Origin of the sequence: Gilliamella sp. CG35 (assembly GCF_046635745.1) — a bacterium.
Taxonomy (GTDB): Bacteria; Pseudomonadota; Gammaproteobacteria; order Enterobacterales; family Orbaceae; genus Gilliamella; species Gilliamella apicola_I.
Map to the genome: position 1 here is coordinate 1 of NZ_JBIDFH010000003.1, position 57,671 is coordinate 57,671.

Below are 57,671 nucleotides of genomic sequence, written 5' to 3' on the forward strand. Positions count from 1 at the left end.
CTCGTATAAATATGATACTTTTAATAACTTTAAGACTTTTAACAAGTAATCTTTTAAAGATTTAACAAAACTATTGAATTAATTAAATAATATAATTTTATAAATTAAAATCCAATATAACAAGATAAAAAACAAGTTAAATTATGCACTTTTTATTGATACACTTCTAAATTAAACACAAAACCCTAACATCATTGTATTCTATGTTTTATGATAGAATATATGTTTAGTTATTTGCTTCATAATTTAATTACCGCTTTAAATCTGGTACATAAATGAAATCAACAAACAATAAATTTTCTGTAGCACCCATGCTTGATTGGACCGATAAACATTGTCGGTATTTTCATCGGATATTGACTAAACAAACTTTACTGTATACCGAAATGGTAACAACAGGAGCAATCTTATTTGGTAAAGGGAATTACCTTGATTTTAACGTCGATGAACATCCTATTGCTTTACAACTTGGCGGAAGTGATCCCAATGCATTAGCACAGTGCGCTAAATTAGCTCAAAATCATGGTTATAATGAAGTAAATCTTAATGTTGGCTGCCCTTCAGATCGCGTTCAAAATGGGATGTTTGGTGCGTGCTTAATGGGAAATGCTGATTTAGTGGCTAAATGTATTGAATCCATGCAAGAACAAATTGATATCCCCGTAACGGTTAAAACACGAATCGGGATCGATGATCTAGATAGCTACGCTTTTTTATGCCAATTTATTGAAACAGTTCTACCTTATACTAACACGTTTATTGTACATGCACGTAAAGCATGGTTATCCGGACTTAGCCCTAAAGAAAATCGTGAAGTTCCACCACTTGACTATGAACGAGTTTATCAACTCAAACGAGATTACCCTAACTTAACTATAGCCATCAATGGTGGTGTTAAAACGATCGACGAAATAAAACACCATTTAAATTATGTTGATGGCGTCATGGTGGGACGAGAAGCCTATCAGAATCCCATGTTATTAGCACAAATTGACTCCCAAATCTTTGGCTTAGATACGCAACCCATAGATCCAATAGCGGCAATACGATGTCTTTATCCTTATATCGAACAACAACTTTTACAAGGTGCTCAACTTAATCACATTATGCGTCATACATTGGGTATTTTTAATGGACAAAAAGGTGCAAAACAATGGCGACGCTATCTTAGCGAAAATGCATATAAAAAAGGGGCAGGGATTGAAGTTGTCGAACATGCTTTAAACTTTATTCAGTAACATTGCCAGCGTCATCCTGTTGTTATGGTTGTTCAAAAATTAAGCGTAATTGCAGGTGACAAGCAAATCGTTATATACTATTAAGCCATTTTCATAAAGGTCTAAATTCTGTGCGGTTAAATACAAGTCAGCAACAAGCTGTTGAATATGTTTCTGGCCCGTGCCTGGTCTTAGCCGGTGCAGGTTCGGGAAAAACTCGGGTTATAATAAACAAAATTGCTTACTTAATTCGTGTTAAGGAATATTTGCCACGCCACATTGTTGCTGTGACCTTTACCAACAAAGCCGCGCGTGAAATGAAAGAGCGTATTGCTCAATCACTCAGCAAACAAGAGGCAAGAGGGCTTAAAATCTCGACTTTTCATACACTGGGTTTGGATATCGTTCGTCGAGAATATAAACATCTTGGCATTAAAGCTAACTTTTCTTTATTTGATGATCATGATCAAACTGCATTACTCAAAGAACTGACTCAACAATGGTTAGATGGCGATAAAGATCTCATTAACCAACTACGTTCAACTATTTCGAATTGGAAAAATGATATTGTCGACTCAACAATAGCCATGGCTAGGGCTCAAACCAACAAAGAAAAGTTATTTGCTCATTGTTATCAGCTTTATGAAAAACAATTAAAAGCTTGCAGTATCTTGGATTTTGATGATCTTATCTTATTGCCTACCTTATTATTAAAAAATAATGAAGAAGTTCGAGAAAAATGGCAAAATCGAGTTCGTTATCTACTCATTGATGAATATCAAGATACTAATACCAGTCAATATGAATTCATTAAATTATTAGTCGGTAATCGAGCCAAATTTACTGTTGTAGGCGATGATGATCAATCGATCTACTCATGGCGAGGAGCCCGCCCTAAAAATTTAGTTTTACTCCAACAAGATTTTCCTAATCTAGAAGTTATAAAACTCGAACAAAATTATCGATCTTCCGGGCGAATTTTAAAAGTTGCCAATATTTTAATTGAAAATAATTCCCATATATTTGAAAAAAAACTATTTTCAGAACTGGGTTATGGTGAACAGCTTAAAGTTATCTCTGCCGATAGTGAAGAGTCCGAAGCCGAAAAGGTGATCAATGATTTAATTGGTCATCGATTTGCGAATAATAGCCAATATGGTCAATATGCAATTTTATATCGTGGAAATCATCAAGCCAGATTGATCGAAAAAATGTTAATGCAATACCGGATCCCTTATCGAATTTCGGGGGGGACTTCCTTTTTTGCTCGAACTGAAATTAAAGATCTCATGGCTTACTTGCGATTATTGACAAATCCCGATGATGATAATGCGTTCATACGCATTATCAACACGCCAAAACGTGAAATAGGGCCAGTCACGATCCAAAAACTAGGGGAATGGGCAAATCATCGAGCTGTCAGTTTATATCAAGCAAGTCATGATATGGGACTTACGGAAGTATTATCTGGCAAACGAATGGAAACGCTACAACTCTTTATTCAATGGTTTGATTCACTAATTCAAAAATCCCATAATGAACCCATGGAAGCTATTCACGAGTTACTGCATGGAATCCATTATGAAAGTTGGATTTATGAAACATCACCCTCACCAACCGCAGGACAAATGCGAATGCGCAATATAGAGCAATTAATCAGTTGGTTAAATGATATGTTACAAGGTGATGACATTGACGAAGGTATGACACTTGAACAAGCCGTAGCAAGATTTACCTTACGGGATATGCTAGAACGCAACGAATCTGAAGAAGAACTCGATCAAGTTCAGCTTATGACACTTCATGCATCTAAAGGACTAGAATTCCCTTATGTCTATTTGGTTGGCATGTCTGAAGGCGTTTTACCGCATCAAAACAGTATTGATGAGGACAATATAGAAGAGGAGCGTCGTCTTGCTTATGTTGGCATTACCCGAGCACAACAAGAACTCACTTTTTCCTTTAGTCGTCAACGCAAACAATTTGGCGAAACAGTTTACGTAGAGCCAAGCCGTTTTTTGCTGGAACTCCCTCAAGATGATCTCAATTGGACGGATGAACGAACAAAATTATCCCCTGAGAAGAATATGCAACAAGGACAAAGCAGGCTTGCTATGTTAAAAGCGCAGATAGCCAATGCTAAATAAATATCAATTACAATTAAACTTAATTCGAAAAAATTTAAAAACAGGCGGAAAGAATAAACTGATAGAAATTTAGAATTAAAATTTCCAAATGGAAAATGTTTAAGTGATCGATAGAAGTTAAATAAAACCAATAAACAGATAACCTACAAATACCGTTTTAACGATTAGCAAATATAGACAAATAAAACGATAAATTGATGATATTTTGATAATCTAAGCAGACAAACGACTAAAAATCATTGACGGATCGAAATAGCTTTATATAATACACAGCGTTAAATCAACAAATCAATGATAACATGTCTCCTTAGCTCAGCTGGATAGAGCAACGGCCTTCTAAGCCGTAGGTCACAGGTTCGAATCCTGTAGGGGACGCCATTTCATCAATAACTCACAATGCCCGACCACGATTAAATCCCATTGATACTTGATTTTTAGAATTTTTAACACGATCTAATATGATTCTATAGGATTGACAACACCAATCTATTAACGGTGTCGTTACGGTATATTCTAATTCAGCAACAAAAAAATACTGTAAATAGGCTAATTGTAAAAGCCATTGAATCTGCAAAACCTAGGATAAACATCCAGTAGAACAAGCCAAATAATCCACCTAAATTCACCACGTATGTGCAAAGTAAGGTGAAAATTAATTTCGCAGTTTATTAACTCATAAACTTTCTAAAACCTATCTTTGATTTTCACATTAACAAAATTTTTTTAGTCATAATCATCTCTAAAAAAGCCTTCAAAAGAAGGCAAAGTATATAAGATGCTCGCCTTTTCGAGCTATCAGTATTCATAAATTCACCCGTAAATAATTTTGTGAATAATGTATTTGGCTGTATAGTGTGCTTTATTTATACACGAGAAACAGATATGAATATATTTAAGAGATTAGTGAAAGGCGATCTAGGTCTAGCTGTAACTTTTTGGGTGTTCGGTGTTTTATTTAGTGTGATTCTAATTGTAATTTATTTTGCAATTACTTCTATTTTCAACGCATATCACGTTCCAACATTGCTTAGAATTAGCGTAATCTTATTTATTTATTCAATTAATTTTTTAAATTCGATTCTGGTTCTTGTCGGTTTATTTAATCTATTAAAAAATAATGGCGTTACTTATTGGAGAGTGATAGCTTTGGTTGTTTGGTTATGCGCGACAGCATATTCAGTCTATGATGACAGCTGCGACATACTACATTTAGTTACGCAGTAGCCTTACAACTGTTTACATCTGTATTTTTAACATGTAAGCACTCTGAAGCGTTATGAATCGCAATTACCAGCAGTTCCCTAAATTATTAAGCCAACAGTTGAGGCTGATTGACTGCCGTTAATTTTGGTCCGCCGAGCATTTGGTGCATGAATTTGCGTTTTTCTTCGATGATAATACAATCATAAGGGCATTATTACCTATTTATTTTTGTTGGATAAAATAATCGATATTCCTTCGATGGCTAATTTTGTATAATTACAAAAAAAATCAATTAACAAAAGGACATTATACATGTTCAAGAAGTTACTAGCTGTATTTGTTGTTAGTTTTGTTTTAGTTGGATGTGGTGATGGTTCACCTAAAGTTGACGCTTCATCTAAGTCAGCATTTCAAACATCAATGAAAGAAATATCGGAAACTTTAAAAGGAGAGGATAGCGATAATTTCAAAAAGGCAATATTTAACATTGTTTTCGCCGCTAGTTTTGAAACTGGAGGTGACGAAGCTAAAATTCAGCAAATATTGAAAGAAAAACTTGATGGTAAAACGGCAAAAGAAATCCTAAAAGAGTATAGCAAAAGTCAACCATAGTAAAAGATTAAAAGCTCGTTAAATGCGAGCTTTTTTGGGAAAAATAAATGACTAAAAAGTAAAAATATATAATTTTGTCATGATTACCTATCTTATTACTTCTAATGGTGCATTAGGATAAGGGCGATGGAGATAGATTTGATATGAGTAAATATCATTTTTATCTTCTGCAAACAGCGGAGTTTCGCCTTTTTTGTCTTCTAATGTCACTAATCTTCCATTTCCATAAAACATAATATTATAATTTTTGATCGGTTGTATATTTCCTATACTTTTAGATAATCTATTGTCTATATATTGTTCATCTTCTTTAATTAATTCAGTATCATTATATAATGATTTAAAGACTTCGGAATCTCTTACTTTCATAATGGCCAAGAAAGATTTTTTATCGCCTTTATTAATTATATTAGCTAAATGGTTATAATAATCTACGACTTCTTTAAGTAACTTATCCTTATTTTCTTTTCTCAAATCTATGCTGTGTTCCCAATTTTTTAGTTTGTACGGAACATCAATATTGAAAATCCATTCTTTGGTGATTAGTGGCATTTCTGCATGTGGATCATCCAATTTAAATTCGTAAATTAAAGTCGATTTTTGTTCTGAATAAGATGAATATCCATTATTATATTTATAAATACTTAATGTTAGGTAATCAATACCCAATTTATCTACCGTTTTATTTCCATCATTTGGTAATAAGACAATTTGTAATTTTTGTTTTCCCGATTTTAATATAAGATCATTAATAATTAATTCACTATCACTCGAACCTGCTAAATAATTTTTTTCCAAAACCATGTTATTTACGTAAGATTCATACGGATTACCGGAAGTAACTTTTAAAGTATAGATAGTTTCTTGAATTATTTGTTTATCTGTTTTTTGTGCTTGTCCGCAAGAAAACAGAAAACTACTAAGTAAAAACACGTTTATTAATTTTTTCATGATTACCATACCTTCAACTCATTGCTACCTTGTGGCATATATAAAAAAATACCTCATCCTCATAAGGAGACGTCATTTTTTCTAAAGATTCTTAATTATAATTACCCTTAAATTTAGATGAAAAGATATCGATAGGTACGGAAAAATCGAGGTGTCTAATATCAAAAGGTTTTCCATTGATGATTTTAGAACTTTTTGGTTGCAGGACTTGATTGCATCCGATCCTCAAAATAGGTCATACAAATAATAAGTTTTTTTAAGTAGCTTCAATGTATTCTTTTCCGGAATTATAAATTTCTCTTTCATTAGATAATGTAATATGTTTTCTTTATATAAGTTATATGTTTTCCTTAATACTCATTTGTATATTTTTATCGTTATTTTAGCCCTCCAAAAATTATTGTCTGGTTTAATTGTTTATCAATTTTGTTTTAACCTAACTGAATCATGGTCATCATTTTCTAAGAAAAAGCGGAAAATTCATTTCCGCTTTTTTAATAAAATAACCACTTTATAACTTTAATGCTTGAACACTTTGTACTAAGTCAGCTAGTTGGGTAACGATTTGGTTACCGGTATTCGCTTCGTCACCACCTAGTGTTTTATTGCGCATAAAGTCAGCTTTGATTTGTTGCCAACGTTTAGTTTGTTCTTTTGTTAAGACCCCTCGAATTTCAGCAAGTTTAAGCAGATTTTCTTCTGCGCCGTTGGTCAGCAGTTGTGCCTCGCCCAAGTAGTGATCTTCAATAATTTGGTTGAGTTCTTCATCATTCATTACAGAAGAAACTTTTTCGGCTAATTTGTTCATGTTTCGATAACTACCTTGTAACTTGAACGGCGGTTCTGTTCGGTATTTATCGGATTGCGCTGCGCTAATAATGTATTGCTGGTTGACTTTAAAGACCACTTCTCGAATTTTCAGTAAATGACGCAGTACAGCGATGATTTCGCTAATTTCTGCTTGGCTATAGGCATAACTAAGTTCGTTGGTGTTAAGCGGTTTTCCTTGCGCATGGTCGATAAACTGATATAGGTCATTAAGATCACGTAGTGCCAATGGCGATAATATTGGATTTGATGTTAAGCAGTTTTCAATGTAACTTGATGCAAACACTTCATCCATGCCACCTAAAACTTCACCTAAGTTATAAATATCTGCACGGTTGGCTAACATGTCAGGGATTTTGAAAACCTCACCCGATTCGGTATAAGGGTTGCCAGCCATAATGACACAGAATTTTTTACCCCGTAGGTCATAGGTTTTGGTTTTTTCTTTCCATACCCCTTCAATACGACGAGAACCATCACATAACGAAATAAATTTTTGTAAAAATTCTGGGTTAGTGTGTTGAATATCGTCAATATAAAGCATGACGTTATTACCCATTTCGAGCGCTAAATTGAGTTTTTCAAGTTCTTGTCGCGCGGTGGCATTTGGCGCTTGCTGTGGATCGAATGATAATACGCTGTGTCCTAGTGCCGGGCCGTTAATTTTCATAAATATTAAGCCAAGTCGATTAGCCACATATTCCATTAAGGTTGTTTTACCGTAACCTGGTGGCGAGATGAGTAGTAATAACCCCATTAAGTCAGTACGGCGACTTTCACCGACAGTGCCCATTTGTTTTGCTAAATTGTCCCCAATGATTGGTAAATACACTTGGTTGATCAGTTTATTACGCACAAATGAACTGAGTGGTTTAGCTTTGAATTCTTCAAGATGTAATTGCTCACGTTGTTCATCCAGCACTTCTTGACGCAGGCTTTGGTAATGTTGGAATTGCGGTATAACGACACGTGATTGTTTACGCATGCGACTAAAGAAGTCATCAAGATTGATTTGTAACACCCCTTGTGTAATTGAAGGGTGTTCACCTAATAAATCATTGACGGTGATATCCAGTTCAATTTCGCTGATTGCTAAAGTGATGTTACTTTCTTTATCCAACATGCATAGTAAAGTGGCTTCGGCGATGTATTCACTCAATTTTTGATATTGGGGTAGGGTACAAAGCCCTTTAAACCAACTTTCAATAAGATTCCAACGGTCAGCCAGTCGTTTTTTAAGATTTAATTGCGATTGGTTAAAATCACTCCACATGTGCGATTCTTCTAATCGAGTATTTAATCCTTCATATAAATAATGGCTATATTTGCTTAACGTAAATTGTTGTGGAATTTCAGCTAAGACATAGCTTAAGTATTCGCTTGCCTGTTTAATATGGTAAGGTTCATGGTCGATAGGCTGTTTTTGTAAAAATTGAGTGAGTTCAACCGATATTTCGTTTTGTAGATTTTTTAATCCTTCTTCATGTCCGAATAATGCTTGTATATCCTTACACGTTTTGGCACGTTCTGGCCATAATCTGACGATATCATTTTTTTGATTGTGATACCAAAACAGTATCGCCACGCTACGTGCTAATGGATTGTATCTAAGTAGTTTGGCGGCTTCACCAAGTGGAACAATTTTCGATAATATTTTTACCGCATCGTGATCATGTATCCCTTTTTCATAACCTTCTCGATAGCGTAAGGCAGCGTAGTCACGTACCGTTTTATTTAGAATTTCGGGTTGATTAAGTTGGCTGATTAAATCTTCATAACTTAAATTATGTTCTTTTTTTAATGCCGAGTTGATGATCGAATAGGCAAGATACTCTGCTCGATAGACAGTAGGGGATTCAGATTCAAGCGAGATAGTCCAAAAAGGTTGATAACTTTCTAATTTTGGATGGACTATTTTTTCTTGGTAATCGGTACCTGTTAATTGTAAGTAAAGATGATGTTCTTTGGGTACAATGGTTAGGTCAAGTTCTTGTGTATTGACGCTAAATTTATGTCTTGGCCCTAATTTAATGACATTTCCACCCGATTCAAAGATTTCGGATTTGTCACGTAAAGAACGTATTGCTTGATCTCTGGCACTTTTGAAGCGTGATTCAATATCATCAGCTTTGACATTATCAAAAAGTGCACGTAATTTTTCGACTATTTCACGAATTTTCAGCGCTAAAGGATCGGCAACAAAAAAGGCATTGAGTTCGTTTTGATCTGAAAATTTTGCGGTTCGTCTTGGAATACTGTCTAAAATTCTATCAGCAGCAGTCAGTAGCGATTCCGTTCGTCTTGTTCGATCTTCAAGTAGTGCTTGTTTGTGCGTTTCGAATGATTCTAAGATTTCTTCACGTTTTGCCAGTATGTCATTTAAAAACTCTTCACTTTCGCTAAACTGATTTTCCAGTTCTTCAAGTTGAACTAATAGCCTTGATAGTTCATCGTCACATTTTTCTGGCGTGGTGGCTAAGCTTAATGCACTGGCAATACTTTGACTAAATAGTTTGAATTGCGCACCAAATTGCGCCACCATTTCAACGCTGGATAGATTTTTCCGTTTTTGGTTAATGCGTGCTTTGGTTTGATTGAGTTTGGCATAAACTTCGGCGATCGATTCAATAATTTTGGTTTGTAGTGTTACGTCATCAAATTTTAATGATGCCATTAATTGTGAAAGCATATCTAAGTTTTCAGACATTTGGTCAGCGGTTTTTATCGGTTCGATAAGTTTGGCGACTGTGTCTGCTTTAGTAAGATATTTTTCAATTTCATCTATTTGGGTGATAAACGGTTCAAGGGCTTTGTCACTGCCTAAAAATTCGGCTGTCGCTAATGATACGATAGATTGGCGTTCTTTTAAGGCTTTTTCCATTATGTCGATCTGATTCAAATCAATATAACGGTAGGTTCTTAATGTCACTAAACTACCTAGCTGCATTTTAATTGCATTTAGTGCATCTACGTATTGTTGTGTTTCTTGCCAGCTATCGGGATAGAGTTTAGTCAATAAGTCTTGTTGGTTTGAAATTGCTTCACGCATGGCGCTTTCAGATTGTCGGCGTATGCTTTCCACTTTTTCATATTCATCTATCACTAATTCACTCGTTTGTATAATGTTACGTAGTACAGGCGTAAAAGATAGATTTTTCTCGTCGTTGAGCCAAAAATAGCTGTCAAATAACCGTTTTGTGTCTTCACTTAGTTTGCTGTATAGTTGGGATGAAACCGATTGGTTATCAATTTCACGTGCAATAAAGTAAAGATCTGAAATCCCTCTGACCAGTTCCGCATTACCAATCTTGCCTAAAAAACTGTTGTTAGTTGGTTGTGTTGCTGCAAATTCGTCACTATAAAAGGGGGTTTGCCAAATTTGCATTGGATGAACGCGAGTCGGGTCATTATTTTCACCTTCAAATACCACCATTCGACCGTCTTCAAACACTGCATAACCATGACCTAAAATTGGATTATCAAGTTTTCGTTCGATCATATTGTAGTTAAATAGTGCTAAACGACCAGAACTTGGATCATAAAATATGTAAAGGACATCTTCGCCATTGGGTGAACGTCTGATACGTCTAAATCGCATACCCGACATGGATTGATCGAAAGTTTTATATTCCCCATTTTGTAGATAATATCCACCAGGAAAGATTACACCATGATCTTCCGGTAGCTGAATACAGGCTTGTCCAATAAAATCGATGCGTTGGGCTTTTTGAGTGAGGGTGTTATAGATTAAATAGCGCCAGTTTTCTTCACGATACGGTAAGACTTTTAGCAAAATTAAGGATCCGACTTTTGCGTATTCAATTTTGGCATCATTAATGGATTGATTTTTGTCGAGTACTTCTTCACTGTAGATTCCCAGCCCGTCATTGGTGTTGTTTTCACATTTTATGGTTAAGTCACCGCCAATGGTTTCAACAAAGACTGTATCTAAGATATTAACGTGAGGGAATCGTCCATTGACGATATTGTCACGTGTGGTTTCAATCCATTCAAAATCGTAAGCTGGTGGTAGCGCTATATCACGTTCACCACGATTATCGATGTAATCAATGGTTTTTTTGTCACTTGAAATTGACCAACGAAATACACGAATGTCACTGACTCGCTCACCAATTTGGAAACTGGCAAGTAGCTTTCCATCTCGTTCAACTAATTGGAGTAATTGTGCATTTTTATAATAGGTGTAGAGTTCATTAAAATCTTGAACAAAGCGATCAATATTTAAAAAGGTATTGGATAGATCAACCGAATCGGCTTCGTAATTGCCATCTCGTTCTACAAGTTGATAAAGCGAGAATACGTCTTCGATTTTGGTTTCTTTTTTTAATCCTAGAAAGACGTTGTAACCAAAAAGTAACCAATCACCAAATCGAACGATGTCTCTGGCGATACAGTTATTTTCAGTTCTGATGCGAATACGTCCGATAATTGACATGTCACTTTTGCCAAATTCGGTCAGTCGTTGTTGGTTTAAGGCTTCGGTTTTTTGGTTTAGTTCTTGTCCTAGCGAAGTCAAACGTTTACGAAGGATTTCATAAGCACCGCCTTCGGCGACCGCTTTATCGAGTGTTGTTTGTTGTTCGTTTTCTTGTTCTATTTCTGCCATTTTTAACTCTTGATCATTATCCAGAAAGGCGATTGTTTTCGGTAGGCTATGATTGCCTTACCGAAAACAGGTGATAGTGATAATGTTGTTTTAATCATTATCAATAATGTGCAGTTGGGTTAGCTGTCACTTTCTTTTTTGCTATCCGATGGTAAAAATTGTTTAGCTAATGCTTTTAAATCAGTATTTTTTAATGTGTCTTTGATATCAATGTCTTTATTTCCGGATAGGCGTGATAAGACTGATTGTAGAGCAGATTGCAGAACAGGGCTTTGGTTAACTGTTCCTTCAATTGCTTTACCTACGCTAATGGCTTTAGAGAAGCTGTTAAAGAAGTTGTCATTACCGCCAACAATTTCAATATTTGCTTTACTAAATGCAGCTGCAAGTACGTCTGCTTGTTCTTTAGCGATTTCTTTATTCGCTGCAATTGCTGCCATTGCTTGTTCAAAGCCTTTTTCGAGTGCCAAGCGGAACTCTTCGTGATTTTTAGATTGTTCACTCATGGTGCCCATTGCTTGGAATTTTTCAATTAAACCATTTGCTTCAGCAGTTAGGCGTTCACGTATGATCAGTGCTTCAGCCAGACCTTGTTCTTTCATTGCAGCGGCTTTAGCAAAACCAATGCGTTCATCACCACGTGCTTGAGCTGATAGTTTTTCTTCCAGTATTTTCGCTTCAGTCAGACCTTGTTTTTCAGTTGCTGTCGCTTTCGCTTCAATGACTTTTGCTTCAGATAATCCTTTTTCTTGATTTCCTCTTGCTTCTGCTAATAAGGTTTCAGCGGTAATGTTGGCTTTGACTAATCCTTCTTTTTCTTCCGCTTCGGCACGTGCTTTACGTACTTTTGCTTCAGCAAGTCCAATTGCTGCTTCTTCTGCTTCAATACCTTGAGCAAGTTGTTTTTTCGCTTCGGCTTGTTTTGCAGCAGCTTCAAGTTCGGCTTGTGCCATGGTGCTAAGTTCGACCGCACGATGTTTCGATGCTTGTTCATCCGCTTCGGCTTGTTTAACTTGTTTGACTAATTCTTGCTCTGCTCGTGCTTCGGCTTCGATAATTGTTGTTTGTTTTTCTCGATCCGCTTTGGATACTTCACGCACTTCTTTGATGTTTTCTTCTTCAATCGCAACGGTTTTTTCAACGGCAACACGTTCACGAATCACATTGGCAATATGTTTCTTTTCTTCTTCAAGAACTTTATCTTTTTCAATTCGTTGTAATTCAACTTCACGTTCACGAGCGACGATTTCAAGTGAGCGAGCACGTTCAACACGTTCTTCTTCAATTGCAATTGCTCGTAAGCGGTTTTGTTGCGCTACTTCTACTTCACGCAGCCGGTTTTCTTCACGAACTTCGATTTCTTGTTGAGATTGAATTCTTGCTTGTTCAGCTTTTAATCGCTCTTCTTCTTGAACTTTTAATGTTTCAGCTTGTTCACGTGCTCGAATCGTTTCAATCTCACGTTTTTGACGGGCTTCGGCATCGGCTTGTTGACGCTCAAGTTCTAATTTAGCTTCAATCGTTTCTGTGTCTTTTTTCTTTAAGGCTAATTCAAGATCTCTTTCCCGTTTGTTGGTTTCATCTTTATGGATAGCGGTGATAGCCGTGATTTTATTAATCCCTTCTGCATCAAAAATATTATCCGGATCAAGCGATTTAATCGGAGTTTGCTCTAAGTAATCGATAGCGACATCTTCTAACGCATAACCGTTAAGATCTTTTCCAATCACATCAATGATTCGTTCACGGAAATTCATCCGATCTTCAAAGAGTTTGGCAAGTTCGAATTGTTTACCAACCGTTTTTAACGCTTCCGAGAATTTAGCACTAAATAGGGTGCTGACGGCTTTTTGATCTGATGCACGATCAACGCCGATCGATTTTGCCACTTTTAACACATCTTCTGTGGTTTCGTTGACACGTAAATAAAAGGCAACACAAATATCTGCACGTAGATTATCTTTACAGATTAATCCGTCTTTGCCTCGACGTTCCACATCAAAAGTAATCAATGATATTTTCATAAATTCTTTTTTGTAGATTACAGGATAGACTAACGCTCCAGTAAAGTGTACCTTCGGTCTTGACGTCATATCGTTAACAATAAGTGCAGTACCTTGCGGCACTTTTATATAAAATGCTTTGAATAATAAGAAAAATCCAACAATAACAAGGAATATAATTCCGATTGTTAACAAGAAAAATATGACTGTATCTTGATTGATTGACATGATTTGTTTTTCTCCAAAAAAATAATTTTGTTATCCATTAAACTCGTCGAGGCTAATAATTTCATAGCTATTATTTGTTTTATCATAGCTTAGCAAAATGGCTTTATCGCCACGTTTGAATTGATATGATTCGTTACATCTAACTTGTAAGATTAGACCTGCTCCACCGTCTTCATACGTTGCTTCACCTTTGGTTTCGCTGACAGTACTGGAACGGATTTCAACAGTTTGACCTAATAATGATTGATGACTATTGGCTGTATTGAGTTTGCTAAAAATAGGGCGTAGAGGTTTTATTGTAAATGCGGTTAAGTACACCGCCGCGATGAAGGCAGTTATGAAAATTATTAATCCTAATAAGTAGTAAATTAGCGCATAATGACTAATTGGTATCATGAAAAAACGAAAAGAAAAATAGCAGATTGACCATCCAAACAAAGCGATTAGGGTAATGACTAATGTCATGGGGACTTCGTTGAATCCTAACTTCATGAGTAGGCCGCTAAATCCTGAAGCTGGATTATCAGTTGATAGTTGTTTGACATCTATATCAAAATCAATGTCTAAGCAATCAACCGTTAAAACGCCAATTGATGCAACCAACCAATACAGTACGCAAATCGTGACTAATCCACTAAAGATGACGACTGGAAAAGAAAAAAAGATTCCCCAGAATAGATCCATTATATTTCCTTAAATTTCATTCTTCCAAATAGCTATATTTATAATTTTTAAGTTTAAAAAATAAATAACTATTTTAGTTTGTTTGTTTTTCTTTTAATCTGGCTAAAATTGCCATCGCGCTTTGATTGCCTGTTTTAATTCCTGCTGCTTCGAGTTTGTTATCAAGTGAACTTTCATTTTCTGCTGTTGCCAGTTCATTTTTTGCTTCAATAATGGCAGCATTTTTTTCCTGACGTTTTTTGATACGTTCTAAAGAATCTAACGCCGTTTGTAATTTAGCGGTCGAACTTCCATAACGTTGAGCAATCGCAGTTTGAGCTTTTTGCACGCTTTCGGTCGCTTTGACAATATCAACTTGTTGTTTTAAATTGCGAATGTTAATTTCAGTTTGTGAAATGGTTTGACGCAAGTTTTTTACACTGTCAGAAAAATAGGTCACTTGTTTTTGGTAGTTATCATGTTCGTTTTCAAGTGTCACTAATTTTTCAGCAATTTCTAATGCAAGTTCTTCATTATTTGAATCTAATGCTTTTACTGCGTAGCCTTCGTATTCAGTAATTTGAGTTTTAACTCTTTTTGCTTCTTTTTCCGCTATTTTTTGTTGAGCAAGAACGTTAGCTAGCGACTCTTTCGCTTGTTTGAGTTCTGCATCGGCGTCTCGGATTTCTTGATCCAATATGCGCAAAGCTTGGGTATCGATAATGGATTCACCGGCTTCGTTGATACCGCCTCGTAGTGCCGTAATCAGTTTTTTGAAAATGGTCATTGTTTAATCTCCTTATTGTTGATATTTATTCTGTAGTTAAATATTAAAGTAATGTTCGTAAGCTTCGGTCGCTTTGATCACATTATCGGATAAGGTTTCTAATTCATAAATGACATTACTTAGTATCGATGTCGCACTAAGCGCACCATACATAATATAGTTAACTGAGCCATCTCCCGTTTTTTCAATCGCAATGGTTGATAATGGGAAAAGTTTACGAGTACATAAAATTTCTTCGTTAAATTGGGATTGTTGTTTAATTATATTAACAGGCCAAAGTAGCGCTTCAACAATAATTTGTTGATTTGATACACTTAAAAATAGTGGTAAGTCACCATATTCATGCATGATAATATGCAAACAAGCATCAACACCATCAATGATTTCGATACTTGCAGAACCTTGTTTAACTAATTCAGAATTGTTTAATTCATCATAAAGATCTGTAATTAACCAAACTTTATTATTTTTCATTTCGTTATATTCCTGTTTATCATTAAAACGCTGGTTGTTTATTACCAAAGGTTGTCGAAATTGCTTTTCAATGTCGAGTAACCTTGAAGTATTTTCTGGCAAAATCCAAACTTCTTTTTTGATTAAGCCCTGATCACGCAGACGTTGTCGATACTGCTGCTGATAAAAAGCCGAGCTTTTTGTCTCTTTCATTTTTTTCATAAAAATTAGTTAAGATTTTGTTAGTGTTTAATGTGAACAATATTATCATAAAAATATTACATGTAAATATTACATGTAATATTTTTTATGATGATTATTTATTCATGAAAAATTGAGTTATTTTTAAATAATTATTTGATTAATTGTACTTTATTAATAGTTGTCTGTTGAGTAGCCATTAACGATAGGATAATTAATCTTTATTAAGCGCAGTATTATCAAATATATTTAATAAGTGTTCAATTTAATTTGTTGTTTTTTTTAGTTTAATATAGTTTTAAATTATATTAATCATTTTTTAACAAAAAAACCCGCACAAGCGGGTTAGTTGTCAATGTTATTTAGTAACAAGGCTGTTTTAAAAATCGATATCTAAGCCGAGTTGGAATGTTCGACCTGGTGCAGTAAATAGGTCGAGGTATTTACGATCGGATTTACGATATAACTTGTTATTACTTAAATAATCCCAGTATTTTTGGTCAGTAAGATTATAAATACCACCACTTAACTTGACGTTTTTAGTGATGTTAACATAGCTGGTTAAGTCAATGACTCCATGTCCTGCGATTCTAAAATATTCTTCTTTTGAATCAGGAATGGGTTTACCATCATTGTTATAGGATTCCCGTGAAGTTGGGGTGGTTTTTTTGCCTTTTTGGAAAGTTGCATTAATTGCAATACCATAAAATTTATTTGGATCATCCCATGCTAAACCAATGGTACTTTTGAGTGGGGCAATAGAGTCCATTTCAATGTATTTATCACCTAAATAGCTCGATTTTGATTTACCTTGGTTGTAACCAATTGCAAATTTAGCTGTTAAGCCATTAGCTTGGTTGAACCATGAGCCAAAATTAAATTCGCTGCTTAATTCGGCACCATAGATGTACGCTTTATCACGGTTTTCGGCTTGATAAACCAGTCGATTACCCGTTCCGACAAAATCTTTTTTATAGCGTGTGTAAGCGATAAAATTTTTGTATTTATTATAGAAAGCTGCGGTGGATAAGGTTATTCCTGTCATGGGATGACCTTTAACACCTAATTCAAAATTGTCGCTTGTTTCGGTTTTGAGATTAGAGTCACCAACCAGTACATACATGGTGCTATGCGCTAAATAAGAACCATAAAGTTGATTTTGGTTTGGCATTTGTGCGCTGCGTTTATATTGTAGGTAAGCTGTAAAATTAGGATTGATGTCGTACATCAAAGCGAGTGAAGGTAATAGCTGGAAATCACTGTTACTTTTATATTGTTGACTTAGTTTAGATGCATCTGCAATGGTGACAGCCATATTTTCTAAATGACGTGGCTTTGTTTTTTGATAAATTGCTCGAATGCCGGGTACTAAGTAATAGTTTTGATGATCATTAATATTGAAGGCGATTCGATCTTCAATAAATCCACCAAGTTGATAAGTACGGCTGTCAGCTTGGGGTTTAGTGTAATCTCCGTCAGGGAAAATCTTTCCATATCTTGGTTTGGCTGAAGTATAAAATGGCGATTCGTCTTCACTCCATTTTCCATTTAAACCTGCACTTATTTTTTGATTATTATATTGTTTAAGCAAAGTGGTAATAAAATTATAGGCTTTAGTATTATAATTGGTTTGAATATTGTATTTACCGTTAGTAGTGTGATTTAAATTGGTGCTATCATAAACGTTAGTACGTTGATAATTTAATTGTGTGGTGAGGCTATCTATCCAATTAATATTGGTTGGTGTCCAGTGATCTTTAATCGCCAAATTGAAGCGGTTGTTTTTACTTCGTTGCTTATCATGCGATTCAATTTTTTTACCATTTTTGTCCCATGTATCATAATGCGAATTTTTGGTTTTGTTATTGTAATCAATGGTCGTATTAAGCTGATGCTCATCGGTCATTTGCCAACTGAAACCAGCAAGGATTGAATTTGAATGGTTGTTTTCTGGATAGTTATTAATTGAGTCTCCGTAATTTCTTCCTTGCTGCCCATCACGACGACTTAATACGATAATTCCGTTTAGTTCATCATCACCACCTGCTAATGTGATACCTTGATGATAGCTTCTGTCGGTGCTGTCATAATTATTTTGGAATCCAAAATAGCTGGTTTTTCCGGGGTAGAGGTAATAGCTAGCAGTTTTAGTTTGAAACGACACTGATCCACCAAGTGCATTATTGGCATTACTTACCGAAGTTGCGCCAGATTGAATATCGACTTTGTTATACATATAGGTATCGATGTAATCGCGTCCTATTCCATACGAGCCAAAACCCGCTCGCCCGACAGAATTGACGCGTCCTTGTGCAATAGGCAGTGGCATTCCGTCAATATCGATAGAAACGCGATTAGCATCTAATCCTCGAATGTTGTAACCAGTAAAGCCTCCTCTGTCCCAACTACTTTTACCACTGCCAGAACCCGATATGTTGCCCGATGCTGAAATCAATGGTTGGTAGCGCATAAGCGTGCCAAAATTAGTCCCGCCGTCTCGTCGAATATCCTGTTCGGAAATTTCAGTATTGATACCCGGTTGTTTGATTGATTCGTGTGCCGTTACTGTCATGATGTCGTTGATTTTTTCATCATCATGTTTGTCAGTTGCTATGGCAGGCATAACGAATGTTAAGCCTAAAGCTAGTGTGCCCGTTTTTTTTAAATTCTTAATATATAACATGTTTAACCTTCAATCTTACTAATCTAAATTAAATGATTTTTATCATTCGTTAAAAACAGTTTTCGTGATGCTTGATTGTTTTATCGTTACTGTTAAATGCCTTTAATGCTGAATAATCTAAAGTACTTTCAATTGATTATTCTGGGTAAAAAATTTGATAAAGCTGGGTAGCAACTTCATCCACTCGTGGCCCAATGCCAAAAAGATAACTGTCATCAATGGTTTTAATTCGATTATTTTTGTAAGCCGATGTTTCGGTTATGCCAGATATCGTTTGTAATTTATCCATACCCCCTAATTGTTGTATGGAATGGCTGTTTAATAAAATAACATCAGGATTCATCGCAATTAGCGATTCGGCGCTGTAATTTTTATAGCTGTTATGCGTCGCTAGATTTTCACCACCTGCAATGGTGATTAAGGCGTCAGCGGTGGTATTTTTACCGGCAATGGCATTACTTCCTCCCATTGTCATCATGAATAATACTTTGGTTTTTTGGGGATGCGTTTTAATCTTGTCTTGTAGCTTGGAAAGATGGGTTTTTATTTTTGTAATTAATTGATTACCTTCATGTTGCTTGTTAAGTTTTTGAGCAATTTTGTCAATGTTTTGATAAAGTAATTCAACCGTGCCGGGGACACGTGGTAATGCCAATACGTCAACTTTGGCTTGATGCATTTGTGTTAAAACGTTGTCGGGTTCAATATCATTAAAGGCAATAAATAGCGTTGGTTTAAGCGATAATATACCTTCTATGTTGAGCAGTTTCCAATATCCAATTTGGGGTAGATGTTGAGTTGTTGCCGGATACGTACTGGTTTTATCAACACCGACCACTTGTTGACCTTCTCCCAAAGCATAAACAATCTCTGTTAACGATCCCCCAGCAATGACAATTCTTTGGTTAGCTGAACTGATATTTATTAAACCTGATAATGTAAGCATAAGTAAAATAACACTCAGGCTTGTATATATTTTTTTAATCATTACATAATTCCTATAGCTAAAATACAGTTGCATTACACTATATTGAAAATGAGAACTATTATCAATAGTGATATGGTGATATTTTTACGTTTTAGTTGGATATTCGCTTTAAAACTAAGGGGAAATAAAGTAAGAACAATGAATGTTATAAGTGATTATTTTGTTAAAAATGGCAAAAAATTGAAAAAAGGAGATTCAAATTGGTAGTAAAAGAATCTCATCAGTCATTGAAAAAATAAAAATATCTATCAAAGTATCAAATGGTTAATAAAAAATTAAATAAAATATATTGATAAATGATAATAATTATTATTTAATCTTTACAGAATATTTAATCAGAATGGCAGTTATGAAATCTTTAGATGTTAGTCCTTTTTATGCGTTAAATTCAGCACTTCCTTTTAAGGATCGCTGGGCGGTTATGCCCTTACAGGCAAGTTTACCCGTTGCCCCACACGAAATTGAACAAAAATGGCAAGAAATTCAAAATGCTGATTTGCGTGGTCGAAAGCGTCTTATTTATATTCATATTCCTTTTTGTGACATTCATTGTCAATTTTGTGGCTTTTATCAAAATCCCTTGCGTAAATTTGATACAAGTACTTATATCGATTATTTATTGAAAGAAATTTCATTGGAAATTAATAATCAAGCCATGCAATCCGCCCCCATTCATGCCATTTATTTTGGCGGTGGTACGCCTTCGGCTTTAGCTGCCGGGCAATTAGCACGCGTTATCCGTTATCTTAAGCAATATGCGCCTTTAGCACCCGATTGCGAAATTACGGTAGAAGGGCGTATTTCGGATTTTGATGATGAAAAAGTGGATAGCTATATTGAGGCGGGTGCTAATCGATTTTCAATTGGCATACAAACCTTCAATACGACAATCAGACAGAAGTTAGGTCGTCAATCAACAGAACAAGAAATTATCAAAAATTTTGAGCGTATTGCTTCACGTGATAGTGTGGCATTAGTCTGCGATTTGATGTTTGGTTTACCTAATCAAACTATTGAAACTTGGCAACGTGATCTTGAAATCGTCAATGATCTTCCGTTAGATGGTGTTGATCTTTATTCACTAAATTTACTACCTACCACACCGTTAGCAAAAGGGGTAGAAAATAACCGTATAGCGTTGCCGTCAGTAAGTGACAAATGTCATTTTTATCATCAAGGTGCTGAGTTTTTAGCTAAACAGGGGTGGGTTCATTTGACCAATGCGCATTGGGCTAAAACAAGTCGTGAACGTAACTTGTACAACTTTTTGATTAAGCAAGGTTCGCATTTTTTTGGTTTTGGATCGTGTGCTGGTGGTAAATTAGATACGCATTCGTATATGCTTCATCGTAACTTAAACCAGTATTATATGCAACTTGATCAGGGCAAAAAACCCCTAATGATGTTAACAGATAAATCCTTATTAGGGGATTGGTTACATCAATTACAAGCAGGCATTGAGAAAGGTCGAGTGGATTTGACTAAATTGACCGAGCATAGTCATTTATTTGATCCTTTAATTAAACAGTGGCATCAAGTTGGTTTACTTCAAGATGAGGATCATTGTTTACGACTGACATTATCTGGTCGTTTTTGGTCAAGCAATATTTTACAAGCTTTGCAGCAGTTGTTATTACAACTGAACAACCCCGAACATATTGAATTACAGCATAAAATGGCAAAGGCTAAGCAAGCAATGAAAGGTCATCCTGCTATGCCTGGTGCACATTCTGAAAAGAAAAATAATCAACCTATTTCACATCATTAAAGGATATTAACATGGTAGATAAGCAAACTCATCTCAGTAATCTTTCAACTTATATGCAAACCAATCCCGAGGAGTTATTAGAAAAAATTGCTCAAGATCATCAAGTGACTTTGACGCAAGTTATTCAAGCCTTACCAGATGCGAAAATTGTTGATGGTTCTTATTTTGATATGATTTGGGATGAAGTGACAACTTGGGGCGATGTGTTATTTTTGATCCATACCGGTGATGTCATTGCTGAAATTTCAGGTGAATTACCGCCAGGTTCGCATAGTCAAAAATATTTCAATCTACGTCATCAAAAAGGATTAAGTGGTCATATTAAAGCTGAACATTGTCAATATATTGCTTTTATTGAACGTAAATTTATGAAAATGTCGACAGCTTCGATGATCTTTCTTAATCATATGGGACAATCAATGTTTAAAATTTTTGTGGGTCGTGATGAAAAACATCAGTTAAAACAGGATCAATTAGAAAAATTTAGAGCATTAGCAAATAAAATTAACTAATGTTGAGATGATAATAGCATGAAAACAATATTAGTTTTTGGTGTCAGTCCAAAATTGGGTACGGGTTATCAGATTTGTCAGTTAGTTAAACAGTGCCAACCAAGTTGGCGTTGTATTGCATTGGTACGAGACGAAACTTTTGCCAAGCAGTTAAGTGAGCAAGGTATTGAGTGTCATGTCGGTGATGCGACCGACTCATCTATGGTTAGCCAGCTTTGTGCATTAGCCGGACCTGACGCCACAATTATTTCAACACTGGGTGGGGAAACCGGAAATTATCTGGCACAACGTATTATTATTGATTGTGCTGAACAAGCCAATATAAGGCAGATGGTGTTAGTCACATCCTTAGGTTGTGGTGATACATGGTCAACATTATCTTTACGAGCTAAACAAGCGTTTGGACATGCGGTACGTGAAAAATCGTTAGCGGAAGTTTGGTTACAAACTAGCACGCTAAAATACCTTATATTAAGACCGGGTGGATTACAAAATGGGGAACTAACAGGTAATGCAAAATGCTATTTTCAGCAAGAGGTACATGGACTGATTCATCGTATCGATTTAGCGAAAGTCATTATTGATAAAATAGCGCATCAGCAACTTGATAATAAAGCTTATACTGTTATTGATCCGAATCTTAAATTTGAACATTAAAATAGCATGAATGTAATTAAATCCATATTTTTAGTGAGGATAGTGAGTGCAACGTTATAGTCATCGTTCATTGTTATGGGGACTGTTTATCGTGCTGTTGGTTTTGATGGTTTTATCAGCTAATACGGGTGCTTTAACATTTCCGGTTTCTCAGTTATTGTCATTATCATTTGATGATCCATTGATGAATATTTGGTTGAATATACGTTTACCTCGTATTTTATTAGCAGTGATTGTTGGTATGGCATTAGCAACTTCAGGCGCTGTCATGCAAGGATTATTTCGTAATCCTTTAGCGGATTCAGGTTTGTTGGGTATCAGCAGTGGCGCTGGTTTGTTGGTTGGTTTGTCAGTTTTATTTCCGACTATCTTTCCACCAATTATGATGCTGTATGGAAAAATGTTGGCTGCTTTTTTGGGTAGTTTATTCATCTGTTTTCTGATCTATCTTTATAGTCTTCATGCCGAGTGTAATTTGGCCAAAATGGTGTTGTTGGGTGTAGCAATCAATGCCATTATCGGAGCAGTAATGGGATGCCTAAGTTATATTAGTGATGAAGCACAATTAAGACAAATATCACTTTGGTCAATGGGGCATTTGGGTAAAGGATCGTGGGAATTAGTGTTAGTTGCTACTTCGTTAATTATCCCTGCTTTGTTAGCCATTTTGGTTCTTTCTCATCAGCTCAATATATTGCAATTGGGGGATGAAGATGCGCACTATTTAGGTATTAATGTTATTCGTTTGAAGCAATATTTGTTGGTGTTTAGTGCCATTTTAATCGGTACATCGGTTGCAGTAAGTGGCATTATTGCTTTTGTTGGTTTGGTGGTTCCTCATATGATTCGATTACGTATTGGGGCTAATCATAGCGTGTTATTACCTGCATCGGCATTGGCAGGTGGCTGTTTATTACTCTCTGCCGATACGCTGGCAAGAACGGTTGTTGCACCGACTGAAATACCGGTAGGGTTATTGACAAGTTTAATTGGTGGACCTTATTTTCTTTGGCTCATTTTAAGGCACAAATAACGGGTATAATTTGACGATGTTGACAGCAAAAAACTTAACTTTTTATTGTGGTACTCGGTGTTTAATCGATGATGTGTCTTTAGATATTCAAGCTGGCGAGATTGCCATTATTATTGGTCCCAATGGTGCAGGTAAATCAACTTTATTACGGCTTTTAACGGGTTATCAGACACCATCATCTGGCGATATTTATCTTTTTGATAAAGCGATGACACAATGGTCTGCTAAGCAATTAGCTAAAGTGAGAACGGTGATGTTACAGCATAGCCAGATGACGTTTCCTTTTACGGTAAAAGAAGTGGTGGCAATGGGGCGAGCACCTTACGGTAAACTTCATTGCGAGCAAGCCATTCACGAAACTATGCAACAAACTGATTGCTTGAAGTTGGCCAACCGAGATTACCGTAGCTTGTCAGGCGGAGAACAGCAACGTGTACAATTGGCTCGCGTTTTAGCCCAATTGTGGCAAGAGGAGCCAACTGAAAAGCTACTTTTTTTAGATGAACCCACTTCAGCATTAGATCTGTATCATCAGCAACATACATTGCGATTATTAAAACAATTCGCTAAAGAACAGCAACTGGCAGTATGTTGTGTGTTACATGATCTTAATTTGGCTGCCTTGTATGCGGATAAAGTGTTGCTTCTTAGTCAGGGAAAAATCGTTAAGCAAGGTGTACCTGCTGAAGTATTAACTGTTGAAAATATTAATCATTGGTATGGGGTTGAATTAGGTATTATTCCGCACCCTAGTAATGCTTTGGTTCCGCAACTCTATTTAATGCCTTAATTTTGATAAATTAAGTTAATCAATCGCTCCATTTTTAAGCAATTTCAGTATATAATTAAGAAAACTTAACAAATGGGGCTTATAATGACGAATGAAAATAGTGAAAATTCCGTTCCTGTTTCAGATCTTATATCAGCAAAACCTGTTTTTAGTTGTCAATTTGATGGTAAAGGTAAAGCCAATCCTTTAAGTAATGATTGCCAAGCGACGGTGCAAAAGCCATGTTGGATCCATCTGGATTTTGCTAAATCAGAAACGATTAAGTGGATTAATCAGACAAAATTGATTCCGGATTTAGTGAAAAATGAGTTAATTAAACCCAACCAAATATCGAAAGAAATTCGTTTTGATACGGGTATTTTAGTCGTATTAAAAGGTGTCAATTATACGCCAAATGAATTACCCGATCCGATTGTAACCTTCCGTTTTTATATTACCGATAATCTAATTGTTTCGACCCGACATCAACAAATTGATGCGATTTTCCAATTAAAAGATAATTTAGAAAAAGGAATAGGGCCTGTTGATGTTGCTGATTGGTTGATTCAAGTATCCGAACTCATTAGTGATCAAGTCAATTTATCGTTTGATAGTGTACATAACAAAATTGTTAAACTTGAAGACTTAGTATTAAATCAGCGAATTCTTTCACATAAAGAAATTGGTCGAGTACGTAAACAGTTGATCATTCTTCGTCGATTATTATCTCCGCAACGGGATATTTTTGTTAAAATTTCAACCGAAAGGATTTCTTGGATTGATGATAACGATCGCCAACGTCTACATGATATTTCTAATCAACAAAGCCACTATGTGTCAGATATCGATAGTTGCTTATTGCGTCTTGCCTCGATTATGGAGCAAATTAATAGCTTTTTGGCAGAATCGACCAATAAACGAATCTATTTAATGTCACTATTTACCATTATATTTACACCAATCACGTTTATAACCAGTTTACTTGGTGTCAATCTTGCCGGTATTCCGTTTAGTGAGCATCCTTGGTCTTTTGTTGGGTTAATCTTGATTCTTATTGTTATTTCTATTGTTTCTGCCATTTGGCTTAAGTTCAAAAAATGGTGGTAAAAACCCGTTTTAAAATCACGACAACTAAAAAATGATAAAGCTGAATCTTGTAACATAATTAATCAATTAAATGATATTTTAAAAGCTTTAACATGCATTGTTGACGAGGTATTGGCAAAGTGATAAGTGTTGTGCTTTCAATCTTAGTTGATTTTAGTCTTGTGATAAGATTATAAATAATAACTGCCCTCTTTAGGGTATTAGGATTACTTAAGCTGACTAAGCTTAATCCCGTTCTTTTAATGCATTGTAAAAATTAGGTTATTTTTGTGTTTATTGTTGAGAATGATTATCTGCAAATTATTGCGCTTGAATGGCGTTAAGACTTATGTAACAATTTTCAACCTTAATGAGCATTAATAACAGACTCAGCAGGATTGGAAATTTTAAAGGATAATATGATAATTTATGGAGCCTTACCGTATTTGGCCTATCACACTGGTTTTAAGATTGAATGGTACACGACAAAGCAAAAAAGTCGAAAAGAACAAGGTTTGATGTGTTTAGACAAACATATTTTAATTTGTTTTTATTGTCGCATTCTGCCTTGTAGGGATGCTGACAAGGCATTGTTATTGAAGATGTTAAATCATTTAAATTTTAGCGTTAAATCATCCTATCAAACTTATTTTGTTTCAAATTTATGATTAAGACTAATAATTATGCAATCTAATCAAACTTATCGTCTGTTTATTGCTGAAAAGCCCAGTCTAGCAAGGGCTATTGCCGATGTTTTGCCTAAACCACATCAAAAAGGAACGGGTTTTATCAAAGCCGCTAATGGCGATATTGTGAGTTGGTGTATCGGACATCTTTTAGAACAAGCCACCCCAGAAGTGTATGATGATCGCTTTAAAAAATGGGTGATTGATGATCTTCCTATTGTTCCGGAAAAGTGGATTTTGATGCCAAAAGGGAGTACAAAAAGCCAATTTGATATTTTAGTCGAATTGATTAAATCTGCCGATCAGATTGTACATGCAGGCGATCCAGATCGAGAAGGGCAATTATTAGTCGATGAAGTTTTGAATTATTGTCAACTCACGCCCGATAAACGCAAAACAATTAAGCGTTGCTTGATTAGTGATTTAAATGCCAGTGCAGTTGAAAAATCGCTTGAACAATTACGCAGTAATCAAGATTTTATTCCGCTCTCTACGTCAGCGCTTGCAAGAGCCCGTGCTGATTGGTTGTATGGTATTAATATGAGTCGTCTTTGTACGCTGGTGGGGCAACGAGGCGGGTATCGAGGAGTGTTATCCATTGGACGGGTACAAACGCCTATTCTTGGTTTAGTGGTAAGGCGTGATTTAGATATTGAAAAGTTTGTTCCCAAACCGTTTTATGAAGTTTTTGCTGTACTTCAAACCCAGCATAATGAAATATTTAAGGCCAAGTGGCAACCTAGCGAAGCTTGTGCTCCCTATCAAGATGAAGAAGGGCGAGTTTTAGTCAAAGCATTAGCCGAAAATGTTTGTCAAAGAATTAAAGATCAAACCGGTATTATTGAGAAAGTCAGTAACAAAAAGAAAGAAGTTGCACCACCTATGCCATTTAATTTATCCGCTCTTCAAATTGAGATGGCTAAAAAAAGTGGATTAAGTGCACAAGATGTGCTCGATATTTGCCAGTCATTATATGAAAAGCATAAACTGATCACCTACCCGAGATCCGATTGCCGTTTTTTACCCGAAGAGCATCTTAACCAAATAATCAGTGTAAAATTAGCAATCGAAAATAATTGCCCGGATTTACAGCCTGCTATTGAAAACGCTGATTTTAGTTTGCGGACAAAAGCTTGGAACGATAAAAAAGTTGAAGCGCACCATGCCATCATTCCAACACAGCGCAAGGCTAAAATGGACAATTTAACGGATAATGAAAAATTAGTTTATCAGGTGATTGCAACCCAATATTTAGCACAATTTTATCCTGTATATAAATACGCTGAATTACAAATTGATGTTGATATTCAAGGTGGAAAATTTATTGCTAGAGCAACGCAAATGCTTGAAGCAGGCTGGAAAGCGTTGTTTGGAACGAAAACTTTACAAGCTGATCAATCCGAAGCGGATGCAGAGAGTAATGGATTGTTAACTAAATTAGTGAAAAAAGGGGAGGCAGTGCAATGTATCGATGCTGAACTTATCAGTAAAGAAACACAACCCCCTAAACCTTTTAATGATGCAACTTTACTTTCCGCAATGACAGGTATTGCAAGATTTGTTAAAGATCCAGAGATTAAAAAAATATTGCGGGAAACCGATGGTTTAGGCACAGAAGCAACTCGAGCAGGAATAATAGAACTGTTATTTAAACGTCAATTTTTAACTCGACAAGGCAAAACAATTCGTGCCACTCCAGTTGGACGTAAGTTAATTTTATCGTTACCAGATATTATGTCTATCCCCGATATGACTGCGCATTGGGAACGACAATTAGATGAAATCAGTAAAAAGGCGTTTTCTTACCAACAATTCATGAATCAGTTAAATCAATCATTGCTTGAACTTGTAGAGCAGCTTAAAAATGCCCGTTTAAATATACGTGCTTAGTTCCCATATAACTATTAAGGCGACGTAAAGCTTAGATTTGTCGCCTTATTTATTACCACAGCAGATAAAGCCTTCGAAATTGGGTTATGATTGGTGCGATTCTTCTTTACTCATTATGGATTTTTCAAAACTAGGATTACTATTATTACTTTCTTGAATAATGCGAACTAGTTGGTCATTAGCACGCTTTAAAAAAGTGTCGTCTTTCAAAATCAATCGATAGGTATTAAGCCTTTTTAAAGGCGCTATGGCGAACTGAGTTGCAATCAATAAGATAATTAAAATGGTTATCGCGGCAATGATTATATTAATCATTGAATTTGATCTAAAAACGGTATCAAGATTCGATATCACCATAATAAAAGCGAGAATGAACCCAACACATAATAGGATGACTTCTTTAACTAAAAAAGGATTGACTGCCGTTATTTTATTTTGTCTGATACAAAAGTATTGGGTTAGTGAATTTAATTGTAATAAATTAATGATGTTTTTAATGTCAGCATTAATTAACGAAATTGCGATTCTTTCTTTATTCATGTCACCGGTTTGATAAAAACAAACCTTGTCCCAAAGAAGTTTACTTTTAATATTATTCAAGTAATCCTTTTGGTATTTTGGCTTAGGTGTCTTTTCTAAAATATCAGCATATATAATGATATTATCGAGGTATTGATTGGGTGATCTTTTTCGATTGAAAAACCATAAAAATGAAAGTGCGAAAATGATCACGAAATTTAACCAATTAGTGTCGAGTAATTTTATGAGTTCCACTTTCGTTTTCCTTGCGTTGAACAGTATTAGTTATTGTAAATGATATTAAGTTTTGTGTGTATTATTTATATACAAAAAAGCATTTATTGGGGCGATAAGTGCTGTTTTTAAGCTGTTATGACGTTTTTAAAGGATTATTGGTTGACTTATTTTGGCTAAAGGCGTATAAATTGCCCGCCTTTGAGCTTTTCTTACTTTTTTAACTATTAGGTGGTTAAAAATGAGGGTTAAGAAAAGTTGAAATACAAAGTGTTGAGTTCAATTTTATAGGAGAACTATGGACGCTCAATCGGGTCACCCCATATATGGGGAGATGTATTCAAACACAAATCATTATCGGTTAATGAACCTGTCTAAATAATCATTTTTTCAGTTCACGCGCCGAAATTGATCGAACGGTAACGGTGAACGATATGCAATTTTTTACACGCTATCACACAAATTCAAAACATCATGGTGCGCACATCTTAATGTTGTGTTCATTACTTTTTTCAGAAAAACATTTAGAACCACCGAGTTGTATCTAATTCTTAATTAAATTATCTCGCTAAATTATTTTTTGCTCAGCCATCGCTTTGAGTGCGGTCGTGCTGTGGCATTAAAGTCTTAGCTATTCAATTAGTTACTTTGCTTATTGTTATTTTTTAACAGTGAGTAGGCATATTTTTGTCTAAAAAATTATGAATATAGGTACATAAGATGACCAAAAACACTACAAAAATTCATTCACAAACAAGCTCAGATATTAAAGCAATTCATGAAGCTCAACATAGCTTAGATAGCATTTTATCTAAATTTCAATCGAGCTTGTCCGGTTTAACGCAAGAAAATGCAAAATCAAGATTAGAAGAGTATGGCAAAAACGAAGTAGCCCGAGAAAAAGTCCCTTCAGTATTTATGCAACTATTAATGGCGTTTAATAATCCATTTATTTTTGTGTTACTTATTTTAGCGGTGGTTAGTTTTGTCACGGATTTCTGGTTACCTTTACAAAAGGGGGAAGAAACCGATCTAACTAGTATCATTATCATTTTAACCATGGTTTCATTAAGTGGTTTATTGCGTTTTTGGCAAGAGTTTCGATCTAATAAAGCCGCTGAAGCGCTCAAATCGATGATTCGAACAACAGCAACGGTATTAAGACGTCCGCATAAGGATATGAATCCTGAACATTTTGAAATTCCGTTAAGCGAGATTGTGCCTGGCGATATTGTCTTTTTATCGGCAGGGGATATGATTCCTGCGGATATCCGCTTAATTGAATCACGAGATCTTTTTGTCAGCCAAGCGGTACTGACAGGTGAGTCTATACCTGTTGAAAAATATGACACTTTAGGCGCCGTTTCACAAAAGACAACCGATGAAATTAATGCATCGGATATTGATAAAGATAATGTTCTTGATGTGAATAATGTCTGTTTTATGGGGACAAATGTGGTAAGTGGAACAGCTAAGGCAATTGTGGTTGCCACAGGTGCGGATACGCATTTTGGGTCATTAGCGAAATCCATTGTTGGTTCCCGTGCTGAAACGTCATTCGATCGAGGTGTGAATAGTGTTAGTTGGTTACTGATCCGTTTTATGCTTATTATGGTCCCCATTGTTTTTGTGATAAATGGTATTTCAAAAGGAGATTGGGGCGATGCGGCTTTGTTTGCTTTGGCGGTAGCGGTTGGGTTAACGCCTGAAATGTTGCCGATGATTGTCAGTGCTAACCTGGCTAAAGGTGCGGTTGGAATGGCAAAGCGTAAGGTTGTTGTGAAACGTCTTAATGCGATTCAAAATTTTGGTGCAATGGATATTTTATGTACCGACAAAACGGGAACATTGACACAAGATAAAATTATCCTTGAACATCATCTTGATAGTCATGGTCAAATTGACCCAGCTGTATTAGAACTCGCTTGGTTAAACAGCTATTATCAAAGTGGTATGAAAAACCTAATGGACAAAGCCATTATCCGTTTCACTGAAGAGAAAACCAGTGTTAAAAAAGTCGGGGTTGGACTTTATAAAAAGATTGATGAATTGCCATTTGATTTTGTTCGTCGTCGTTTATCGGTTGTGGTGCAAAATGGTAATGATGATCATTTGATGATTTGCAAAGGTGCCGTTGAAGAGATGCTGTCTATTTCTCGTTATGTTTATCAAGACGGTGAATATTTGCCATTAGATGAAAAACGCAAACAAGAGTTAATCGAACTTGCTCATAACTACAATAAAGAAGGTTTCCGAGTTTTAGCGGTGGGATTAAAAAATATTTCTGCTTCACAAACAAAAACGCAATACAGTGTTCAAGATGAGACTGACCTTGCAATTCGAGGGTTCTTAACGTTTTTAGATCCGCCAAAAGAGAGCGCATACGAAGCCATTTCTGCATTAAATGAACATGGTGTAGGGGTAAAAGTTTTAACTGGTGATAATGAAATTATTACCATAAAAGTGTGTCGTGAAGTGGGTCTAGAGCCAGGAACTCCCTTACTGGGTACCGAAATTGAAAAAATGGATGATGATGAACTCAAAGAACAAATTGAGCAACGTACTATTTTTGCTAAATTAACACCTTTACAAAAATCACGAATCATCCGTTTATTACAAGAAAATGGTCATACAGTGGGCTTTTTAGGCGATGGTATCAATGATGCACCTGCATTACGTGACGCCGATGTTGGTATATCGGTGGATACTGCAACCGACATTGCGAAAGAATCAGCGGATATCATTTTGCTTGAAAAGAGTTTAATGGTGTTAGAAGAAGGGGTAATTTGTGGTCGAGAAACATTCGGTAATATTATGAAGTATTTGAATATGACGGCCAGTTCAAACTTTGGTAATATTTTTTCGGTGTTAGTTGCCAGTGCATTTTTACCTTTTTTACCTATGCTAGCAATTCATTTGTTGATCCAAAATTTATTGTATGATATTTCACAATTATCATTACCTTGGGATAAAATGGATGATGAGTTTTTACAAAAGCCTCGTAAATGGGATGCGCAAAATATCAAACGATTTATGATTTGGATTGGACCAACATCTTCTATTTTTGATATTACTACCTATGCGTTAATGTGGTTTGTGTTCAGTGCAAATAGTGTCGAAGTACAATCATTATTCCATTCTGGTTGGTTTATTGAAGGGTTACTTTCACAAACTTTAGTTGTGCATATGTTAAGAACACAAAAAATTCCATTTGTTCAAAGTACAGCAGCGTTTCCGGTCATTGTGATGACATTATTGATAATGGTCGTAGGTATTTATATCCCATTTTCTCCAATAGGAAGTTTGATTGGTCTTGCTCCTTTACCTTGGTCATATTTCCCATGGTTAATTGCCACATTACTATCTTATTGTTTTGTTGCGCAGTTAATGAAACGAATTTATATAAAACGTTTTGGGCAATGGTTCTAAATTTGTTGGTAGCGCAAGTAGGCGATATGGAAGTCGCTTACTAAATAACCAAAATAATTGGTAATACCATTAATTTATGCTAAAGTAACTACCATTATTGGAGATGGTGAGTATTTTATACAAAATACCTGATAAGGATATTGCTAGTCACTCTTTAAAAATTCCATACATTTTCGTGGTGTGATAACTATAACAAAAAGAGGAAATTAAAATATGAAAACTCCACATAAAAATATTATTGTATTGATTAAAAATCGTAAAAAAAGAACGACAAAAGAACAATTAAGCTAGTAAAAATTCGCTTTATTATTAAATTTTTTAGTTTTTGTTTTATCTGTTATCATCATAAACCCCTTGTTTGGGGTTTATTTATATTTATTGCTTTTGATAAAAGCACCTACATCAACATTGTTTTCACAACACTAATTTTTTGAATAAAGATTGACTAATACGCTATTGATGTTTTTTATCCCGTATTTATGCCTGATTTTTTAAGATTGTGTGTATTTCATCTTTAAGTTTAAGTTTCTGTTTTTTTAAGTTTTCGATAGTTTCGGATGTGTCGATTTCGATACCTGACTCAATGTTTTTAATTTTTTGATCCAAAGCATTATGTTCATCAAATAATTTTTGAAATCGTAAATCTGTATTTTTTAATTTTGAAATTAATTCTCGATATTCTGGAAACATAGTGGCTCCTTATGTTGGCTAATGAATGGTTAAATCGTCGATATTGCATTCTTAGCTTACAATATTACTGATTGTTTTAATAGCAATTTAATGAGGATTTAATGTATGAGTGAATCTATCGTTATAGCCAAAAGCAATGGCAAGGATTTATCTATTATCAGCGCATTAGCCAATCGTCATGGTCTCATTTCTGGTGCAACAGGTACCGGTAAAACAGTGACGCTTCAAAAAATGGCAGAGAGTTTTTCTCATATAGGTGTACCGGTATTTTTGGCTGATGTTAAAGGGGATTTGACCGGTTTGGGTGAGAAAGGGATTTTAACAGATAAACTTAAAGCACGCCTAACAAGCATTGGGGTAACTGATTGGCAACCTGAAGCCTCGCCCATTGAATTGTGGGATGTGTTTGCAGAAAAAGGGATTCCGGTGCGAAGTACCGTTTCGGATATTGGTCCAATTTTATTAGCACGATTATTAAATCTTAATGATATTCAATCAGATGTATTACAACTGGTATTTAAAATTGCCGATGACAATAATCTTTTATTACTGGATTTTAAAGATTTACGAGCCTTAGTACAGTTAATTGGTGATAATGCAAAAAAATTTACGTCTGAATACGGCAATATTTCTTTATCATCGATTGGTGCCATACAACGCAGTTTATTATCGCTTGATCAAGAAGGGGCAGAATATTTTTTAGGTGAACCTATGCTTGATATTCAAGATTTAATGAAAACCGATGCCAACGGTCACGGTATGATTAATATTTTAGCTGCAGATAAATTATATAACTCACCTAAATTGTATTCTGTTTTTTTGTTGTGGTTGCTGTCAGAACTGTTTGAACATATGCCTGAAATTGGTGATCCTGATAAACCTAAATTAGTCTTCTTTTTTGATGAAGCGCATTTACTATTTAATGATATTACCCCCGTTTTATTACAGAAAATTGAGCAGGTAGTCAGACTGATTCGCTCTAAAGGCGTTGGTATCTATTTTGTTACTCAAAATCCTACCGATATCCCCGATACCGTTCTTGGTCAGCTTGGCAATCGTGTCCAACATGCGCTTAGGGCATTTACGCCTAAAGATCAAAAAGCAGTAAAAGCCGCAGCTCAAACTATGCGAGCTAATCCCAATTTAGATACCGAAAAAGTGATTATGGAATTAGCTGTCGGCGAAGCCTTAATTTCTTTTTTAGATGAGAAAGGGCGTCCTAATATGGTTGAGCGTGGTTTTGTTATTGCACCAAATTCTAAAATTGGTCCAATTACACCTGAAAAAATTCCTGAGATTATTAAACAATCGCTATTTTATGATAAATATGCTAAAACTGTCGATCGGCAATCCGCTTATGAGAAAATAAAAGCAGGTTTTTCATTGGATAATTCAGCTAACGTTCAATCAGCTGATGATGATAATTCAACAGAACCAACTGAAAAATCCAGTAGTGGTGGTTGGTTAGATATGCTAAGTTCTCTGTTTTTTGGTCATAAAGACCCAAGAGGTGGTCAACAAGATGGCTTTGCGCAAAAAGTTGCTCGAAGCGCAACGCGACAAGTAGCCAATGAAATCGGTCGACGCATTACTCGTGGTATTTTAGGTGGATTTAAACGATAAATGCATTGGGCTTATAATTTATCGTATTGAAACTTAATCTAATATAAACAGCAAAATAGGAGTGTTTGCAATGTTTAAATTGTTTGTGGAATGGTATAAAAGACGATTCAGTGATCCGCATGTGGTATCGTTGATAGTGGTTTTAGTCGTCCTGTTTTTAATTATTTATTTTTTTAATAAAATTCTTTTACCTGTTTTCATTGCAATCGTGCTTTCCTATTTGCTTGATACCCCAGTCAATTTTTTGTATCGAAAGGGCATTCCACGCACTTTTGCGGTTATCATTGTATTACTCATTTTTCTTCTTGTTGTTTTAGCATGTTTTATGATTCTGGTACCTTTAGTTTGGCAACAAAGTATTAGTTTGATAACCAATATTCCAAACATGCTCAATTTTGCTAATAAGTTTTTGACATCACTGCCGGAACACTACCCCGAACTGATTGATGTTGGATTATTTGATTCTATTATTCAAGGCATTACTAGCAGGGTCGTGCAAACCGGAAATTCGTTATTACAATTCTCTATTGTTTCCCTGTTTGGTCTTGTTTCAGTTGCAATTAATGCCGTGCTAGTCCCTATTATGATGTTTTTCTTTTTGAAAGATAAAGCAAAAATATGGGGATATTGTTCTCGTATTCTGCCTAAAAATCGAGGAGTGTTAAATAAAGTCGCCGCTGAAATGGATACGCAAATTGCTAACTATATTGTAGGCAATGTTTTGCATATTCTTATTCTAGGTATTAGCGTGTATATTCCATTTTGGTTTTTGGGTTTAGATTATGGATTATTATTGGCGGTAATTGTTGGGCTTTCGGTGTTGATTCCTTATATTGGGATTATTATTTCAAGTATTCCGGTTATTCTTATTGCTCTATTCCAATGGGGCATCAGTCCAGAATTTGGGTATTTGATTTTCTTTTATGTGCTTATTCAGGCTTTAGACGGTAATTTGTTAGTTCCTTGTCTTTTTTCCGAGAAATTGAATCTTCATCCATTAGTAATTATTTTAGCGGTGATTGTATTTGGTGGATTATGGGGATTTTGGGGAATATTTTTTGCTATCCCACTTGCCACTTTAGTCAAAGCAATTATTAATGCTTGGCCAAATCCGGATGAGATTAATAGTTTTGATAAAGTAAAAGCAGATTAGGTTAATCTGCTTTTAAGATGTCTATTTTGAGTGGTTTTTGAGGTAATCTAAAACCACTTCATGGTGATTGCTGGTTTTGAAATCATCAAAGACTTTTTCGATTTTTCCATCAGTCCCAATTAAGAAACTAATACGGTGAATGCCGTCATAGGTTTTTCCCATAAACTCTTTTTCACCCCATGTGCCAAAAGCTTCACATAATTCATGATTTTCATCAGAAAGCAACGTAAAGTTTAATAATTCTTTTTCTGAAAATCTTGATAACTTTTCTGGCTTATCTGTACTAATGCCAATGATTACCACATTGTATTTTTTGAGGTCATCAGCACAATCCCGTAAATTACAAGCTTGAACTGTACAGCCAGGTGTCATGGCTTTGGGATAGAAATAGATCAACATACGTTGACCTTTAAAGTCTTTAGAGCTTATTAGCTCTCCATCTTGGTCAGGCAACGAAAATTGAGGTGCTTTTTCACCTTCTTTAAGTGGATTAACCATAAATTAATTACCTATGTTAATAGTTTAATATTTTAATCGCTAATGGTATCAAAAACTTTGTGTCATCAATTTAACTTATCTTACTAAAAAAACGACTTGCTGCATCAATAGTATGATTGATTTCTTTATCTGTGTGCATAAGTGACATGAAACCTGCTTCAAAAGCTGACGGTGCAAAGTAAACACCTTCAGTGAGCATATGATGATAGAATTTTTTGAATAATTCAATATCACAATTCATTACATCTTGATAACTGCTTACTTCGGAAGCATTTGTAAAGAAAAATCCGAACATCGCACCCGCTTGATTGACCGCAAAAGGAACTTTATGCTGTCTGGCAGCGGATAAAAGTCCGTTTGTTAGCGTTTTAGTTTTCTCCTCTAATTCTTGATAAATACCCACGTCCATCAATTTGGTTAAGGTTGCATATCCGGCTGCCATGGCAACAGGATTTCCCGAAAGCGTACCAGCTTGATAAATTGGTCCGGTTGGCGCTAATTGTTGCATGATATCTGCACGACCACCAAATGCGCCCACAGGCATTCCCCCTCCAATGATTTTACCTAAACAAGTCAAATCGGGGACAATGTCATAATAATCTTGCGCTCCACCTAGTGCTACCCTAAATCCTGTCATCACTTCATCAATGATTAACAATGCCCCATATTCATCACAAAGCGCTCTTAATCCTTGTAAAAACGATTTTTTAGCAGGGATGCAATTCATGTTGCCGGCAACGGGTTCAATAATAATCGCGGCAATTTCATTTGGATATTGTTCAAACTGTTTTTTAACTGATTCAAGATTGTTATAATCACATACTAAAGTATGCTTAACAAAATCATTAGGTACGCCGGGTGACGTCGGATGTCCAAAAGTAAGGGCTCCTGATCCTGCTTTTACCAATAGATAATCAGCATGGCCATGATAGCATCCTTCAAATTTAATGATTTTATCACGCCCGGTAAAACCCCGTGCCACGCGTATTGCACTCATGGTTGCTTCAGTACCTGAGTTGACCATGCGTAGCATCTCTATCGATGGTATAAGTTCAGTGACTAAATTGGCGACTTTGGTTTCAATTTCGGTCGGAGCACCAAAACTGAGTCCATTACGCACAGCGTGAATGACTGCGTCAGCTACGTCTGGATCATTGTGTCCAAGAATCATTGGACCCCATGAGCCTACATAATCGATATAGGCTTTTTCATCAACATCATAAATATAAGCACCATTGGCACGCTCAATAAATAAGGGTATTCCACCCACGCCATTAAAAGCCCGTACTGGTGAATTTACGCCACCAGGTAAAACGGATAAAGCTTGATGAAAGAATATTTCGGATTTTAATGATTTTGTAAACATATGTTGTATTCTCATTGAAGAAATATGGTGGTATTTATTCATAGTTTCAAAATTATTTCAAGCAACTAAACAAAAATTTAAATAATAGAGTTTTTCATTTTGTAATTTCTTTTTTACACAGTATATAATAAGCAGATCAAGACAGTAGGAGAATAAAATGGGCAATGCTTTACCAATTAATTTTACTGATGCTGCAGCGAATAAAGTAAAAGCGTTAGTCACCGAAGAAGAAAACCCAAATCTTAAATTAAGGGTTTATATTACAGGTGGAGGATGTAGTGGATTTCAGTATGGGTTTACTTTTGACGAGAAAGTAAACGAAGATGATTTAGCCATAGAGAAAAATGGGGTATCGTTGGTTATCGATCCTATGAGTTTACAATACTTAGTTGGTGGTACCATTGATTATGTAGAAGGATTACAAGGCTCACGTTTTGTGGTTGATAATCCTAATGCAACAACGACTTGTGGTTGTGGTTCGTCATTTAGTGTTTAATCTTCAGACCCAAAAATTTTGGGTCTGCGTTCTAAGCAATAATTCATTTTAGAGTTGTTAATATCATAGATAAAAGTTACTCCAATAACATTTCCTTACCAAACTAATCTTGTCACTAAAAAGTTTAATTATAGCGCTATTTTTTGAGCATACTCAGCCGTTAGCTATTGATCCATTAAACATTATGGATGATTACATTATTTTTGTTCTGGCAGTGAATCTGACTTATCTAAAAAATTGAATTTTATTAAACAACTAAAACATCTTTAATTAAATGATTGATAAAGTTTTTTAGTAAAATGTTGATATAAGTTAGTAATAATATGCTTACAAAGGTGTCGTTAAGACAGTGATAAAATAAGTCGATGAAAGAAGGATAAAGAGAGATAGATGTGGTGCCCGGGGCGAGACTTGAACTCGCACGGCCAAAAAGGCCGAGGGATTTTAAATCCCTTGTGTCTACCGATTTCACCACCCGGGCTCAAAACGATTCGTTAAAAATAAATGCGTTTCGAATGCAGTGCATTTTACCCATCTTAATTTCTACGTCAATAGAAATTTAAAAAAAATTGATTAACCGCTCAATGTTTATCATATTTCCGTTTTATTTTAGTCTGTTTCTCTATAACCTTATCGTTGCGTTATAGAGTTATTCTGTAAAAGTTGGTCTTGATTAATTCCTTATTAGGAATCTAATTTATTGGTGATCCATTTAACTAATTTCATTTTCCTTTCTCTTGAACAATAGACCCAATAACCTTTTATCACTGAGGGTATAGTTAATTTTATCAGCCATCTGTCATCTTTTTCGATATCATTAGGAAGAACAATGTCCCGTAACACAATATCGATGTCTGAATTAAGTTTTTTTACAATCCAGTCTGATAACGTCATATTGGCTTTTTTGGCTAATTTTTTCCATTTTATAAATTTTTTTTTCTGAGTATGAAAACAAAAACTTATTTGTTTAGTGTTTGAATCAGTAAACATATTTCTTTCCTGTTAAAACTTCATTAATTTTAAGATTTTAACCTCTATTCCTTAATAGATTAACGCATACTAGGTTAAGATTTTATTTTTGAGATTATTTTTTTGTTTTTAATGGCATTAAATTGATGCTTAAATAACAACAATTACTTGTCATTTGACTGGGTTCGGTCAACTTGAGGAACAACCAAGGATATTTACTCCATTAACATTTGATGTCATCTTTTATGGTTTGTATTTATAACAAACTGCTTACCCGTCTAAGTATATTGTAGTTCACCTTTTTTATAATGACATGAATATCAATTAATATTTAATCAATAATCATGCATGATTAAAATAATCGGTTTAGCATTATTTCTGATTTTAATCACTTAATCAAATTTATTTTGGCGATTAATATTAGATATTTCTTACATGTAACCTATTGAATTAAGTTAAAATAAGTAAATAATTTTAATTCTTTATTTAAGAAATGAATGGAAAAGCAAATTTTCGATCTGGCTTGAAAACCGATTTTTATCGAATTCATCAGACAACATCCTAACTAGGCTTAGGATGAGCGAAGGGTTTCTAGTATTCCTTAATTGTAATTATCAAACTGTCTATCTTTTAAGTAGCATAACAATATGAATTCTGACTCTTAGTTTCAATATAAGTTCAAATTTTTCATGTTTATTAAAAAAATTAAATTGGTAAATTCACTTTTCTTTTTTATTTTAAACATGTATTTTATATACCTGTTTTAGTAAGAGGAAAGAAAACAGGAGTAATAATGTTTTGTATTCAGTGTGAGCAAACAATAATAAAATCAAATGAAAAAGGGTGTAGTTATTCTAAAGGAATGTGTGGTAAAACAGCAGAAGTTTCTGATCTTCAAGATGTTTTAGTCGCCAGTTTGCAAAAGGTTTCATTTTGGGCGGCCATTTGTCGTAGACATGACATTGTGGACAGACAAATCGATAGATGGTGTGCACAAACATTTTTCTCAACGTTAACTAATGTGAATTTTGATGCAGACAGAATGTTGGCGTATCTTGCAGAAGCCGATATCTATTCTCAAAAATTAGAACAGCTAGCCAAAGTTGCTGTACTACAATTTAATGAACATTTACCTGCGTTAACCTATGTAGCCCAATTAAATTTTCCTAAAACTAAGCAAGAATTATTGGATTTTTCTTCTTTAGTGATGTTAAAGCACGATCAAGATAAAGTCGGAAAGGATGTCATTGGACTGCGCTTATTAGCACTATATGGATTGAAAGGGGCAGCTGCTTATATGGAACACGCTGCTGTTTTGGGGCAATTTAATCAAGATATTTACACCGAATATCATGAAATGATGAGTTTTCTTGGCGATAATCCTTCTGACATTAATAAATTATTTCAATTATCCATGCAAATAGGACGATTGAATTATAAAGTAATGGGAATGCTTGATGCCGGCGCTACCAATACTTTTGGCGATCCTATCCCAACTAAAGTCAATACTAGACCTGTTAAAGGTAAATGTATTCTTGTCTCTGGTCACGATTTTCATGATTTGCGTTTGATATTAGAACAGACTCAAGATAAAGGCATTAATGTGTATACACACGGCGAAATGTTACCGGCTCATGCTTATCCTGAGTTAAAAAAATATTCACATTTAGTTGGAAACTACGGTACAGCTTGGCAAAATCAACAGACTGAATTTGCTAATTTTCCTGGCGCTATCGTCATGACGTCTAACTGTATTATTAATCCTTTTACTAAAGGCTATGCAGAGCGCATCTTTACCCGAAGTATGGTTGGCTGGCCAGGTGTCACTCATATTGAAACAGATGATTTTAGTCCCGTTATTGAGTGTGCATTGAACCAACCCGGATTTGATTACACGGAATTAGAGCATTTTATTACTGTCGGCTTTGCCCGTAATACTTTATTAAATGTAGCACCAACGGTTGTCGAACAAGTTAAAGCAGGTAATATTAAGCATTTCTTTTTAATTGGTGGATGTGACGGCAGTAAAAGTGAACGGCATTATTATACCGAAATGGCAAATCAAGTCCCTAAAGATAGTGTTATTTTAACTTTAGGTTGTGGTAAATATCGGTTTAATATGCAAAATTTCGGCAATATTAACGGCATTCCTCGATTAATTGATATTGGGCAATGTAATGATGCTTATTCCGCAGTGCAATTAGCATTGGCGTTGGTTGAAGCTTTTGGATGTGGCGTGAATGAATTACCATTGACTTTGGTTTTATCATGGTTTGAACAGAAAGCTATAGTTATATTATTGACATTATTGTCGCTAGGTATCAAAGGAATTTATGCAGGGCCTTCAATGCCTGAATTTTTAACCGACAATATATTGAATATTTTACAAGATAAATTTGATCTTCGTATGACTTCTCAAGCCAGTAAAGATCTAAATCAAATACTAAATTATTGTGCAGCATAACAAAACTTAAACTGATTGTTATCCTCATGTTGTTGATGAGGATAACACCATGATAATTTAGTTTTTTAACTTGGTAATAAAAATTTAATTAGTCATAAAAAGAGGGTTAATTTAATCATTGATATTGCCTATAATGTGAGATGATAAGTTTTTTAAGTAGATAGGAAAAATCAGTGCAATTATCAAGTTTTACCGATTACAGTATACGTGTGCTTCTTTATTTATCCACGGTAGATGGTGATCAGCTAGTCAGTATCGCAGATATTAGTCATTATTTTAAAATTTCTAAAAATCATTTGGTTAAAGTCGTTTATAATTTAAGTAAATTAGGTTATGTCGAGACCAAGCAAGGAAAAAATGGTGGCATTAAATTAAAAATAGAAAAAAAACTGATTAATATTGGTACTGTGGTTAGACAAATAGAACCGCTAAATCTTCTTAATTGCAGTTTATCATTTTGTCATATCAGTCCTGCTTGTCGTTTAAAATACTATCTGTCGGATGCTAAAGAAGCATTTTTGAAAGAGCTCGAAAAGTATACGATAGAAGATATTATGGATCCCAATGTGCAATTAAATAACTTTAACTAACAAGTTTAATTAGCTAAAGTTAATTTAATTAGGTGATTATTTTTTTAAGTGGGTTTTAAGCTGACTTATCTTCAGTTTTATCATATGGGTAGATGATGAGTTTATTATCAAACCATTCTGCACAAAAAATGTCTTCGACTTTTTCATATCCTTGTTTATGGATTTCCTGCATGAGCCAATCTTCATCTTTTTTGAGTTGTTCAAGATTATCTTGACTAATACAGCCATTTTCGATGATCAGTTCAGCAATATCTTTTTCACCTTTCTTAATAATGGTTAGCGAACCATTTAATTCATACCAAACTTGTTTTAATTGACTAAATGAGGATATTCCTTGTATGTTCACTAAAGTTTCAAAATCACGTACAGGCAAGTTTGCCTTGGCAAAATTATCTGTTAATAATTTTCCGTTTTTAACTAACTGAATTGCTTCACCGTCAATCGCATCTCTTAATCGAGAATTTTTTGATTTAATAAAGCGAATTAAAATTAATAACGCTGCCCAAATTGCGACAAGCCCAGCGGCTTCCCAAGCTGAAACGGTTGGACTGAGTAAAGCTCCCCCGACTAACGCACCGATTACCATACTACCAACCTGATCTAACTGAGACATCGGGGCAATTTGACTTTTACCCGATAGTTTCACGTAAATAAGCAAAATGATGAGTGCAAGTAAAAATTTCGGTGCCATTTGTAGTAAATACATTTCCAACCTCCAAATTAAAAAGTTATTTTAAGTGGCATTGATCCATGCCTTTTTAGAGAAATAAAAAATTAAATTTAAAATGGTCGAGATTAAATTTAGTGAGTTCTAATTTATGAAGAATTTTTGTTAAAAACGTGTTTTTTCTTGAAATGCAGGTTTTATTATATCTGATTTTTGAAAAATTAATGAGAAAATTATTGTCAGTTGGATTGTAAATTAATCAAATCTAAACTTGATTTTTTACTGATAGACGTTTATATATAATAGTGATAAGTAATGTGCTTATCACTAACCTACAACATACGAGGAGCTAATAATGGTACAAAAATTTGCTTCATACGGTAGTGATGTTTCAGCTGGCACTTATAAGTGTGCTGATTGCGGTTATACTTTTTCGAATCAAAGTAAAAAATCCTTGCCACCATGTCCGGATCATAACAAAAAACCACATATCAAAAATGGTTGGTATATTGTTTCAGGACAGGGCGATTCAGTAAAAGATCCTCATCCAGATAAAAAAAAGTAGACGACCATTGCTAAAATACATTCGCTATCTATGTGTTTTGGTTATGAATAGTATAAAAAAAGGAGCGTTGCTTGTTTTTCTACTTATGAAAGCTGCATGATGAAATCAGTAACGCTCTAATCATGATTTAATCCTTATCTTTATATGTAAGCTGATCTAAAAAAAGTGATTAACTTAAAGGTGTTAATAAGCGCAAAACGTGTTATCTTTTATAAGATAACGATTTTATTAAATCGAAATAGTTGTGGATTTTCAGTTTTCAACATCACAATGAATTTTATAATTAGGCAATAAACAAAATATTAACGTAGTTGACTGTCTTTGCTGCCTCGACGATTATATAAAATCGCCGCTTTAGCAGACTGTTTATCCAGTTCTTGTTGGCAGTTTAAACAATATTGTACGCCAGGTAATGCAAGCTTTCGTGCTTTTGGAATAGGATCACCGCATTCAATGCAGAAATCAGCACTTTGAGCACCTTGTTTAAGTTGGCGTCTAGCATTTTCGATAGCATCTGCAATGGTGCTTTCAATTTGTTGATTAACGGCATCGTCAGATGCCCAACCACTAGCCATATTCGATCCTCCTAAAACTGAGATGGTTAGCTTGTGAAATGGTGATTTTTTAAGCTTTTTCAAGGGGTGTCTTTTAAAATCATTTTTATTGGAGATTATTATGCAACAATATGAGCAAGCAACATTCGCCGGCGGTTGTTTTTGGTGTATGGTCAAACCGTTCGATCAATACGAAGGTGTTATTAGTGTGGTGTCGGGTTATACGGGTGGGCATGTAGTAAACCCTACCTATGAACAAGTATGTCAAGGTGATACCGGACATACTGAAGCCGTTCAAATCACGTTTGATCCCAAGAAAATTAGTTATAAAAAGTTATTAGATATTTTTTGGCAACAAATTGATCCTACGGATCAACATGGTCAGTTTGCTGATCGAGGAGATTCTTACCGTCCGGTTATTTTTTATCATAATCAATTCCAACATAATTTAGCACTAGAATCGAAAAAAGAGTTAGAGGCAAGTGGTCGTTTTACTCACCCGATTCAAGTCGCTATTGAACCCGCTGTCGCTTTTTATCCAGCTGAAGAGTATCATCAAGACTTTTATAAAAAACAGTCACAACATTACAATCGTTATTATCAATTGTCCGGGCGTTCGTCATTTTTGTCACAGCATTGGCAAGATAAATCTAAACCTAAAAGTGAGTAAGTTATGCAAGATTACCCTCAGTATCGAAGTCAACAAAAATTAATACATTGGCTATCAGCAGTGCTAGTTATATTAGCGTTTTTGCTGATTATGTTTAAAATCATTCTATCTCATTTTTTGGGAGGGATGCCGAATATCTATTTGTTACATAAATCAATTGGTGTTTTAGTCTTCATTGTAACAATATGGCGTATTAAAGTAATTATCCAATATGGTATCCCTGATGTTTTAGATAAACATCAAAGATTACAGCGAATTTTATCAAAATCTACCCAAGGCTTTATCTATATTTTTCTGTTAATTGTTCCGTTATCTGGGTATTTGATGAGTAGTCGCCTGCTCAATGTTTTTGGTCTTGTTTCCATCCCTGCTATCGATATGCCAAATGAGTTTTATCTGTTTTTCCATAGCACACATTTAATCAGTTCATATTTGCTAGCCGTATTAATTTTGGTACATATTCTCGGGGCTTTATATCATTACTTTTGGCTTAAAGATAAAGTTTTACAATCGATGTTGGCAAAATAGTTAGCTTTAAAGGCTGTTTTGCTAATTAAGTTCTTCAATATTAGCTATTAGGTGACTTATGAATAAACTTACGAAAGAACAAGCCATTTCTAAATTAACCGCTATGCAATATCATGTGACGCAACAAAATGGCACAGAACCCCCGTTTGAAAATGAGTTTAATGATAATCATGAAGAAGGATTATATGTCGATATTGTATCCGGTGAACCTTTATTTACTTCTTACGATAAATTTGATTCTGGATGTGGTTGGCCAAGTTTTTCTCGTCCTGTTATTGATCATCATATTCTTGAAAAAGCAGATAACAGTTATGGTATGCATAGAACCGAAGTCCGATCTGTAAAAGGGGATTCTCACCTTGGGCATGTTTTTAATGATGGGCCTAAAGCGTTAGGTGGATTGCGTTATTGTATTAATTCTGCTGCTTTACGTTTTATACCGGTTAATAAACTGGTCGAAGAGGGGTATGGGGAATATTTATCTCTTTTTGAAAAACATAAATCTTGATTTCCTATCATTCATTTATTGAATGATAGGCGTTAAATGGTAAATAATAAAATCAACAAACATTAAGGGTATGTTGGTTTAATTTCTTCTTTTAAATAGTGCATAACTTATCAGTAAAAAAACAAAACTGGTTATTAACGATCCTATGATTGGATAGATACCAATAACGATACTCATTTGAGCAAATAAGTTATCGGCTATATAGAAAATAAACCCAAAACTAATGCCGATGATGACCCTAACACCCGTTGACACACTCCGCAGTGGGCCAAATATAAACGAGAGGGCAAGTAACATCATGACAGCAACAGAGACCGGTTTTATGATTTTTTTCCAGAAAAGTAAATCATAATAGCTCGTATCTTGTCCCGAGTTGTGCAGATATTGTGAATATTTATAAAGTCCTGTAGCAGAAAGCGAATCAGGATCAAAAGCAACAATGTTCAATTTATCCGGCGTGATGTTAGTTTCCCATTTCATGGACATCAGATTTGTCCCATTTACTTTAACCGGATCACTAAAGTCATTTCTTTCAACTTGCGTTAATGTCCATTCATTTTTTTTAAATATGCCATAATCAGCATGGGTTATAGACAATAATTGATTATTATCTGTCGCATAAATTGAAATATCGTTAATGGAATTATCGTCATTAACACGACCAATATAGATATAATTGTTTCCATCTTTTGCCCATAAACTACCTTGTTCAGCTAATAACGAATTGCCATATATTTTTACAGAACGCATATTACGGGCAGTTTGTTCACACTCAGGGGCTACCCATTCACCGATTGCCATAGTAATAATCACTAATGGTATAGCCGTTTTCATAACGGCTTTTGCAATTTTAAAACGGCTAAAACCAGACGTTTCCATAACGATAAGCTCACTTCGAGATGCCAGTAACCCTAATCCAATTAAGGCGCCTAACAATGCTGCCATTGGAAAAAAAGTTTCCAGATCTTTAGGTGTCATTAAGGCCGTATATATACCAACTGAAAAAGCATCATAATCACCTTTTATTCTTCTGAGTTGGTCTATAAAACGAATAATCCCTGACAAGCTAATAAGTAAAAACAGGCTCAGACCTATTGAGCTTAAAATTGTTCTACCAATGTAGCGATCTAAAATCGAAAACACATTTTTCCCCTTTATGATTTACTGAATTTTAGACGAAGTTTACGCATGAAGATGCTATCCCAGCAATTTAATATCAATGCAATAATAAAATAGGTAATATTGATTAAGTAAAACCAAAATTCAGCATCCATACGGCCTTTCCCAGCATTTGCTTTTATTGAACTGGCTAACAGAAAATAGACCAAATAGAGCAGTAAAGCGGGTAAGATTTGCGAAAGCCTGCCTTGCCTTGGATTTGTGACACTCAGTGGAATAACTAAAAAAGCCATTAATGGAACAGAAACAATCAGTGTTAACCGCCAATAAAACTCAGCTTTGGTTTTGGGCGTTTTCAGCGTTTGCAATTCAGTTAATCCGAGCTGTTGTACATCAATTTTTTCATCATCACTATTCATATCTATTTCTTTAGGTTTGATAATTCCCAAATAATTATGAAAATTTGATATACGAAAATCTTGTAATTGTATGTTTCCTTCGTAACGATTGGCGCTTTCTAACGTAATAATTTGATTGCCTTCTTTGTCATGGCCGGTTTTGCCTTTATTCGCAATTATGATCGAGGGTCTTTCGTTATCTTTGGTTTTTACTTTAGCGATAAAAACATTTTCTAAATTGTTATTATTGACATTACCAATATAGATGACCGAATTTCCGTCAGGAGTTTGTTGAAATTGTCCGGATAATAATCCCGCTAAACTTGGATTTAATTTTGCATTTTCAATTAATTGACTTTGCTTGATATTTGACCAAGGCCCGAACCATAAAGTATTTAGCATTGTTAACGAGCAGGTGAAGATACATAGTAAAAAAACGACTTGATAAGTGACATTTTTTTTCACGCCGCAGGCATGCATAGCAACCATTTCACTGTCTGAATATAAGCGGCCAAATGTAATAAGCACCCCTAAAAAAAGACTTAAAGGTAAAATCAAATCAGCCATATTAGAAATACCCAAGACTAACAAGGGCATGATTAAGTCACGAGGAATATTTCCTTCGATCGCGCTCGATAAAATTTTAATTAATTTTTGAGAAAAGAAAATAAGGAGCAAGATAAACAAAATAGCACCTTGTGTTTTCAATGTCTCTTTAACTAAATATCGACGAATTATCACATTTTACCTATACAAAATTAAACGTTTTTTCAGATCTAATTATTATAAACTGAAATAAGAGTAATTAGTTATCTTTTTGTTGCTATCCCATGATGAATCGATAAAATATTACTATTCGCATTATCTTTTACACGAGAAACATTATGGAATTCTTAATCAAAAACAGTCATACTTTAACGAATCAAAAAACAGAATGTTTAGTTATTACAATAGATTCAGGTAAGAAACAATCAGACATTGTTAATGAAATCGATGAATTGACTCATGGCATGATTAGCCAACTTATCAAAAGTGGTGATATCAGTAGTGAATTAGGAAAAACCACTCTGTTGTACCCTTGTATAGCTGGTTTTACTCAAAAGTTATTATTGGTTGGCTGTGGCAAATGTAAAGAATTTGATTTTTCAAAAGCCAAAAAAGTGATTCAAAATGTGGTGAAAGAGTTAGTTGCTAAAAATATTAAGAGCATCACTTGGGATTTACTAACCGTCAATACAGCCTATAGTTCAATCATTGCAAAACAATTACCGCAAATTGTGAATGATATAACGTATCACTTTGATCTATTCAAAACGGAAAAAGCACCCAAACTGAATCTTGCTAAAGTTAATTTGATTTATGGTGATAAAGAACAAACGCAATCGATTAGTTGCAATTTACAACAGGGTAAAATTATTGCTGATGCTATCTTGGCTACAAAAACGCTGGCTAATATGCCTTCAAATATCTGTAATGCACAATATTTAGCAGAACAGGGTAAATTGCTAGACAAAACTTATGAATCATTAAAAACGACGTGCTTAGGTGAAAAAGAGCTCGCTAAATTAAATATGAATGCTTATTTAGCTGTAGGTCGAGGTTCACAGAATGAATCGATAATGACAGTTATCGAATACAACGGTGCAAAAGACAAAAAAGCGCAACCTATTGTTTTAGTCGGTAAGGGATTAACGTTTGATTCTGGTGGTTTGTCAATTAAACCAGCAGCAAGTATGGATGAAATGAAATACGATATGTGTGGCGCAGCTACCGTTTATGGCGTAATGCAAGCTGTAGCAGAATTAAATTTACCAATTAATGTGGTTGGTGTTATGGCTGGATGTGAAAATATGCCCGATGGTAATGCTTATCGTCCTGGCGATATTTTAACGACAATGTCAGGTACAACGGTTGAAGTGATTAATACAGATGCGGAAGGTCGTTTAGTTTTATGTGATACACTAACTTATGTTGAGCGTTTTAATCCAAAAGCGGTGATTGATATTGCAACGCTAACTGGTGCATGTATTGTGGCTTTAGGACATCATTATACGGGCGTGATGGGAAATGATGAAAAGTTAGTAACACAATTAGTGCATGCATCCAACAAAGCGGATGATAAAGCATGGGCTTTACCAATGGATAATGATTTCCAAGATCAGATTAAATCAACGTGTGCCGATATTGTCAATGCTGGTGGGCGTGATGGTGGTACGATTACAGCGGCATGTTTCTTGTCTCGTTTTACTCAAAAATACCATTGGGCACATTTAGATATTGCGGGTACAGCATGGAAATCAGGTGCAAACAAAGGTGCGACAGGGCGACCGGTTGCTATGTTGATTCAATATTTGTTAGATCAATAAGACGGCATTACTATTTTTATGAAAAAAGTGATTTTCTATCTGTTAGAAAACCAAACAGAAGCAAGCGAAACAGGCATATTGTTTTATGAAAAACTCGCTTGCCAAAAAATTGTCGAGGCATGGCAAGCAAAACAAAGAGTGTTGGTTGCTTGCCAAGATCAAGTTCAAGCTGAACGTATCGATGAATACCTTTGGCAACTGGATACCGATAATTTTGTTCCTCATAATTTAGTCGGTGAAGGAATGAAAGGGGGATCACCTGTTGAAATCTGTTGGCCTCAAAAACGCAGCAGTGGTAATCGTCAATTATTGATTAATTTGCAGGAACAGTTCCCTGAATTTTCTGGATTATATCATGATATTATTGATTTTGTGCCTGTTGAGGAACGATTGAAATCACTTGCCAGAAATAGGTATAAAACGTATAAAGAAAGTGGTTTTAATCTGAAAACAATACCCATATTATGTACATAATGGCTAGTATTGCTATGCTTGGTCATTAAGTTTTCAAACAGTAAATTTAATACTTTATGATAGTATTAAGCCAATTTATTGTTTTTCTATTTTATTGTAAAATAGTTCCATTTTTATGCCTTGAATTAGGATTAATGCATTTATATGAAAAATTCGACTTATAATCCACAAGAAATCGAACAGCCCATTTACCAACATTGGGAACAGAGCGGTTATTTTAAACCCAACGGTGACAAATCCCAGCCTAGCTATTGCATAGCGATTCCACCACCTAATGTGACAGGTAGTTTACATATGGGACATGCGTTCCAACAAACGATTATGGATGCGTTGATTCGGTATCATCGTATGCAAGGTCATAACACATTATGGCAATCTGGTACTGACCATGCCGGTATTGCAACGCAAATGGTGGTAGAGCGTAAAATCGCAGCCGAAGAAAGTAAAACCCGTCATGATTATGGTCGTGAAGCTTTTATTGAAAAAATTTGGCAATGGAAAGCCGAATCTGGAGGAAGCATTACTAAGCAAATGCGTCGTTTGGGTGATTCGGTTGATTGGGATCGTGAGCGTTTTACCATGGATGAAGGTTTATCTAATGCCGTTAAAGAGGTATTTGTAAGGCTTTATCAAGAGGATTTAATTTATCGTGGTAAACGTTTAGTAAACTGGGATCCGAAGTTACGTACAGCTATTTCTGATTTAGAAGTTGAAAATCGTGAAGTAAAAGGGTCTATGTGGCATTTGCGTTATCCCTTAGCTGACGGCGCAAAAACTGCTGATGGCAAAGACTATTTAGTGGTTGCAACTACTCGCCCCGAAACGCTATTTGGGGATACCGGTGTGGCTGTTAATCCTGAAGATCCGCGTTACAAAGATTTAATTGGTCACTATGTGATATTACCTTTTGTTAACCGTCGTATTCCGATTGTTGGCGATGAACATGCTGATATGACCAAAGGTACCGGTTGTGTAAAAATTACACCTGCGCATGATTTCAATGACTACGAAGTCGGTCGTCGACATCAATTACCGATGATCAACATTTTTACATTTGACGGTGATATTCGTGCACAAGCTGAAGTTTTTGATACCAATGGTGAAGCAAGTGATATCTATTCAACTGATATTCCGTCTGAGTTCCAAAATTTAGAGCGTTTTGCAGCACGCAAAGCGGTCATTGCTGCATGTGAAGCTCAAGCTATTTTAGAAAAAATCGAACCGCATGATTTAACCATTCCTTATGGTGATCGTGGTGGAGTTGTGATCGAACCAATGTTAACTGACCAATGGTATGTTCGAGCTAAAGTGTTAGCTGAGCCAGCTATTGATGCGGTGAAAAATGGCGATATTCAATTTGTACCAAAACAATACGAAAACATGTACTTTTCTTGGATGAATGATATTCAAGATTGGTGTATTTCACGTCAATTATGGTGGGGACATCGTATTCCTGCTTGGTATGATGAGCAAGGTCGTGTTTATGTTGGACGAGATGAAGCTGAAGTTCGACGTGAAAATAATTTATCTGACGATGTTATTTTATCTCAAGATGAAGATGTACTTGATACGTGGTTTTCATCTGCGCTTTGGACATTCTCAACGTTAGGTTGGCCAGAAAATACGGATGATTTAGCAACTTTTCATCCAACGAATGTTTTAGTTACAGGCTTTGATATCATCTTCTTCTGGGTAGCTAGAATGATCATGATGACCATGCACTTTATTAAAGATAAAGATGGCAAACCTCAAGTTCCGTTCAAAACAGTCTATGTGACTGGCTTGATTCGTGATGAAGAAGGGCAAAAAATGTCTAAATCTAAAGGAAATGTTATCGATCCTTTAGATATGATTGATGGGATATCACTTGCTGATTTACTCGAAAAACGTACGGGTAATATGATGCAACCTCAATTGGCTGAAAAAATAGCCAAACGTACGGAAAAACAGTTTCCAAACGGGATAGAAGCACATGGTACTGATGCATTACGCTTTACTTTAGCGGCGCTTGCATCAACTGGGCGAGATATCAATTGGGATTTAAAACGTTTAGAAGGTTATCGTAACTTCTGTAATAAACTTTGGAATGCTAGCCGTTATGTGCTAATGAACACCGAAGCACATGATTGTGGTTTCAAAGGTGGCGATTTGGCTTATTCATTAGCGGATAAATGGATACTAGCTGAATTTAACCAAACCGTAAAATCTTATCGTGAAGCTTTTGATACTTATCGATTTGATTTAGCTGCTAATATTTTATATGAATTTACGTGGAATCAGTTCTGTGACTGGTATTTAGAATTGACTAAATCAGTATTAGCCAATGGTGGACAATCCGAACAACGTGCTGCCCGTCATACCTTAGTCACCGTTCTTGAGGCATTATTACGACTTGCACATCCAATTATTCCTTTTATTACAGAAGAGATTTGGCAAAGTGTTAAACCATTAATGGCGATTAAAGCCGATACCATTATGTTACAGCCGATGCCTGCATTTGACAGCAAGCATACGGATGACCAAGCCGTTGCGGATATTAACTGGATTAAAGATGTGGTTATTGCTGTTCGTAATATTCGTGCTGAGATGAATATTGCACCAAGTAAACCATTGCAACTATTGATTCGTAAAGCTTCGCCTACAGTTCATCGAATCATTAGTGATAATATCAATTTCATTGAATCGTTAGCCAGATTATCCGAAATTGTCTTATTAGATGAGGGTGAAACTGGGCCATTATCAGTAACTAAATTGGTGGATGGCGCTGAGCTATTAATGCCAATGGCTGGCTTAATTAATAAAGACGATGAATTAGCGCGTCTTGAAAAAGAGATAGCCCGTATTGACGGTGAAATAGCCCGTATTACCGGTAAATTATCGAATGCCAATTTTGTAGATAAAGCACCGGCAGCAGTCGTTGCCAAAGAGAAAGAAAAACAACAAGGTTATATTGATGATAAAACCAAGTTGCAAGAACAATATCTTGCAATTAAAAATTTATAGTTTTGCCAATAAAATCTCTCGCTAAAATAGCGAGAGATTTTTTTACCTTGCTCCATTATTGCTTATCGATGATACCTGAAATTGTATATTAACTGACCGCTATTAAGGTTGATAAAGTACCGCCATTATAAAATGATACATGTTATATTTGTAATTAGACCATGTGGGCGTTAAGGTAAGAAATGATATATTAAGATTAATATCAATGTTTTACAAAAAAAATTGGTGTTGCTAATTTGCTTTTGAATTAAGTTTACTATATACTTCGAAATACTTTATGGGTTGTTAGCTCAGTCGGTAGAGCAGTTGACTCTTAATCAATTGGTCGCGGGTTCGATCCCCTCACAACCCACCATTTTAATATTCCTTTTTCATAATTTTCTAGCTTTGATAGCTTTCAAGTTTACCTGTTTGTTCAAATTAGCATGATGAAATGAAACCATAATTAAGCTTTAATATTATTGATTAAGGTGTGATAGGTTAATAAAACATCAAAACGTTAAGGTTTTAGACTTAACCAATAAATCTGTTTTTCAAATGACTATAGGTATTATTATGAATGCATATCTTTATCTTTTTTTCGCTATTATTTGTGAAGTTATCGCTACATCTTCATTAAAATTATCGAATGGGTTTACCCATCTTATCTATTCTATAATTACAATTGTTGGTTATAGCGCATCATTTTATATTCTTTCCTTAGCATTAAAAACCATTCCCGTAGGTATTGCTTATGCGATTTGGTCAGGAATTGGTATTGTGCTTATTAGTTTGATTGCTTGGATCTTTATGAAACAAACTTTGGACTTAGCGGCTGTAATCGGTATGGGATTTATCATGTTTGGGGTAATTATTATAAACTTATTTTCTAAAGTGTCAGGGCACTAATATTATTGATATCGATTTTGAGATGAATAATTAATCAGTATAACAGTTTGTTTTAATAAGTTAATCAATGAACAAGGTTAGATGATTGAATAAACTTCAGGTTTAATGACTATTGAGTAAAAGCACGCTATTGACGTCATAATTAGATTATCAAAAAGTTTTAGTTATTACCTTTATTTCAGTATAAAAAATTACATGCTAAGCTTGAATGGTTGCGTTTATCGCTATATCATAGCGCAGCTTAAAAAGACTTTAATCATCAAAATTATAAACGAGTCATCATGTTAATTAATGCTAAAAATATACTGGAAAAATTAAATCCTCATAACAAAATCAATTACGATTCTGTTTTACAAGAAGTCATTGCGGATTGGCAGCACGAAGCAGTTCGCCCTAAATTATTGATTCATAGTTGCTGTGCACCATGTAGTACCTATGTTTTAGAGTATTTAGCGCAGTATGCTGATATTACTATCTATTTTGCCAATTCGAATATTCATCCAAGAGTTGAATATGAACACCGTAGTCTGGTTCAACAAAAATTCATCAACGATTTTAACCTGAAAACAGGGCATAATGTCCAGTTTTTAGAAGCACCTTACCAACCGGCAGAGTTTGTTAAACAAGTTGGGCATTTGCGTGATGAACCCGAAGGAGGAGAGCGTTGTCATCTCTGCTATAAAATGCGGTTAGATTTGGCAGCGATTAAAGCGCAAGAATTGGGATTTGATTATTTTGCGAGTGCATTGACGTTAAGTCCTAAAAAAAACAGCCAGAAAATCAATCAACTGGGTTTTGAAATTCAGGAAATTTTTTCGGTGAATTATCTCCCTTCCGATTTTAAAAAAAATAATGGTTATAAACGTTCTATCGAGCTTTGCAAAGAATATGATGTCTATCGACAATGTTATTGTGGTTGTATTTTTGCTGCTAAAGCGCAAGGTGTAGATTTAAAAAATGTTATCGCGATCGCCAAGCAGGGATTAGAAAAAATGAGTTAATACATATTATTATCCTCATAAAAGATACAAAAAAATAGTTAGTTCACCCTATTAAAAATGGTTTTAGCTAACTATTTTCTCTGATAAAAATTGATTTAATAGGATTTTAAAAACGCAACTTTATAACAAGATATTTTTTAACCAAATTGATTAAAAAAAAGTAAGATTCGGCTATAATTATTACACATAAAAAATAAAGCGATATTGATTATATCGATTAAAAAGTAATGGATGCTTTGGGGATTATGTGCTGCTTATGTCAAAATTATTTAAATTTGGTTTAGATGTGGGTTCCACAACAGCGAAATGTGTTGTACTTGATGAGTTTGACAATTTTGTTTATACCAATTACGTTCGTCATAATACACATATTGTGGCGACAGTCCTCGATTTACTTAATGAAATTAAACAGAAGTTTGGTAATGATATTTGTTTATCCGTCAAGGTAACGGGTTCGGCTGGTATGGGAATATCTGAAAAAGCCCATATTCCTTTTATCCAAGAAGTGGTGGCGGCATCGGAGGTTGTGCAGCGCAACTATCCCGAAGTCAGAACCTTAATTGATATTGGCGGTGAAGATAGTAAGATGATTTTCTTCTTTCCCGATCGCCCGCCCGATATTCGAATGAACGGTAGCTGTGCAGGTGGAACAGGGGCATTTATCGATCAAATGGCAACGCTATTAAACACGCCTGTTCAACAATTTGATCAACTCGCTCAACATCATGACAAAATCTTTCCGATTGCTTCTCGTTGTGGCGTTTTTGCCAAAACCGATGTCCAAAATCTCATTAGTCGTAATGTCTCAAAAGAAAATATCGCCTATTCTGTTTTACATGCTGTTTGTATTCAACTCGTTAATACCTTAGCACGTGGTTATGATATCGTTCCTAAAGTGATGTTAATTGGTGGTCCATTTTCCTTTATTCCAACCTTAGGTAAAGCAGCGCTTAATACGTTGAAATTAGGTGAAGATCAGCTAGTTGAAACGCCTTATCCAACATTGTTGTCTGCTTGGGGAGCGGCAATTCATCCGATTGAACGTGCTGAACTTTCAATTAATAGTTTTATCGAGAAATTAAATGCTTCAACAAAAATTGCAATGAATCAATCTTTTCGATTATCTCCTCTTTTTAATGAAGCCTTATCATTTGATGACTGGAAAAAAAGACGAAAATATATCGATATTCCTCGATTAAATATCGCAGATTATAAAAAGCAAAATGCTTTTTTGGGCATAGATAGTGGTTCAACGACAACCAAAATTACGTTAATAAGTGAAGATGATGAACTACTGTTTACTTATTATGCCCCCAATAACGGTCATTCAATTAGTGCACTGATTAAGGGATTATCTCAATTAAAAAAAGAAATTGAGACATCCAATAAAGATATTGTGATTTTGCGAACGGGTGTCACCGGTTATGGCGAAGAGTTATTAAAAGCCGCATTTGGTATTGATGATGGTTTAGTTGAAACGATGGCGCATTTTGCCGCAGCAAAGCATATTGATCCAGATGTCAGTTTTATCATGGATATAGGTGGTCAAGATATGAAAGCCATCTTTATTGCCAATGGTGTGGTTAATCATATCGAACTTAATGAAGCTTGTTCATCAGGGTGTGGTTCCTTCATTGAAACTTTTGCTAAATCATTAAACTCAAATACCATTGATTTTGCCGATGCGGCCTGTCAATCAACTCATCCCTGTGATTTAGGTACACGCTGTACTGTTTTTATGAACTCTAAAGTTAAACAAGCCCTACGCGAACATGCCACCATGGGGGATATTTCGGCTGGACTTGCGTTTTCAGTGATTAAAAATGCAATTCATAAAGTGCTTAAACTGCACGATATGCGTAAATTAGGTAATAATATCGTCGTGCAAGGTGGAACTTTTAAGAATCCTGCTGTTTTTCGAGCCTTAGAACAATTAACCGGTGCGCAAATCACCAGCTCAAATATCCCTGAATTAATGGGCGCCTATGGCTCGGCTTTAGTGGCAAAAAATCATTTTGTTGAAAATAATACACCTTCACAATTTATTGGGCTGGATAACTTAGCAAAAGCTGAAGATAACAAAGCGAAACCTTCTCGTTGTAAGGGGTGCGAAAATAATTGTGATATTATGATCTACCGTTTTGCCAATGGGCAAAAATATTATTCCGGTAATAAATGTGAACGTTTCTTAAGTAATAATCAATATAAAGATAATCATGCCTTTAACATGTTTGATTATAAAAACACGCTCTTGTTTGATCGAATCACTGTCGAAAATCCTCAAGCAAAAATTAATATAGGCATACCTCGTGTTCTCGGACAGTATGAAAATTTTCCTTTTTGGCATACGTTATTGACTCAAAGTGGTATCAACGTAATACTTTCACCTTATTCGACCCATAAAATTTATGAACAAGGAGCAGGTACAGTGATGTCTGATAGTATCTGTTTTCCTGCTAAATTAGTACATGGGCATATTATGGAATTAGTTGGTCAAAAAGTGGATCGTATTTTTATGCCTATGGTTGTATTTGAATCATCCCAGTTTGATAATGCAGTAAATAGTTATAATTGTCCTATTGTGAGTAGTTATGCAGAAGTCATACATAGTGCTATCAATCCAGAATTAAAATATGGTATTCCGATTGATTACCCTGTGATGAATTTCACGGATGTGAAGTTACTCAAAAAAAGTTGTGTTCAATATTTACGGTCATTAGGTATAGCGAAAAAAGTCATTGATAACGCCTTTTCGGCAGCATTAATGGCTCAGTCCCAGTTTAAACAGAATCTTTACAACAAAGCGATTGAAGTATTAGATAATGCCAAACAAACAGGGCGATATGTATTTATTTTAGCAGGACGACCTTATCATAGTGATAGTTTAATAAACCATAAAACACCTGA

Annotated in this window: 43 protein-coding genes, 3 tRNA genes and 1 pseudogene (1 of these 47 running past the window's edge); 29 read left to right on the top strand and 18 right to left on the bottom strand. The window is 35.1% G+C overall.

Translation table 11 applies throughout. The annotated features are described in order from the left end of the window. Positions 1 to 275: 275 nt before the first annotated feature. From dusA to ACGH4F_RS01440, 4 genes are all read left to right on the top strand, one after another. Positions 276 to 1,238 carry a tRNA dihydrouridine(20/20a) synthase DusA gene (dusA, locus tag ACGH4F_RS01425; RefSeq protein ID WP_411589710.1) on the top strand — a complete coding sequence of 321 codons (963 nt, stop codon included), beginning with the start codon at positions 276 to 278 and terminating at the stop codon, positions 1,236 to 1,238. 110 nt (positions 1,239 to 1,348) lie between these two features. Continuing rightward, on the top strand, positions 1,349 to 3,364 hold the full coding sequence (gene rep, locus ACGH4F_RS01430; protein ID WP_411589711.1) for a DNA helicase Rep: 2,016 nt from the start codon (positions 1,349 to 1,351) through the stop codon (positions 3,362 to 3,364). Positions 3,365 to 3,665: 301 nt separating this feature from the next. Next, positions 3,666 to 3,742: transfer RNA gene (locus ACGH4F_RS01435), tRNA-Arg, on the top strand. Positions 3,743 to 4,879: 1,137 nt separating this feature from the next. Beyond that, the gene (locus ACGH4F_RS01440; protein WP_267350741.1) at positions 4,880 to 5,179 is read left to right on the top strand and encodes a DUF6694 family lipoprotein; all 300 of its coding nucleotides are present in this window, start codon (positions 4,880 to 4,882) and stop codon (positions 5,177 to 5,179) included. An 87-nt stretch (positions 5,180 to 5,266) separates the two neighbouring features. On the opposite strand, the gene ACGH4F_RS01445 is transcribed toward ACGH4F_RS01440, so the two are convergent. The 8 genes from ACGH4F_RS01445 to ACGH4F_RS01480 all read right to left on the bottom strand — a co-directional run bounded on the left by ACGH4F_RS01445 (position 5,267) and on the right by ACGH4F_RS01480 (position 19,591). Beyond that, positions 5,267 to 6,130, bottom strand: coding sequence for a hypothetical protein (locus ACGH4F_RS01445; protein WP_411589713.1), 864 nt, complete (start codon positions 6,128 to 6,130; stop codon positions 5,267 to 5,269). Positions 6,131 to 6,641: 511 nt separating this feature from the next. Further along, positions 6,642 to 11,585: a DNA repair ATPase gene (locus ACGH4F_RS01450; RefSeq protein WP_411589714.1), complete on the bottom strand. Its 4,944-nt coding sequence runs from the start codon at positions 11,583 to 11,585 to the stop codon at positions 6,642 to 6,644. A 119-nt stretch (positions 11,586 to 11,704) separates the two neighbouring features. Next, the gene (locus ACGH4F_RS01455) at positions 11,705 to 13,816 is read right to left on the bottom strand and encodes a hypothetical protein (RefSeq protein ID WP_267350746.1); all 2,112 of its coding nucleotides are present in this window, start codon (positions 13,814 to 13,816) and stop codon (positions 11,705 to 11,707) included. Between the two features lie 30 nt (positions 13,817 to 13,846). After that, positions 13,847 to 14,500, bottom strand: a complete 654-nt coding sequence (locus ACGH4F_RS01460; protein ID WP_411589715.1) for a hypothetical protein — start codon at positions 14,498 to 14,500, stop codon at positions 13,847 to 13,849. A gap of 73 nt (positions 14,501 to 14,573) precedes the next feature. After that, a complete protein-coding gene (locus ACGH4F_RS01465; protein ID WP_267380615.1) occupies positions 14,574 to 15,266 on the bottom strand; it encodes a PspA/IM30 family protein in 693 nt (230 codons plus the stop codon). A 36-nt stretch (positions 15,267 to 15,302) separates the two neighbouring features. Next, positions 15,303 to 15,932 carry a YjfI family protein gene (locus tag ACGH4F_RS01470; protein ID WP_267359604.1) on the bottom strand — a complete coding sequence of 210 codons (630 nt, stop codon included), beginning with the start codon at positions 15,930 to 15,932 and terminating at the stop codon, positions 15,303 to 15,305. A 367-nt stretch (positions 15,933 to 16,299) separates the two neighbouring features. Beyond that, positions 16,300 to 18,603, bottom strand: a complete 2,304-nt coding sequence (locus ACGH4F_RS01475; protein ID WP_267359602.1) for a TonB-dependent receptor domain-containing protein — start codon at positions 18,601 to 18,603, stop codon at positions 16,300 to 16,302. Between the two features lie 136 nt (positions 18,604 to 18,739). Further along, positions 18,740 to 19,591 carry a hemin ABC transporter substrate-binding protein gene (locus ACGH4F_RS01480; RefSeq protein WP_267359600.1) on the bottom strand — a complete coding sequence of 284 codons (852 nt, stop codon included), beginning with the start codon at positions 19,589 to 19,591 and terminating at the stop codon, positions 18,740 to 18,742. Between the two features lie 340 nt (positions 19,592 to 19,931). Between ACGH4F_RS01480 and hutW the strand changes: the two are divergent. From hutW to ACGH4F_RS01520, 8 genes and pseudogenes are all read left to right on the top strand, one after another. Beyond that, a pseudogene (gene hutW, locus ACGH4F_RS01485) lies at positions 19,932 to 21,245 on the top strand (heme anaerobic degradation radical SAM methyltransferase ChuW/HutW); the annotation flags it as partial. A 125-nt stretch (positions 21,246 to 21,370) separates the two neighbouring features. Then, positions 21,371 to 21,871 (top strand): heme utilization cystosolic carrier protein HutX, encoded by a 501-nt coding sequence (gene hutX, locus ACGH4F_RS01490; protein ID WP_065558198.1) that lies wholly within the window; start codon positions 21,371 to 21,373, stop codon positions 21,869 to 21,871. Between the two features lie 18 nt (positions 21,872 to 21,889). Then, a complete protein-coding gene (locus ACGH4F_RS01495) occupies positions 21,890 to 22,528 on the top strand; it encodes an NAD(P)H-binding protein (protein ID WP_267350759.1) in 639 nt (212 codons plus the stop codon). A 106-nt stretch (positions 22,529 to 22,634) separates the two neighbouring features. After that, positions 22,635 to 23,561 carry a FecCD family ABC transporter permease gene (locus ACGH4F_RS01500; RefSeq protein WP_411589888.1) on the top strand — a complete coding sequence of 309 codons (927 nt, stop codon included), beginning with the start codon at positions 22,635 to 22,637 and terminating at the stop codon, positions 23,559 to 23,561. Positions 23,562 to 23,577: 16 nt separating this feature from the next. Beyond that, entirely contained in the window at positions 23,578 to 24,351 is a 774-nt protein-coding gene (locus ACGH4F_RS01505; RefSeq protein ID WP_411589716.1) for a heme ABC transporter ATP-binding protein, read from the top strand. An 84-nt stretch (positions 24,352 to 24,435) separates the two neighbouring features. After that, positions 24,436 to 25,437, top strand: a complete 1,002-nt coding sequence (gene zntB, locus ACGH4F_RS01510; protein ID WP_065558201.1) for a zinc transporter ZntB — start codon at positions 24,436 to 24,438, stop codon at positions 25,435 to 25,437. A gap of 377 nt (positions 25,438 to 25,814) precedes the next feature. Then, on the top strand, positions 25,815 to 26,084 hold the full coding sequence (locus ACGH4F_RS01515; RefSeq protein WP_411589717.1) for a GNAT family N-acetyltransferase: 270 nt from the start codon (positions 25,815 to 25,817) through the stop codon (positions 26,082 to 26,084). Between the two features lie 15 nt (positions 26,085 to 26,099). Beyond that, positions 26,100 to 27,992 carry a DNA topoisomerase III gene (locus tag ACGH4F_RS01520; protein ID WP_411589718.1) on the top strand — a complete coding sequence of 631 codons (1,893 nt, stop codon included), beginning with the start codon at positions 26,100 to 26,102 and terminating at the stop codon, positions 27,990 to 27,992. 84 nt (positions 27,993 to 28,076) lie between these two features. On the opposite strand, the gene ACGH4F_RS01525 is transcribed toward ACGH4F_RS01520, so the two are convergent. Continuing rightward, positions 28,077 to 28,766 carry a hypothetical protein gene (locus ACGH4F_RS01525; RefSeq protein ID WP_411589720.1) on the bottom strand — a complete coding sequence of 230 codons (690 nt, stop codon included), beginning with the start codon at positions 28,764 to 28,766 and terminating at the stop codon, positions 28,077 to 28,079. Positions 28,767 to 29,465: 699 nt separating this feature from the next. Between ACGH4F_RS01525 and mgtA the strand changes: the two genes are divergently transcribed. Next, the gene (gene mgtA / locus ACGH4F_RS01530; protein ID WP_411589721.1) at positions 29,466 to 32,174 is read left to right on the top strand and encodes a magnesium-translocating P-type ATPase; all 2,709 of its coding nucleotides are present in this window, start codon (positions 29,466 to 29,468) and stop codon (positions 32,172 to 32,174) included. A 477-nt stretch (positions 32,175 to 32,651) separates the two neighbouring features. Here mgtA and ACGH4F_RS01535 read toward each other — a convergent pair whose 3' ends face one another. Then, the gene (locus ACGH4F_RS01535) at positions 32,652 to 32,864 is read right to left on the bottom strand and encodes a YdcH family protein (protein ID WP_411589722.1); all 213 of its coding nucleotides are present in this window, start codon (positions 32,862 to 32,864) and stop codon (positions 32,652 to 32,654) included. Between the two features lie 105 nt (positions 32,865 to 32,969). On the opposite strand from ACGH4F_RS01535, the gene ACGH4F_RS01540 reads away from it, so the two are divergent. Both ACGH4F_RS01540 and ACGH4F_RS01545 read left to right on the top strand, forming a co-directional pair. Further along, positions 32,970 to 34,487 (top strand): helicase HerA-like C-terminal domain-containing protein, encoded by a 1,518-nt coding sequence (locus ACGH4F_RS01540; RefSeq protein WP_411589723.1) that lies wholly within the window; start codon positions 32,970 to 32,972, stop codon positions 34,485 to 34,487. 70 nt (positions 34,488 to 34,557) lie between these two features. Next, a complete protein-coding gene (locus ACGH4F_RS01545) occupies positions 34,558 to 35,640 on the top strand; it encodes an AI-2E family transporter (RefSeq protein WP_411589724.1) in 1,083 nt (360 codons plus the stop codon). Between the two features lie 21 nt (positions 35,641 to 35,661). Here ACGH4F_RS01545 and bcp read toward each other — a convergent pair whose 3' ends face one another. After that, entirely contained in the window at positions 35,662 to 36,138 is a 477-nt protein-coding gene (bcp, locus tag ACGH4F_RS01550; RefSeq protein ID WP_065558209.1) for a thioredoxin-dependent thiol peroxidase, read from the bottom strand. 70 nt (positions 36,139 to 36,208) lie between these two features. Further along, positions 36,209 to 37,504 (bottom strand): glutamate-1-semialdehyde 2,1-aminomutase, encoded by a 1,296-nt coding sequence (hemL, locus tag ACGH4F_RS01555; RefSeq protein WP_411589726.1) that lies wholly within the window; start codon positions 37,502 to 37,504, stop codon positions 36,209 to 36,211. Between the two features lie 157 nt (positions 37,505 to 37,661). Here hemL and erpA point away from each other — a divergent pair, with 157 nt between their 5' ends. Further along, complete coding sequence (gene erpA / locus ACGH4F_RS01560; protein WP_065558211.1) at positions 37,662 to 38,000, top strand: iron-sulfur cluster insertion protein ErpA; 339 nt, start codon at positions 37,662 to 37,664, stop codon at positions 37,998 to 38,000. A gap of 393 nt (positions 38,001 to 38,393) precedes the next feature. Here erpA and ACGH4F_RS01565 read toward each other — a convergent pair. Together ACGH4F_RS01565 and ACGH4F_RS01570 are read right to left on the bottom strand one after the other, a co-directional pair. Next, a tRNA-Leu gene (locus tag ACGH4F_RS01565) sits at positions 38,394 to 38,481 on the bottom strand. A 203-nt stretch (positions 38,482 to 38,684) separates the two neighbouring features. Continuing rightward, positions 38,685 to 38,990: a hypothetical protein gene (locus ACGH4F_RS01570; protein ID WP_065558212.1), complete on the bottom strand. Its 306-nt coding sequence runs from the start codon at positions 38,988 to 38,990 to the stop codon at positions 38,685 to 38,687. A 772-nt stretch (positions 38,991 to 39,762) separates the two neighbouring features. On the opposite strand from ACGH4F_RS01570, the gene hcp reads away from it, so the two are divergent. After that, complete coding sequence (gene hcp, locus ACGH4F_RS01575) at positions 39,763 to 41,433, top strand: hydroxylamine reductase (RefSeq protein ID WP_411589728.1); 1,671 nt, start codon at positions 39,763 to 39,765, stop codon at positions 41,431 to 41,433. A 173-nt stretch (positions 41,434 to 41,606) separates the two neighbouring features. After that, complete coding sequence (locus ACGH4F_RS01580; RefSeq protein ID WP_267350772.1) at positions 41,607 to 42,023, top strand: Rrf2 family transcriptional regulator; 417 nt, start codon at positions 41,607 to 41,609, stop codon at positions 42,021 to 42,023. A gap of 55 nt (positions 42,024 to 42,078) precedes the next feature. Here ACGH4F_RS01580 and ACGH4F_RS01585 read toward each other — a convergent pair whose 3' ends face one another. Then, positions 42,079 to 42,729 (bottom strand): DUF421 domain-containing protein, encoded by a 651-nt coding sequence (locus tag ACGH4F_RS01585; protein ID WP_081298988.1) that lies wholly within the window; start codon positions 42,727 to 42,729, stop codon positions 42,079 to 42,081. 316 nt (positions 42,730 to 43,045) lie between these two features. On the opposite strand from ACGH4F_RS01585, the gene ACGH4F_RS01590 reads away from it, so the two are divergent. After that, positions 43,046 to 43,255 carry a hypothetical protein gene (locus ACGH4F_RS01590; RefSeq protein ID WP_065558216.1) on the top strand — a complete coding sequence of 70 codons (210 nt, stop codon included), beginning with the start codon at positions 43,046 to 43,048 and terminating at the stop codon, positions 43,253 to 43,255. A gap of 302 nt (positions 43,256 to 43,557) precedes the next feature. Here the strand turns inward: ACGH4F_RS01590 and ACGH4F_RS01595 are convergent, their stop codons facing one another. Further along, positions 43,558 to 43,830 (bottom strand): DksA/TraR family C4-type zinc finger protein, encoded by a 273-nt coding sequence (locus ACGH4F_RS01595; RefSeq protein WP_065558217.1) that lies wholly within the window; start codon positions 43,828 to 43,830, stop codon positions 43,558 to 43,560. A gap of 100 nt (positions 43,831 to 43,930) precedes the next feature. Here ACGH4F_RS01595 and msrA point away from each other — a divergent pair, with 100 nt between their 5' ends. Genes msrA through msrB form a run of 3 tightly spaced genes read left to right on the top strand, consistent with a single transcriptional unit; the run spans position 43,931 to position 45,515 of the window. After that, the gene (msrA, locus tag ACGH4F_RS01600) at positions 43,931 to 44,479 is read left to right on the top strand and encodes a peptide-methionine (S)-S-oxide reductase MsrA (protein ID WP_267350773.1); all 549 of its coding nucleotides are present in this window, start codon (positions 43,931 to 43,933) and stop codon (positions 44,477 to 44,479) included. A 3-nt stretch (positions 44,480 to 44,482) separates the two neighbouring features. Beyond that, positions 44,483 to 45,007: a cytochrome b gene (locus ACGH4F_RS01605; RefSeq protein ID WP_411589729.1), complete on the top strand. Its 525-nt coding sequence runs from the start codon at positions 44,483 to 44,485 to the stop codon at positions 45,005 to 45,007. A 58-nt stretch (positions 45,008 to 45,065) separates the two neighbouring features. Then, entirely contained in the window at positions 45,066 to 45,515 is a 450-nt protein-coding gene (gene msrB / locus ACGH4F_RS01610; protein WP_411589730.1) for a peptide-methionine (R)-S-oxide reductase MsrB, read from the top strand. A 78-nt stretch (positions 45,516 to 45,593) separates the two neighbouring features. On the opposite strand, the gene lptG is transcribed toward msrB, so the two are convergent. After that, the gene (lptG, locus tag ACGH4F_RS01615) at positions 45,594 to 46,658 is read right to left on the bottom strand and encodes an LPS export ABC transporter permease LptG (protein WP_411589731.1); all 1,065 of its coding nucleotides are present in this window, start codon (positions 46,656 to 46,658) and stop codon (positions 45,594 to 45,596) included. Between the two features lie 11 nt (positions 46,659 to 46,669). Then, positions 46,670 to 47,773 (bottom strand): LPS export ABC transporter permease LptF, encoded by a 1,104-nt coding sequence (gene lptF / locus ACGH4F_RS01620; RefSeq protein ID WP_411589732.1) that lies wholly within the window; start codon positions 47,771 to 47,773, stop codon positions 46,670 to 46,672. 143 nt (positions 47,774 to 47,916) lie between these two features. On the opposite strand from lptF, the gene ACGH4F_RS01625 reads away from it, so the two are divergent. From ACGH4F_RS01625 to ACGH4F_RS01655, 7 genes are all read left to right on the top strand, one after another. After that, entirely contained in the window at positions 47,917 to 49,398 is a 1,482-nt protein-coding gene (locus ACGH4F_RS01625) for a leucyl aminopeptidase (protein ID WP_267380352.1), read from the top strand. A gap of 18 nt (positions 49,399 to 49,416) precedes the next feature. Further along, positions 49,417 to 49,872, top strand: a complete 456-nt coding sequence (locus ACGH4F_RS01630) for a DNA polymerase III subunit chi (protein WP_267350779.1) — start codon at positions 49,417 to 49,419, stop codon at positions 49,870 to 49,872. 144 nt (positions 49,873 to 50,016) lie between these two features. Further along, the gene (locus ACGH4F_RS01635; protein ID WP_411589733.1) at positions 50,017 to 52,875 is read left to right on the top strand and encodes a valine--tRNA ligase; all 2,859 of its coding nucleotides are present in this window, start codon (positions 50,017 to 50,019) and stop codon (positions 52,873 to 52,875) included. Positions 52,876 to 53,154: 279 nt separating this feature from the next. After that, a tRNA-Lys gene (locus ACGH4F_RS01640) sits at positions 53,155 to 53,230 on the top strand. A gap of 200 nt (positions 53,231 to 53,430) precedes the next feature. Continuing rightward, complete coding sequence (locus ACGH4F_RS01645) at positions 53,431 to 53,763, top strand: DMT family transporter (protein ID WP_065558273.1); 333 nt, start codon at positions 53,431 to 53,433, stop codon at positions 53,761 to 53,763. Positions 53,764 to 54,044: 281 nt separating this feature from the next. Next, the gene (locus ACGH4F_RS01650) at positions 54,045 to 54,764 is read left to right on the top strand and encodes an epoxyqueuosine reductase QueH (protein WP_411589735.1); all 720 of its coding nucleotides are present in this window, start codon (positions 54,045 to 54,047) and stop codon (positions 54,762 to 54,764) included. A gap of 256 nt (positions 54,765 to 55,020) precedes the next feature. Next, a protein-coding gene (locus ACGH4F_RS01655; RefSeq protein ID WP_411589737.1) for an acyl-CoA dehydratase activase-related protein crosses the window boundary here: on the top strand, positions 55,021 to 57,671 show its 5' portion. Its footprint extends 1,624 nt past the window's final position; only the first 2,651 of its 4,275 coding nucleotides appear in the window; the start codon lies at positions 55,021 to 55,023; its stop codon lies off the right edge, out of view.

Excerpts from the sequence above, each read along its gene's own strand:
- ACGH4F_RS01450 (WP_411589714.1), bottom strand. The coding sequence starts at position 11,585 with ATGGCAGAAATAGAACAAGAAAACGAACAACAAACAACACTCGATAAA.
- ACGH4F_RS01590 (WP_065558216.1), top strand. The coding sequence starts at position 43,046 with ATGGTACAAAAATTTGCTTCATACGGTAGTGATGTTTCAGCTGGCACT.
- hemL (WP_411589726.1), bottom strand. The coding sequence starts at position 37,504 with ATGTTTACAAAATCATTAAAATCCGAAATATTCTTTCATCAAGCTTTA.
- hutX (WP_065558198.1), top strand. The coding sequence starts at position 21,371 with ATGGTAGATAAGCAAACTCATCTCAGTAATCTTTCAACTTATATGCAA.
- dusA (WP_411589710.1), top strand. The coding sequence starts at position 276 with ATGAAATCAACAAACAATAAATTTTCTGTAGCACCCATGCTTGATTGG.
- ACGH4F_RS01455 (WP_267350746.1), bottom strand. The coding sequence starts at position 13,816 with ATGTCAATCAATCAAGATACAGTCATATTTTTCTTGTTAACAATCGGA.
- ACGH4F_RS01535 (WP_411589722.1), bottom strand. The coding sequence starts at position 32,864 with ATGTTTCCAGAATATCGAGAATTAATTTCAAAATTAAAAAATACAGAT.
- ACGH4F_RS01500 (WP_411589888.1), top strand. The coding sequence starts at position 22,635 with ATGGTTTTATCAGCTAATACGGGTGCTTTAACATTTCCGGTTTCTCAG.
- ACGH4F_RS01570 (WP_065558212.1), bottom strand. The coding sequence starts at position 38,990 with ATGTTTACTGATTCAAACACTAAACAAATAAGTTTTTGTTTTCATACT.
- ACGH4F_RS01520 (WP_411589718.1), top strand. The coding sequence starts at position 26,100 with ATGCAATCTAATCAAACTTATCGTCTGTTTATTGCTGAAAAGCCCAGT.
- ACGH4F_RS01545 (WP_411589724.1), top strand. The coding sequence starts at position 34,558 with ATGTTTAAATTGTTTGTGGAATGGTATAAAAGACGATTCAGTGATCCG.
- ACGH4F_RS01630 (WP_267350779.1), top strand. The coding sequence starts at position 49,417 with ATGAAAAAAGTGATTTTCTATCTGTTAGAAAACCAAACAGAAGCAAGC.
- ACGH4F_RS01645 (WP_065558273.1), top strand. The coding sequence starts at position 53,431 with ATGAATGCATATCTTTATCTTTTTTTCGCTATTATTTGTGAAGTTATC.
- ACGH4F_RS01460 (WP_411589715.1), bottom strand. The coding sequence starts at position 14,500 with ATGGATCTATTCTGGGGAATCTTTTTTTCTTTTCCAGTCGTCATCTTT.
- ACGH4F_RS01595 (WP_065558217.1), bottom strand. The coding sequence starts at position 43,830 with ATGGCTAGTGGTTGGGCATCTGACGATGCCGTTAATCAACAAATTGAA.
- ACGH4F_RS01605 (WP_411589729.1), top strand. The coding sequence starts at position 44,483 with ATGCAAGATTACCCTCAGTATCGAAGTCAACAAAAATTAATACATTGG.
- msrB (WP_411589730.1), top strand. The coding sequence starts at position 45,066 with ATGAATAAACTTACGAAAGAACAAGCCATTTCTAAATTAACCGCTATG.
- ACGH4F_RS01625 (WP_267380352.1), top strand. The coding sequence starts at position 47,917 with ATGGAATTCTTAATCAAAAACAGTCATACTTTAACGAATCAAAAAACA.
- ACGH4F_RS01540 (WP_411589723.1), top strand. The coding sequence starts at position 32,970 with ATGAGTGAATCTATCGTTATAGCCAAAAGCAATGGCAAGGATTTATCT.
- bcp (WP_065558209.1), bottom strand. The coding sequence starts at position 36,138 with ATGGTTAATCCACTTAAAGAAGGTGAAAAAGCACCTCAATTTTCGTTG.
- hcp (WP_411589728.1), top strand. The coding sequence starts at position 39,763 with ATGTTTTGTATTCAGTGTGAGCAAACAATAATAAAATCAAATGAAAAA.
- ACGH4F_RS01470 (WP_267359604.1), bottom strand. The coding sequence starts at position 15,932 with ATGAAAGAGACAAAAAGCTCGGCTTTTTATCAGCAGCAGTATCGACAA.
- ACGH4F_RS01480 (WP_267359600.1), bottom strand. The coding sequence starts at position 19,591 with ATGATTAAAAAAATATATACAAGCCTGAGTGTTATTTTACTTATGCTT.
- ACGH4F_RS01465 (WP_267380615.1), bottom strand. The coding sequence starts at position 15,266 with ATGACCATTTTCAAAAAACTGATTACGGCACTACGAGGCGGTATCAAC.
- ACGH4F_RS01440 (WP_267350741.1), top strand. The coding sequence starts at position 4,880 with ATGTTCAAGAAGTTACTAGCTGTATTTGTTGTTAGTTTTGTTTTAGTT.
- ACGH4F_RS01445 (WP_411589713.1), bottom strand. The coding sequence starts at position 6,130 with ATGAAAAAATTAATAAACGTGTTTTTACTTAGTAGTTTTCTGTTTTCT.
- ACGH4F_RS01635 (WP_411589733.1), top strand. The coding sequence starts at position 50,017 with ATGAAAAATTCGACTTATAATCCACAAGAAATCGAACAGCCCATTTAC.
- ACGH4F_RS01505 (WP_411589716.1), top strand. The coding sequence starts at position 23,578 with ATGTTGACAGCAAAAAACTTAACTTTTTATTGTGGTACTCGGTGTTTA.
- msrA (WP_267350773.1), top strand. The coding sequence starts at position 43,931 with ATGCAACAATATGAGCAAGCAACATTCGCCGGCGGTTGTTTTTGGTGT.
- ACGH4F_RS01495 (WP_267350759.1), top strand. The coding sequence starts at position 21,890 with ATGAAAACAATATTAGTTTTTGGTGTCAGTCCAAAATTGGGTACGGGT.
- erpA (WP_065558211.1), top strand. The coding sequence starts at position 37,662 with ATGGGCAATGCTTTACCAATTAATTTTACTGATGCTGCAGCGAATAAA.
- ACGH4F_RS01475 (WP_267359602.1), bottom strand. The coding sequence starts at position 18,603 with ATGTTATATATTAAGAATTTAAAAAAAACGGGCACACTAGCTTTAGGC.
- zntB (WP_065558201.1), top strand. The coding sequence starts at position 24,436 with ATGACGAATGAAAATAGTGAAAATTCCGTTCCTGTTTCAGATCTTATA.
- ACGH4F_RS01650 (WP_411589735.1), top strand. The coding sequence starts at position 54,045 with ATGTTAATTAATGCTAAAAATATACTGGAAAAATTAAATCCTCATAAC.
- mgtA (WP_411589721.1), top strand. The coding sequence starts at position 29,466 with ATGACCAAAAACACTACAAAAATTCATTCACAAACAAGCTCAGATATT.
- ACGH4F_RS01585 (WP_081298988.1), bottom strand. The coding sequence starts at position 42,729 with ATGTATTTACTACAAATGGCACCGAAATTTTTACTTGCACTCATCATT.